The organism is Pseudomonas sp. R19M (assembly GCF_050312585.1).
In the GTDB taxonomy this organism is placed as follows: Bacteria; Pseudomonadota; Gammaproteobacteria; order Pseudomonadales; family Pseudomonadaceae; genus Aquipseudomonas; species Aquipseudomonas palleroniana.
On record NZ_JBNPJV010000105.1, the window covers coordinates 1 to 55,669 of the forward strand.

Consider the following 55,669-nt stretch of genomic DNA (forward strand, 5'->3'; position numbering starts at 1 on the left):
GTAGGTCATCGTCAAGATTAAATTCCGAAACCCCATTTGCGAAAGCAGATGGGGTTTTGTTTTGGGCGATCGAAAATGCGTAGGGGCCGATGAAGGCTAGAGTTCGGCCATTTCTATGCAATGGCTTTGCGCATGGCTATCATGCGTGCCTCATCGTGAGGCGATATGTGCATGTTGACGTTGTTAGAACTTCTAAAAGATGGCCGATTTCATTCTGGTGAGGCTCTGGGGGCCGCTCTGGGCGTAAGCCGCAGCGCTGTTTGGAAACAGCTTCAACATCTTGAGGCTGAGTTGAATCTGCCCATCCATAAAGTCCGGGGCAGGGGCTATCAACTCGCGTCTCCGCTGGCGTTCCTGAATGCCGAGGAAATTGCGGCGAATTCGGGCTCCACTGTATGGCCTGTCTACATTTCCGACTCTGTTGATTCCACTAATGCTGAAGCTTTGCGTCTTGTTGACGCCGGCAGCGCTGCGCCGTTCCTGGTGCTGGCCGAGCAGCAAACCGCAGGGCGCGGTAGGCGTGGTCGTAAATGGGTCAGTCCATACGCGCAGAATCTGTATTACAGCCTCGTGTTGCGCATTGAGGGCGGGCTGCGGCAGTTGGAGGGCCTCAGTCTGGTTGTGGGGTTGGCGGTCATGCAGGCCCTGCGTGAGGCGGGTGTGCAGCGTGCGGCCTTGAAATGGCCAAACGATGTTTTGGTTGAAGACAAAAAGATTGCCGGTATTTTGCTTGAGTTGGTGGGGGATCCTGCTGACATTTGTCACGTTGTGCTCGGTATCGGTATTAATGTGAATATGCAGAAGGCGGCTGATGTTGATCAGCAATGGACGTCGGTTCAGTTGGAGACTGGGTCTTCGGTCGATCGCAACCATTTGGTTGCAAGGTTGGGTTTGCAGTTGCAGGGCTATCTGGACCGACATAAAAGCCTTGGCTTCTCTGCTCTCCAGGAGGAATGGGAGCAAAATCATTTGTGGCAGGGTAGGGCTGTGTCTCTCATAGCGGGCGTCAACCAAATTGATGGGGTGGTGCTAGGTATCGATCGCCAGGGTGCATTGCGCCTGAGTGTTGATGGTGTCGAGAAAACATACAGCGGTGGTGAGTTAAGCCTGAGGTTGCGTGATGATTCTTGAGCTCGACTGTGGGAATAGCTTCATCAAGTGGCGTGTACTTGGGCCGGATAAAGCGGGAGTCTTGGCTGAGGGGGTGGTTGGCTCGGACGCTTCATTGGTTGAAAGTCTGCTCTCACTTCCAGATCTGTCGCTAACGCGGTGCCGACTAGTGAGCGTTCGAGCTGTCGAGGAGACCGATAAGCTGGTGGAGGTGTTGGAGCGGGTGTTTGGCGTCAGCGTGTCGTGTGCGGCTTCTGCGCGGGAAATGGCGGGGGTGCGTAACGGCTATGAAGAGTTTGAACGACTGGGGCTTGATCGTTGGTTGGCAATGCTTGGGGCATTCAAGTTGGGCTCAAGTGCTTGCCTGGTACTTGATTTCGGCACCGCAGCGACTGCGGACTTTATTGCGGCCGATGGTGAGCACCTGGGGGGCTTCATCTGCCCGGGCATGCCCCTTATGCGCAGTCAATTGCGCACGCATACGCGAAAGATTCGATACGACGATACCGCTGCTGAGCAGGCGCTGGAGCAGCTCTCTCCCGGTCGTACTACCGTGGAAGCGGTTGAGCGAGGTTGTACGCTGATGTTAAGGGGGTTTGTGCTGACTCAGCTTGAGCTTGCCCGAAGTTATTGGGGGGATGAGTTCTCGGTGTTCCTCACGGGGGGGGATGCAGGCTTGGTTGCGGAAGTCGTTCCGCAGGGGCGGCTCGTTCCTGATCTGGTTTTCGTCGGCCTGGCTATGGCGTGCCCTTTGTCCTGAGGTGTTTATGCGTTGGCTGTTTTTGCTTTTGCTTGTGCTCAATGTCTTCTACTACGTCTGGCATCAGCAAGAAGCTCCGTTGCGTGCGAAAGATGTCACTCCATTGAGTCTTTATAAGGGGTCTCAGCAAGATATTCGTCTGCTGAGTGAGTCTTCCGATGGCGTTGCCCGTCGTGATCGAGCCAAGGCTCAGGAGGCTCAAAATACCTGCTTATACGTGGGCGGGTTCTCAGATATGCGGCAGGCGCAGTTGCTTGAGCAGCGCCTCATGAGCTTGGATATAAAGGCCAAGATCCAAACCTTGAACGTTCCTGATGCTTTCGGTTACTGGCTTCGCGTGTCTCCGGAAAGCAGGCGTCTGGCTGATGATCTGCCTTTTGAAAACCTTGCTAAGGAATTCAATGAGTTAAAACATAAAATAATGTTGTGCGAAGGCGTTGCAAGTCTCGAATAGTTTGCATAGAATGGCGCCCGCTTCGCAGTGAAGACCTTTACGGTCTACAGTGTGAAGCGAAGGTCAACGCAGCTAACCTCATATTTTTAAATGAGAAAATGCTTGACAGAAGGTCGGCGTAATGTAAAATGCCGGCTCGCTTAGGAGGGGTTCCCGAGCGGCCAAAGGGATCAGACTGTAAATCTGACGTCTACGACTTCGAAGGTTCGAATCCTTCCCCCTCCACCATTTTTAGCGTGAGCTGCAAGCTCCGCGGGTATAGTTTAGTGGTAGAACCTCAGCCTTCCAAGCTGATGATGCGGGTTCGATTCCCGCTACCCGCTCCAAGTTTGCAGGTTGTGCAAGGTGTTTCGCTCTTGTAGCTCAGTTGGTAGAGCACACCCTTGGTAAGGGTGAGGTCAGCGGTTCAAATCCGCTCAAGAGCTCCATATAACAAGGCAGATATGAAAATATCTGCCTTTGTTTTAACAGCTTATCTCGGCTTGATTGCGTTGTTTCTGGCTTGGTTGTCAGGGTGTTTTCAAGTCTCTTGGGGTTGGTTGTTGTAAAGTCTTTTTCAGGTCTGCATAATGGTCGGCCTGATTTTGTTTTAGGTCAGTAGCTCAATTGGCAGAGCGACGGTCTCCAAAACCGTAGGTTGGGGGTTCGATTCCCTCCTGACCTGCCAGATTCACGTGGTGTGTCTGGCTTTCTTTTCACAGGATCTTCATAGATGACTCCTAAGGCTGAAGCTCAAAGCTCTCGTTTCGATCTGGTCAAGTGGCTCGCTGTAGTCGCTTTGGTGGTCGTAGGCGTTGTTGGCAATCAGTACTATTCTGCTTCGCCGATCCTGTACCGCGTACTTGCTTTGCTTGCTCTTGCTGCTGTAGCTGCCTTTGTAGGCCTGCAGACTGCCAAAGGCAAGTCTTTCGCAGTCCTGGTAAAGGAAGCGCGCACCGAAATTCGTAAAGTCGTTTGGCCGACTCGCCAAGAAACCACGCAGACCACGTTGATCGTTGTGGCTGTTGTTCTGGTTATGGCGTTGCTGTTGTGGGGGCTTGATTCCCTGCTCGGCTGGCTTGTTTCCTTGATTGTTGGCTAAGGGTGTCCCGTGGCTAAGCGTTGGTACGTTGTGCATGCTTACTCGGGTTACGAGAAGCATGTTATGCGCTCTTTGCTGGAGCGCGTAAAGCTTGCAGGCATGGAAGATGGCTTCGGCGAAATTCTGGTTCCCACTGAAGAAGTGGTTGAAATGCGGAATGGCCAGAAGCGTAAGAGCGAGCGCAAGTTCTTCCCTGGCTATGTGCTGGTTCAGATGGACATGAATGAAGGTACTTGGCACTTGGTCAAGGATACTCCTCGTGTCATGGGCTTCATTGGCGGTACTGCTGATAAGCCTGCTCCTATCACTGACAAAGAGGCGGAAGCGATTCTGCGTCGTGTTGCTGATGGTAGTGACAAGCCTAAGCCGAAGACTCTCTTCGAGCCGGGTGAGGTTGTTCGTGTCACAGACGGTCCGTTTGCTGATTTCAACGGTACGGTCGAAGAAGTTAACTACGAGAAGAGCCGGATCCAAGTGGCAGTGCTCATTTTCGGTCGCTCTACTCCGGTAGAGCTGGAGTTCAGCCAGGTCGAGAAGGTCTAGCTGAGCAAGCATCCCAACCCCGCAGCCTTAGGCTGTGGGGTTTTGTCGTCACTGGGATAAACGCGCAAGTAACCGGGGAGCCTTTCGAGGCGTTTGAACCCGTAATTGGAGTGCCTCATGGCCAAGAAGATTACCGCTTACATCAAGCTGCAAGTGAAGGCCGCTCAGGCCAACCCTAGCCCACCCGTCGGTCCAGCTCTGGGTCAACACGGCGTGAACATCATGGAATTCTGCAAGGCCTTCAACGCCCGTACTCAGGGTCTTGAGCCAGGTCTGCCGACTCCAGTGATCATCACTGTATACAGCGACCGTAGCTTCACTTTCGAAACCAAGTCGACCCCGGCTTCGGTTCTGTTGAAGAAAGCTGCTGGTCTGACTAGCGGTTCCGCTCGTCCTAACACCGTTAAAGTCGGCACTGTTACTCGTGCTCAGCTGGAAGAAATCGCGAAAACCAAAAACGCGGATCTGACTGCAGCTGATATGGATGCAGCCGTGCGTACCATCGCCGGTTCTGCTCGTAGCATGGGCCTTAACGTGGAGGGTGTGTAATGGCTAAGCTGACCAAGCGCCAAAAGGCTATCGCCGGCAAAATCGAAGCAGGCAAGGCCTACAGCTTTGTAGACGCCGCTGCCCTGCTGACCGAGCTGTCGACTGTCAAGTTCAGCGAGTCTGTTGACGTTGCTGTAAACTTGGGTGTTGACCCGCGTAAATCCGACCAGGTCGTTCGTAGCGCAACTGTGCTGCCACACGGTACTGGCAAGACTGTACGTGTTGCTGTGTTCACCCAGGGTCCGGCAGCTGAAGCTGCTCTGGCCGCTGGCGCTGATCGCGTTGGCATGGACGACCTGGCTGCCGAAATGAAAGGCGGCGACCTGAACTATGACGTAGTTATTGCTTCCCCGGATGCAATGCGCGTTGTAGGTCAGTTGGGTCAGATCCTCGGTCCACGCGGCCTGATGCCTAACCCTAAGGTTGGTACCGTAACTCCAGACGTAGCCACCGCGGTTAAAAACGCCAAGGCTGGTCAGGTTCGTTATCGCACCGACAAAAACGGCATCATTCACACCTCCGTTGGCAAAGTCGGCTTTGATGCCGTCAAGCTGAAGGAAAACGTTGAAGCCCTGATCGCTGATCTGAAGCGTATCAAGCCGGCTTCCTCGAAAGGTATCTACGTTAAGCGCGTAACCCTGAGCACCACTATGGGCCCAGGTCTGGTCATCGACCAAGGCTCGCTGGACGTATAAGACACAGATTGGCGCAGGAGACTGCGTCAATTGAAAAAATTGGGGTCCCTGCCTGGCGGGGGCTATCCAAGACCGTAGGCGGCGCAAGTCTTAAACCACAAGCCTACGCAGATGGTGCTCCCGGTTCCTTACCGAATCAGACACCAAAACGACATCCGGCTTCGGCCAGATGAAACGGTAACAAGCAGGAGTTAAACCCGTGGCAATTAATCTCGAAGACAAGAAGGCCATCGTCGCTGAAGTCAACGAGGCTGCCAAAGCTGCTCTGTCCGCTGTCGTGGCTGATGCCCGTGGTGTGACAGTAGGCGCTATGACCGGACTCCGTAAAGAGGCTCGTGAAGCTGGCGTATACGTACGTGTTGTACGTAACACCCTGCTCAAGCGCGCTGTTGCTGACACTGAATACAGTGTTCTCAACGACGTGTTCACCGGCCCGACTCTGATCGCTTTCTCCAAAGAGCATCCAGGCGCTGCTGCCCGTTTGTTCAAAGAGTTTGCCAAGAGTCAGGATAAGTTCGAGATCAAGGCAGCTGCGTTCGAGGGCAAGTTCCTCGCAGCTAACCAAATCGACGTACTGGCAACACTGCCGACCCGCGACGAAGCCATTTCGCAGCTGATGAGCGTGATTCAAGGCGCTACCAGCAAGCTGGCTCGTACTCTGGCTGCAGTTCGCGAGCAAAAAGAAGCTGCCGCAGCCTAAGGCTGAGCGACTTCTCTCGCGTATTTTTGTTTATTTCGATGGCCGCGTAGGCCGTCCCCCAATTCAGGAAATACAGTAATGTCTATCTCCCAAGAAGATATCCTCAACGCCGTAGCTGAAATGTCGGTTCTGCAGGTTGTTGAGCTGATCAAAGCTTTCGAAGAAAAATTCGGCGTTTCCGCTGCTGCTGCTTCCGCCGGCCCAGCCGCTGTTGCTGCTGTTGCTGAAGAGCAAACCGAATTCAACGTCATGCTGACCGAAGCTGGCGAGAAGAAAGTAAACGTGATCAAGGCAGTACGTGAACTGACCGGTCTGGGCCTGAAAGAAGCCAAGGCTGTAGTTGACGGCGCTCCTGCCATGGTTCTGGAAGCTGTTGCCAAAGACGCAGCTGACAAAGCCAAAGCAGTACTGGAAGAAGCAGGCGCTAAAGTCGAGCTGAAGTAAGCATCGACCTTGCGTCTCCAGCCCAAGCGTTAAGCTGAAGGCTGATGGCTGGTGGCTCTTGCCACCGGCCTTTTTCCGTTCTTGGCTGTCGACTCGGTCGCCGCCATTAACGCGCTGTAGCCACCCGATGCGGTGGTGCAAACCATGGGGTTTGCAAGATTTTCTGGCTGCTCCCGTCGGAGGGGCCAAACAAGCAGGTGACCAAGCTGGGGAACGCTGATGGCTTACTCATATACTGAGAAAAAACGTATCCGCAAGGACTTTAGCAAGTTGCCGGACGTCATGGATGTCCCGTACCTTCTGGCTATCCAGCTGGATTCGTATCGTGAATTCTTGCAGGCGGGAGCGACCAAAGATCAGTTCCGCGACGTGGGCCTGCATGCGGCCTTCAAATCCGTTTTCCCGATCATCAGCTACTCCGGCAATGCTGCGCTGGAGTACGTCGGTTATCGCCTGGGCGAACCGGCATTTGATGTCAAAGAATGCGTGTTGCGCGGTGTTACGTACGCCGTACCGTTGCGGGTAAAAGTCCGCCTGATCATTTTCGATAAAGAATCGTCGAACAAAGCGATCAAGGACATCAAAGAGCAAGAAGTCTACATGGGCGAAATCCCATTGATGACTGAAAACGGTACCTTCGTAATCAACGGTACCGAGCGTGTAATCGTTTCCCAGCTGCACCGTTCCCCGGGCGTGTTCTTTGACCACGACCGCGGCAAGACGCACAGCTCCGGTAAGCTCCTGTACTCCGCGCGGATCATTCCGTACCGCGGTTCGTGGTTGGACTTCGAGTTCGACCCGAAAGACTGCGTGTTCGTGCGTATCGACCGTCGTCGCAAGCTGCCGGCCTCGGTACTGCTGCGCGCACTCGGTTATACCACTGAGCAAGTGCTGGATGCCTTCTACACCACCAACGTATTCAGCCTGAAGGGTGAAACCCTCAGCCTGGAATTGGTGCCTTCGCGCCTGCGTGGTGAAATTGCCGTTCTGGATATCCAGGACGAGAAGGGCAAGGTTATTGTTGAGGCTGGTCGCCGTATCACTGCGCGCCACATCAACCAGATCGAAAAAGCCGGTATCAAAGAGCTGGAAGTGCCTCTGGACTACGTTCTGGGTCGCACCACCGCCAAGGTCATCGTTCACCCGGCTACAGGCGAAATCCTGGCTGAGTGCAACACCGAGCTGAACACCGAGATCCTGGCCAAGATCGCCAAGGCTCAGGTTGTTCGCATCGAGACTCTGTACACCAACGATATCGACTGCGGTCCGTTCATCTCCGATACTCTGAAGATCGACTCCACCAGCAACCAATTGGAAGCGCTGGTCGAGATCTATCGCATGATGCGTCCTGGTGAGCCACCGACCAAAGACGCTGCCGAAACCCTGTTCAACAACCTGTTCTTCAGCCCTGAGCGCTATGACCTGTCTGCGGTCGGCCGGATGAAGTTCAACCGTCGTATCGGTCGCACCGAGATCGAAGGTTCGGGCGTACTGTGCAAGGAAGACATTGTTGCGGTCCTGAAGACCCTGGTCGACATCCGTAACGGCAAAGGCATCGTCGACGACATCGACCACTTGGGTAACCGTCGCGTTCGCTGCGTAGGCGAAATGGCCGAGAACCAGTTCCGCGTTGGCCTGGTGCGTGTTGAGCGTGCGGTCAAAGAGCGTCTGTCGATGGCTGAAAGCGAAGGCCTGATGCCGCAAGACCTGATCAACGCCAAGCCAGTGGCTGCGGCGGTGAAAGAGTTCTTCGGTTCCAGCCAGCTCTCGCAGTTCATGGACCAGAACAACCCGCTCTCCGAGATCACCCACAAGCGCCGTGTATCCGCACTGGGCCCGGGTGGTCTGACCCGTGAGCGTGCAGGCTTTGAGGTTCGTGACGTACACCCGACGCACTACGGTCGTGTTTGCCCGATCGAAACGCCGGAAGGTCCGAACATCGGTCTGATCAACTCCTTGGCTGCGTACGCGCGCACCAACCAGTACGGCTTCCTCGAGAGCCCGTACCGTGTGGTTAAGGACGCTCTGGTCACCGACGAAATCGTTTTCCTGTCCGCCATTGAAGAAGCTGATCACGTGATCGCTCAGGCCTCGGCCACGATGAGTGACAAGAAAGTCCTGATCGATGAGCTGGTAGCTGTTCGTCACTTGAATGAGTTCACCGTCAAGGCGCCGGAAGACGTCACCTTGATGGACGTTTCGCCGAAGCAGGTAGTTTCGGTTGCAGCGTCGTTGATCCCGTTCCTGGAGCACGACGACGCCAACCGTGCGTTGATGGGTTCCAACATGCAGCGTCAAGCTGTACCCACCCTGCGTGCTGACAAGCCGCTGGTAGGTACCGGCATGGAGCGTAACGTAGCGCGTGACTCCGGCGTTTGCGTCGTGGCGCGTCGTGGTGGCGTGATCGACTCCGTTGATGCCAGCCGTATCGTGGTTCGTGTTGCTGATGACGAAGTTGAAACCGGCGAAGCTGGTGTCGACATCTACAACCTGACCAAGTACACCCGCTCGAACCAGAACACCTGCATCAACCAGCGTCCGCTGGTGAGCAAGGGTGATCGCGTTCAGCGTAGCGACATCATGGCTGACGGCCCGTCCACCGACATGGGTGAGCTGGCTCTGGGTCAGAACATGCGTATCGCGTTCATGGCGTGGAACGGCTTCAACTTCGAAGACTCCATCTGCCTGTCCGAGCGTGTTGTTCAAGAAGACCGCTTCACCACGATCCACATTCAGGAACTGACCTGTGTGGCTCGTGACACCAAGCTTGGGCCAGAAGAGATCACTGCGGACATCCCGAACGTGGGTGAAGCTGCACTGAACAAGCTGGACGAAGCCGGTATCGTTTACGTAGGTGCTGAAGTTGGCGCAGGCGACATCCTGGTTGGTAAGGTCACTCCGAAAGGCGAGACTCAGCTGACTCCGGAAGAGAAGCTGCTGCGTGCCATCTTCGGTGAAAAAGCCAGCGACGTTAAAGACACCTCCCTGCGTGTGCCTACCGGCACCAAAGGTACTGTCATCGACGTACAAGTCTTCACCCGTGACGGTGTTGAGCGTGATGCTCGTGCACTGTCCATCGAGAAGACTCAACTCGACGAGATCCGTAAGGACCTGAACGAAGAGTTCCGCATCGTTGAAGGCGCGACCTTCGAACGTCTGCGTTCCGCTCTGGTAGGCCACAAGGCCGAAGGTGGCGCAGGTCTGAAGAAAGGTCAGGACATCACCGATGAAGTTCTCGACGGTCTTGAGCACGGCCAGTGGTTCAAACTGCGCATGGCTGAAGATGCTCTGAACGAGCAGCTCGAGAAGGCTCAGGCCTACATCGTTGATCGTCGCCGTCTGTTGGACGACAAGTTCGAAGACAAGAAGCGCAAACTGCAGCAGGGCGATGACCTGGCTCCAGGCGTGCTGAAAATCGTCAAGGTTTACCTGGCAATCCGTCGCCGCATCCAGCCGGGCGACAAGATGGCCGGTCGTCACGGTAACAAGGGTGTGGTCTCTGTGATCATGCCGGTTGAAGACATGCCGCACGATGCCAATGGCACCCCGGTCGACGTCGTCCTCAACCCGTTGGGCGTACCTTCGCGTATGAACGTTGGTCAGATCCTCGAAACTCACCTGGGCCTCGCGGCCAAAGGTCTGGGCGAGAAGATCAATCGTATGATCGAAGAGCAACGCAAGGTCGCTGACCTGCGTAAGTTCCTGCACGAGATCTACAACGAGATCGGCGGTCGCAACGAAGAGCTGGACACCTTCTCCGACCAGGAAATCCTGGATCTGGCGAAGAACCTGCGCGGCGGCGTTCCAATGGCTACCCCGGTGTTCGACGGTGCCAAGGAAAGCGAAATCAAGGCCATGCTGAAACTGGCAGACCTGCCAGAAAGCGGCCAGATGCAGCTGTTCGACGGTCGTACCGGCAACAAGTTCGAGCGCCCGGTTACTGTTGGCTACATGTACATGCTGAAGCTGAACCACTTGGTAGACGACAAGATGCACGCTCGTTCTACCGGTTCGTACAGCCTGGTTACCCAGCAGCCGCTGGGTGGTAAGGCTCAGTTCGGTGGTCAGCGTTTCGGGGAGATGGAGGTCTGGGCACTGGAAGCATACGGTGCTGCTTACACTCTGCAAGAAATGCTCACAGTGAAGTCGGACGATGTGAACGGTCGGACCAAGATGTACAAAAACATCGTGGACGGCGATCACCGTATGGAGCCGGGCATGCCCGAGTCCTTCAACGTGTTGATCAAAGAAATTCGTTCCCTCGGCATCGATATCGATCTGGAAACCGAATAACACGTGACGCGAATCGAGAGCGGGGCCGTTTAGCCCGCTCTCTGCTCCGCCAGGAGGAAAGGCCTTGAAAGACCTACTGAATTTGCTGAAAAACCAGGGTCAAGTCGAAGAGTTCGACGCCATCCGTATTGGGTTGGCATCGCCTGAGATGATCCGTTCGTGGTCGTTCGGTGAAGTTAAAAAACCGGAAACCATCAACTACCGTACGTTCAAACCCGAGCGTGACGGCCTGTTCTGCGCCAAGATCTTTGGCCCGGTAAAGGATTACGAGTGCCTGTGCGGTAAGTACAAGCGCTTGAAGCACCGTGGTGTGATCTGCGAGAAGTGCGGCGTTGAAGTTGCGCTGGCCAAAGTTCGTCGTGAGCGCATGGCGCACATCGAACTGGCTTCGCCGGTTGCCCACATCTGGTTCCTGAAATCGCTGCCGTCCCGTATCGGCTTGCTGATGGACATGACCCTGCGTGATATCGAGCGCGTTCTCTACTTCGAGAGCTATGTCGTTATCGATCCAGGCATGACCACCCTTGAAAAAGGTCAGCTGCTGAACGACGAGCAGTACTTCGAAGCGCTGGAAGAGTTCGGCGACGATTTCGATGCCCGCATGGGTGCCGAAGCTGTCCGCGAACTGCTGCACGCTATCGACCTGGAGCACGAGATTGGTCGTCTGCGTGAAGAAATTCCGCAAACCAACTCTGAAACCAAGATCAAGAAGCTGTCCAAGCGTCTGAAGTTGATGGAAGCCTTCCAAGGCTCCGGTAACTTGCCAGAGTGGATGGTGCTGACCGTTCTGCCGGTTCTGCCGCCAGACCTGCGTCCGCTGGTACCGTTGGATGGTGGCCGTTTCGCAACGTCCGACCTCAACGACCTGTACCGCCGCGTGATCAACCGTAACAACCGCTTGAAGCGCCTGCTTGATCTGTCCGCTCCGGACATCATCGTGCGCAACGAAAAGCGTATGTTGCAGGAAGCTGTCGATGCCCTGCTCGACAACGGTCGTCGTGGCCGCGCTATCACCGGTTCCAACAAGCGTCCTCTGAAATCCTTGGCTGACATGATCAAGGGTAAGCAAGGTCGTTTCCGTCAGAACTTGCTCGGTAAGCGTGTTGACTACTCCGGTCGTTCGGTAATTACCGTAGGCCCGACCCTGCGCCTGCACCAGTGCGGTCTGCCTAAGAAGATGGCTCTCGAGCTGTTCAAGCCGTTCATCTTCGGCAAGCTGGAAATGCGCGGTCTCGCGACCACCATCAAAGCGGCCAAGAAAATGGTCGAGCGCGAACTGCCAGAGGTTTGGGACGTTCTCGCTGAAGTGATTCGCGAACACCCGGTTCTCCTCAACCGTGCACCGACCCTTCACCGTCTGGGTATCCAGGCGTTTGAACCGGTACTGATCGAAGGCAAGGCTATCCAGCTGCACCCTCTGGTCTGTGCTGCGTACAACGCCGACTTCGACGGCGACCAAATGGCCGTGCACGTACCGCTGACACTGGAAGCCCAGTTGGAAGCGCGTGCGTTGATGATGTCGACCAACAACATTCTGTCGCCAGCCAACGGTGAGCCAATCATCGTTCCGTCGCAGGACGTTGTATTGGGTCTGTACTACATGACTCGTGAAGCGATCAACGCCAAGGGCGAAGGTCGTGTGTTCGCTGACCTGCAAGAAGTTGACCGTGTGTTCCGTGCCGGCGAAGCCGCGCTGCATGCCAAGGTCAAAGTGCGGATCAACGAAACCGTCAACGACCGTGACGGCGGCAGCGTGACCAACACCCGTATCGTCGACACCACTGTCGGCCGTGCGCTGTTGTATCAAGTTGTGCCAAAAGGTCTGTCGTACGACGTCGTCAACCTGCCGATGAAGAAAAAGGCGATCTCCAAGCTGATCAACCAGTGCTACCGCGTGGTTGGTTTGAAAGAGACCGTTATCTTCGCCGACCAGTTGATGTACACCGGTTTTGCTTATTCGACCATTTCCGGCGTTTCCATCGGTGTTAACGACTTCGTTATCCCGGATGAAAAAGCCCGCATCATCGGTGCCGCCACCGACGAAGTGAAAGAAATCGAGAGCCAGTATGCGTCCGGCCTGGTAACCCAGGGCGAGAAGTACAACAAGGTGATCGACCTTTGGTCCAAGGCGAACGACGAAGTTTCCAAGGCGATGATGGCCAACCTCTCGAAAGAGAAAGTCATCGACCGTCACGGCGACGAAGTTGAGCAAGAGTCCTTCAACTCGATGTACATGATGGCCGACTCGGGCGCACGGGGTTCTGCTGCGCAGATCCGTCAGCTCGCCGGTATGCGTGGCCTGATGGCCAAGCCGGACGGTTCCATCATTGAAACGCCGATTACTGCGAACTTCCGTGAAGGTTTGAGCGTACTTCAGTACTTCATCTCCACTCACGGTGCTCGTAAAGGTCTGGCGGATACCGCGTTGAAAACGGCTAACTCCGGTTACCTGACTCGTCGTCTGGTAGACGTTGCACAAGATCTGGTTGTAACCGAGATCGATTGCGGCACCGAGCATGGCCTGCTGATGACTCCGCACATTGAAGGCGGTGACGTTGTAGAGCCGCTGGGTGAGCGCGTATTGGGTCGTGTTATTGCCCGTGACGTATTCAAGCCGGGTACCGAGGAAGTTATCGTTCCTGCCGGCACTCTGGTTGATGAGAAGTGGGTCGAGTTCATCGAACTCAACAGCATCGACGAAGTGATCGTTCGTTCGCCGATCAGCTGTGAAACCCGCTATGGCATTTGCGCCAAGTGCTACGGCCGCGACCTGGCTCGTGGTCACCAGGTGAACATCGGTGAGTCGGTTGGCGTAATCGCTGCCCAGTCCATCGGTGAGCCGGGTACCCAGTTGACGATGCGTACGTTCCACATCGGTGGTGCGGCAAGCCGGACCTCCGCAGCTGACAGCGTTCAGGTGAAAAATGGCGGTACCGTCCGTCTGCACAACCTGAAACACGTTGAGCGAGTGGATGGCCACCTGGTTGCCGTTTCCCGTTCCGGTGAGCTGGCAATCGCTGATGACTTCGGTCGTGAGCGTGAGCGCTACAAGCTGCCGTACGGTGCTGTGATTTCGGTTAAAGAAGGTGACAAGGTCGACGCTGGCGCAATCGTGGCCAAGTGGGACCCGCACACTCACCCGATCGTTACCGAAATGAAAGGTACCGTGACCTACGTGGGCATGGAAGAAGGCATCACGATCAAGCGTCAGACTGACGAATTGACCGGTATGACCAACATTGAAGTTCTCGATCCGAAAGATCGTCCAGCTGCCGGTAAAGACATCCGTCCTGCCGTGAAGATGGTTGATGACAACGGCAAGGATCTGTTGCTGCCAGGCACTGACGTAATCGCTCAGTACTTCCTGCCAGCCAACGCCCTGGTCGGTGTAGCGGATGGTGCGAAGATCGCGATCGGTGATGTTATCGCGCGTATCCCGCAAGAAACTTCGAAGACCCGTGACATCACCGGTGGTCTGCCGCGTGTTGCCGACTTGTTCGAAGCTCGTCGTCCGAAGGAAGCGTCGATTCTGGCTGAAGTCAGCGGCACCATCGCGTTCGGTAAAGAGACCAAGGGCAAGCGCCGTCTGGTCATTACCCCGAACGACGGTAGCGATCCGTATGAAGAGCTGATTCCGAAGTGGCGTCACCTGAACGTGTTCGAAGGCGAGCAGGTAAACCGCGGCGAAGTTATCTCCGACGGTCCGAGCGATCCACACGACATCCTGCGTCTGCTGGGTGTGAGTGCGCTCGCCAAGTACATCGTCAACGAGATCCAGGACGTTTACCGCCTGCAAGGCGTGAAGATCAACGATAAGCACATCGAGACCATCCTGCGTCAGATGCTGCGTAAAGTTGAGATCTCCGAGTCCGGCGATTCCAGCTTCATCAAGGGCGACCAGATGGAACTGACTCACGTACTGGTAGAGAACGAGAAGCTGGCAGCCGAAGACAAGTTCGTCGCCAAGTTCACTCGCGTGTTGCTGGGTATCACCAAGGCGTCGTTGTCGACTGAGTCGTTCATCTCGGCGGCCTCCTTCCAGGAGACCACTCGCGTACTGACCGAAGCAGCGGTAACCGGCAAGCGCGATTACCTGCGCGGCCTGAAAGAAAACGTGGTCGTGGGTCGTCTGATCCCGGCGGGTACCGGTTTGGCATACCACAGCGAGCGTAAGCGTCGCCGTGATGCTGACAAGCCGCTGCGCGTTAGCGCCAGTGAAGTGGAAGCTGCACTGACCGAAGCGCTGAACTCTAGCGGTAACTGAGTTCTGCGATAAATAAGTCTGGGCCCTGGCAGCCCCCATTCGTCGGATCGAGGCATTTTTGCCCCGGTTCGATGGAAGGGGAGGTCGGGGCCTTGCCTTGACTGGGGGCAAGATCCTCTTTAGACTCTTGTACCCCTAAATTTGGCGGGAATGCGTTCCTGCCATTTTGCTTTTCTTGCAAGACAATAGCGTCGCAAGACAACAGTGGAGCTAGTAGATGGCAACTATCAACCAGCTGGTACGTCAGCCGCGTAAGCGTATCGTCGAGAAATCCGACGTACCTGCGCTGCAGAACTGCCCGCAACGTCGTGGCGTATGCACCCGTGTGTATACCACCACGCCGAAAAAACCTAACTCGGCACTGCGTAAAGTATGCCGTGTGCGTCTGACCAACGGTTTCGAGGTTTCCTCGTACATCGGTGGTGAAGGCCACAACCTGCAAGAGCACAGCGTGGTACTGATCCGCGGCGGTCGTGTAAAAGACTTGCCAGGTGTTCGTTACCACACCGTACGCGGTTCCTTGGATACTTCCGGCGTTAAAGGTCGTAACCAGGGTCGTTCGAAGTACGGTACCAAGAAGCCTAAGTAGTAGCGGCTTTTTGTAAAACTGAATCATCTTATTTTCTGAGTCGATAAGAGTAAGGTCGGAGGCGTCCCGAAAGGGCACCGATTCCGAGCGAACCTGAAGACCGTTTGAGGGCTTATCCATGCCAAGAAGACGCGTAGCAGCCAAGCGCGAAGTGCTTGACGATCCAAAATACGGAAGCCAAATTCTGGCCAAGTTCATGAACCACGTGATGGAAAGCGGCAAGAAAGCCGTTGCCGAGCGTATCGTTTATGGCGCGCTGGAAAAGGTTAAAGAACGCAAGAACAGCGACCCCCTGGAAATCTTCGAGAAAGCTCTCGACGCCATCGCTCCGCTGGTCGAAGTGAAGTCGCGCCGTGTAGGCGGTGCTACTTACCAGGTTCCGGTTGAAGTTCGTCCGTCCCGTCGTAACGCTCTGGCAATGCGCTGGTTGGTAGACTTCGCCCGTAAGCGCGGCGAGAAGTCTATGGCTCTGCGTTTGGCTGGCGAACTGTTGGACGCTGCCGAAGGTAAAGGTGCTGCTGTTAAGAAGCGTGAAGACGTGCACCGTATGGCTGAAGCTAACAAAGCTTTCTCGCACTACCGCTTCTAATTTTAGCTTCACTAATTTTGCGAGGGCTTTATGGCTCGTACTACTCCGATTAGCCGCTACCGTAACATCGGTATCGTCGCTCACGTGGATGCTGGTAAAACCACCACCACCGAGCGCGTACTGTTTTACACCGGCAAAAGTCACAAAATGGGCGAGGTGCATGATGGCGCCGCGACCACAGACTGGATGGTTCAGGAGCAGGAGCGTGGTATTACCATTACTTCTGCTGCCATTACCGCCTTCTGGAAAGGTTCCGAGAAGCAGTACAAAGACGAGCACCGCTTCAACGTAATCGATACCCCAGGCCACGTAGACTTCACTATTGAAGTTGAACGTTCCCTGCGCGTACTCGACGGCGCTGTCGTTGTGTTCTGTGGTACCTCGGGTGTTGAGCCTCAGTCGGAGACCGTATGGCGTCAGGCCAACAAATACGGCGTTCCACGTCTTGTTTACGTAAACAAGATGGACCGTGCTGGCGCCAACTTCCTGCGCGTGATCGGTCAGATCAAGCAGCGTCTGGGTCACACTCCGGTGCCAATCCAATTGGCTATCGGTTCCGAAGACAACTTCCAGGGTCAGATCGATCTGATCAACATGGAAGCTGTTTACTGGAATGACGCTGACAAAGGCATGGTTCCTGTTCGCAAGCCTATCCCTGCCGAGCTTCAAGAGCTGGCTGACGAGTGGCGCAACAACATGGTTGAGGCTGCTGCCGAAGCCAGCGAAGAGCTGATGAACAAGTACCTCGAAGGTGAAGAACTCACCAACGCGGAAATCAAGGCCGCTCTGCGTCAGCGTACTATCGCTGGCGAAATCGTCCTGGCTGTTTGCGGTTCTTCCTTCAAGAACAAGGGTGTTCCCCTGGTTCTCGACGCCGTTATCGACTTCCTGCCTGCTCCAACCGACATTCCTGCTATCAAGGGTTCCAACCCTGATAACGAGGAAGAAGAGATGGAGCGTCATGCTGACGACAGCGAGCCGTTCTCGGCCCTGGCGTTCAAGATCGCTACCGACCCATTCGTGGGTACCTTGACCTTCGTCCGCGTTTACTCGGGCGTGTTGGCATCCGGCGACGGCGTGATCAACTCGGTTAAAGGCAAGAAAGAGCGCGTGGGTCGTATGGTGCAGATGCACGCAAACGCCCGTGAAGAGATCAAGGAAGTTCGCGCTGGTGACATCGCGGCCCTGATCGGCATGAAGGACGTCACCACTGGTGAGACTTTGTGCGACGCTGCCAAGCCAATCATCCTGGTTCGCATGGACTTCCCGGAGCCGGTTATTTCGGTTGCCGTAGAGCCTAAGACCAAGGATGACCAGGAAAAAATGGGTATCGCTCTGGGCAAGCTTGCTCAGGAAGATCCATCTTTCCGCGTCAAGACTGATGAAGAGACTGGTCAAACGATCATCTCCGGCATGGGCGAGCTGCACCTGGACATCCTGGTTGACCGGATGCGCCGTGAGTTCAACGTCGAAGCCAACATCGGTAAGCCTCAGGTTTCCTATCGTGAGCGCATCACGAAGAACTGTGAAATCGAAGGCAAGTTCGTTCGTCAGTCCGGCGGTCGTGGTCAGTTCGGTCACTGCTGGATCCGTTTTGCTCCTGCTGACGAAGGTCAGGAAGGTCTGCAATTCTTGAACGAAGTAGTGGGTGGTGTTGTTCCTAAGGAATACATCCCTGCTATCCAGAAGGGTATCGAAGAGCAGATGAAGAACGGTGTTGTTGCCGGCTATCCGCTGATCGGCCTGAAAGCAACCGTTTTTGACGGTTCTTACCACGACGTCGACTCCAACGAGATGGCGTTTAAGGTGGCTGCTTCCATGGCAACCAAGCAACTGGCCCAGAAGGGCGGTGGTGAGTTGCTTGAGCCAATCATGGCGGTAGAAGTTGTTACACCTGAAGACTATATGGGTGATGTCATGGGCGACCTTAACCGTCGTCGCGGCATGATCTTGGGTATGGAAGACACGGTTTCCGGCAAAGTGATTCGCGCCGAGGTTCCGCTGGGTGAGATGTTCGGTTATGCGACCGACGTTCGCTCCATGTCCCAGGGTCGCGCAAGCTACTCTATGGAATTCAAAAAATACAACACAGCTCCGGCGCACATCGCTGAAACTGTATCCAAAAAACAAGGCTGATTCAGTCCTTTAGGCAAGGAGTTAATTGTCGTGGCTAAAGAAAAATTTGATCGTTCCCTACCGCACGTAAACGTTGGCACCATCGGCCACGTTGACCACGGTAAAACCACTCTGACCGCTGCTCTGACTCGCGTCTGCTCCGAAGTTTTCGGTTCGGCCGTAGTTGAATTCGACAAGATCGACAGCGCACCAGAAGAAAAAGCTCGTGGTATCACCATCAACACCGCGCACGTTGAATACAACTCGCTGATCCGTCACTACGCTCACGTTGACTGCCCAGGTCACGCTGACTATGTGAAGAACATGATCACCGGTGCTGCCCAGATGGACGGCGCGATCCTGGTTTGCTCGGCCGCTGATGGTCCGATGCCACAAACCCGTGAGCACATCCTGCTGTCCCGTCAGGTAGGCGTTCCGTACATCGTGGTTTTCCTGAACAAGGCTGACCTGGTAGACGACGCTGAGCTGCTGGAACTGGTTGAGATGGAAGTGCGCGATCTGCTGAGCACTTACGACTTCCCAGGCGACGACACTCCGATCATCATCGGTTCTGCTCGTATGGCTCTGGAAGGCAAAGACGACAACGAAATGGGTACTACCGCTGTTAAGAAGCTGGTAGAAACTCTGGACAGCTACATCCCAGAGCCAGTTCGTCTGACCGACAAGCCGTTCCTGATGCCAATCGAAGACGTGTTCTCGATCTCTGGTCGCGGTACTGTTGTGACTGGTCGTATCGAGCGCGGTATCGTTCGCGTTCAAGATCCGCTGGAAATCGTTGGTCTGCGTGACACCACCACCACCACCTGCACCGGTGTTGAGATGTTCCGCAAGCTGCTCGACGAAGGTCGTGCTGGCGAGAACTGCGGCGTTCTGCTGCGTGGCACCAAGCGTGACGACGTTGAGCGTGGTCAGGTTCTGGTTAAGCCAGGTTCGGTTAAGCCGCACACCAAGTTCACCGCAGAAGTTTACGTTCTGAGCAAGGAAGAAGGCGGTCGTCACACTCCGTTCTTCAAAGGCTACCGTCCACAGTTCTACTTCCGTACTACTGACGTGACTGGTAACTGCCAGCTGCCAGAAGGCGTTGAAATGGTAATGCCAGGCGATAACATCCAGATGGAAGTTACCCTGATCAAGACCATCGCAATGGAAGACGGTCTGCGCTTCGCTATTCGTGAAGGCGGCCGTACCGTTGGTGCTGGTGTTGTAGCTAAAATCATCGAGTAAGCATCTCTTCTGAGATAGCTTCGATGCTTTGAAAAGCCCCCGCTCAGCGGGGGCTTTTTTATTGGGTTGACACCTATCTGGGGCGTCTATAGAATTGCGCCTCCTTTTAACGGGTGCATTGCGCCCGGTGGGAATAGCAGCCGGAGTCTGAAATCCAATGCAAAATCAGCAAATCCGTATCAGGTTGAAGGCTTTTGACCATCGCCTGATCGACCAATCCACCCAGGAAATCGTGGAAACCGCGAAACGTACTGGTGCTCAAGTGCGTGGTCCAATTCCACTGCCTACCCGTAAAGAGCGGTTCACCGTTCTGGTCTCCCCGCACGTCAACAAAGACGCGCGTGACCAGTACGAGATCCGTACTCATAAGCGCGTACTGGACATCGTCCAGCCAACGGATAAAACCGTTGATGCACTTATGAAGCTCGATCTGGCGGCCGGTGTGGAAGTACAGATCAGCCTCGGCTAAGACTTGGGTCTTAGTCGTGTAACGCTCTGAAATGGGCGGCCATAGCGGGTGAAAGCCCCGTACACTCATGAGGTTTACAACATGACTATTGGTGTAGTCGGTCGTAAATGCGGTATGACCCGTATTTTCACCGAAGAAGGTGTCTCCATTCCGGTCACGGTCATTGAGATCGAGCCGAATCGCGTCACCCAGTTCAAAACTGAAGAAACCGATGGCTATCGTGCAGTGCAAGTCACTGTCGGCGAGCGTCGTGCTTCGCGCGTGACTGCTGCTCAAGCAGGTCACTTCGCTAAAGCAAACGTTGCAGCTGGTCGTACTGTCATGGAGTTCCGTCTCGAAGACGGCGACTACCAGGCTGGCGATCTGATCAACGCTGAAATCTTCGCCGCTGGTCAACTGGTTGATGTAACCGGTCAGTCCAAGGGTAAAGGCTTCCAGGGTACGATCAAGCGTTGGAATTTCCGTGGCCAAGACAACACTCACGGTAACTCCGTTTCCCACCGCGTCCCGGGCTCTATTGGCCAGTGCCAGACTCCTGGTCGTGTATTCAAGGGCAAGAAAATGTCCGGTCATATGGGCGCTGAGCGCGTGACCGTGCAGTCCCTCGAAGTAGTGCGCGTCGACGCTGAACGCAATCTGTTGTTGGTCAAGGGTGCTGTTCCTGGCGCTACTGGCGGCAACCTGGTTGTACGTCCAGCGGCCAAGGCTCGCGGTTAAGGGGAAGCTGACATGCAATTAAATGTAAATGACGCTCAAGCGATCGAAGTTTCCGAACTGACATTTGGCGGCGAATTCAACGAGACGCTGGTTCACCAAGCAGTCGTGGCCTACATGGCCGGCGGCCGTCAAGGTAGCAAGCAGCAAAAGACCCGTTCCGACGTTCGTGGTGGCGGTAAGCGCCCTTGGCGTCAGAAAGGTACTGGCCGTGCTCGTGCCGGTACTATCCGTAGCCCAATCTGGCGTGGCGGCGGTACCACTTTCGCAGCTCGTCCGCAGGATCACTCGCAGAAGCTCAACAAGAAGATGTACCGCGCAGCTCTGCGCTCCATCCTTGCTGAACTCGTGCGTACCGACCGTCTGGTCGTGGTTCAGGACTTCGCTGTTGAAAGCCCGAAAACCAAAGATCTGCTGGGCAAACTGAACAACATGAGCCTGACCGACGTTTTGATCGTGTCGGAAGCTGTTGATCAGAACCTGTACCTGGCTGCTCGTAACCTGCCACACGTTGATGTACGTGACGTGCAAGGTTCCGATCCAGTTAGTCTGATCGCATACGACAAGGTGTTGATCACCGTGTCGGCCGTGAAGAAATTCGAGGAGCTGCTGGGATGAACCAGGAACGCGTATTTAAAGTTCTGCTTGGCCCGCACGTTTCCGAAAAGGCTACGGTTCTGGCTGACAAGAAAGGCCAGTTCGTTTTCAAGGTTGCAACTGACGCAACCAAGCTGGAAATCAAGAAGGCCGTCGAAAGCCTGTTCAGCGTGAAAGTAGAGCGTGTTACTACCCTGAACGTTCTGGGTAAGAGCAAGCGCACTGCTCGCGGTCTGGGCAAGCGTAATGACTGGAAGAAGGCAGTTATCTCCCTTCAGCCAGGCCAAGATCTCGATTTCAGCAGCAGTGCTGAGTAAGGAAGGGGTGCATCATGGCAATCGTTAAATGCAAACCGACTTCCCCTGGCCGCCGTTTTGTGGTCAAGGTGGTCAACCAGGAGCTGCATAAAGGCGCTCCTCACGCACCGCTGCTCGAGAAGAAATCGAAGTCTGGTGGTCGTAACAACAATGGTCGTATTACCACTCGTCACATCGGTGGTGGCCATAAGCAGCATTATCGTCTGGTCGACTTCCGTCGCAACGACAAAGATGGCATCGCTGCCACTGTCGAGCGTATCGAATACGATCCAAACCGTACTGCTCACATCGCTCTGCTGCTGTACGCAGATGGCGAGCGTCGCTACATCATCGCCCCTAAAGGCGTGAGCGCTGGCGACCAGCTGATCGCAGGTGCTCTGGCACCGATCAAGCCGGGCAACGCTCTGCAACTGCGCAACATTCCAGTTGGTAGCACCGTACACGGCATCGAATTGAAGCCAGGTAAAGGCGCGCAAATCGCTCGTTCCGCTGGTGCTTCGGCTCAGCTGATCGCTCGTGAAGGTGTCTACGTGACCCTGCGTCTGCGTTCTGGTGAGATGCGTAAAGTGCTGGCTGAATGCCGTGCGACCCTGGGCGAAGTCTCGAACTCCGAGCACAGCCTGCGTTCGTTGGGTAAAGCTGGTGCCAAACGCTGGCGTGGCGTTCGCCCAACCGTTCGTGGTGTTGCCATGAACCCGGTTGACCACCCACACGGTGGTGGTGAAGGTCGTACCTCTGGTGGTCGTCATCCGGTATCGCCATGGGGCTTCCCGACTAAGGGCGCGAAGACTCGTGGTAATAAGCGTACCGACAAAATGATCGTCCGTCGTCGCAAGTAAATAGAGGGATACGACAGTGCCACGTTCTCTGAAAAAAGGTCCTTTTATTGATCTTCACCTACTGAAGAAGATCGAAGTGGCGGCGGAAAAGAACGATCGCAAACCAGTTAAGACCTGGTCGCGTCGTTCGATGATCCTGCCACAAATGGTCGGTCTGACCATCGCAGTACACAACGGTCGTCAACACGTCCCAGTTCTCGTTAACGAAGACATGGTCGGCCACAAACTGGGCGAGTTCGCCGGTACCCGCACTTATCGTGGGCACGTGGCAGACAAGAAAGCCAAGCGTTAAGGGGTTAGGAAATGGAAGTAGCCGCTAAGTTGTCGGGCGCTCGAATCTCCGCCCAGAAAGCCCGCTTGGTCGCCGACCAGATCCGCGGGAAGAAGGTGGGCGAAGCGCTCAACCTGTTGGCTTTCAGCAGTAAGAAAGCCGCCGAGATCATGAAGAAAGTGCTGGAGTCGGCCGTAGCCAACGCCGAGCATAACGAAGGCGCAGACGTTGATGACCTGAAAGTCAGCACCGTTTTCGTTAACGAAGGGCGTTCGCTGAAGCGCATCATGCCACGTGCCAAAGGCCGTGCTGATCGCATCGTCAAGCGGTCTTGCCATATCACTGTCAAGGTTGCTGACAAGTAACGGAGTCGAAGAGATGGGTCAGAAAGTACATCCCATTGGCATTCGCCTGGGAATCGTCAAGGAGCACACCTCCGTCTGGTACGCAGACGGTCGGACTTATGCGGACTACTTGTTCGCTGATCTGAAGGTGCGTGAGTATCTCCAAGACAAACTAAAAAGCGCGTCCGTAAGCCGTATCGATATCCATCGTCCGGCCCAAACTGCACGTATCACCATCCACACCGCTCGTCCAGGTATCGTTATCGGGAAGAAAGGTGAAGATGTTGAGAAACTGCGTCAGGACCTGACCAAGCAAATGGGTGTGCCTGTGCACATCAATATCGAAGAGATCCGCAAGCCGGAGCTCGACGGTATGCTGGTTGCGCAGAGCGTAGCTCAGCAGCTGGAGCGTCGCGTAATGTTCCGTCGCGCTATGAAGCGTGCCGTACAGAACGCAATGCGCATTGGTGCCAAAGGCATCAAAATCCAAGTGAGCGGTCGTCTCGGCGGTGCTGAAATCGCACGTACTGAATGGTATCGCGAAGGTCGTGTGCCACTGCACACCCTGCGTGCCGACATCGACTATGCCAACTACGAAGCTCACACCACTTACGGTGTGATCGGTGTAAAGGTTTGGATCTTCAAAGGCGAAGTAATTGGTGGTCGCCAAGAAGAACTGAAACCACAAGCACCAGCGCCTCGTAAAAAAGCTGCTAAGTAAGGGGTACGCCAAATGTTGCAACCTAAGCGTACGAAGTTCCGCAAGCAGATGACAGGCCACAACCGTGGTCTGGCTCAGCGCGGTAGCAAAGTCAGCTTCGGCGAGTTCGCGCTGAAGTCTGTAGCTCGTGGTCGTCTCACCGCTCGTCAGATCGAGTCAGCGCGTCGTGCTCTGACCCGTCACGTAAAACGTGGTGGCAAGATCTGGATCCGTGTATTCCCGGACAAGCCGATTTCCAAAAAACCTCTCGAGGTTCGTATGGGTAAAGGTAAGGGTAACGTGGAATACTGGGTTGCCCAGATTCAGCCAGGCAAAGTCCTGTATGAAATCGAGGGTGTTTCTGAAGAGCTGGCGCGTGAGGCTTTCGCCCTGGCTGCTGCAAAGCTGCCGCTCGCCACCTCCTTTGTTAAACGGACGGTGATGTGATGAAAGCGAATGAACTTCGTGAAAAATCCGCACAGCAGCTGAACGAGCAACTGCTCGGCCTGCTGCGCGACCAGTTCAATCTGCGTATGCAGAAAGCAACTGGCCAGTTGGGGCAGTCTCATCTGCTCTCGCAAGTTAAGCGTGACATCGCTCGCGTGAAGACTGTGCTCAACCAGCAGGCAGGTAAGTGATCATGGCTGAAGCCGAAAAGACTGTCCGTACGCTGACTGGCCGTGTTGTCAGCGACAAGATGGACAAAACCATCACCGTTCTGATCGAGCGTCGCGTTAAGCACCCGATCTACGGTAAATATGTTAAGCGTTCGACTAAGCTGCACGCGCACGACGAAACCAATCAGTGCCACATCGGCGACAAAGTCACTATTCGTGAAACTCGTCCGCTGGCCAAGACCAAGTCTTGGGCGCTGGTTGATGTTCTCGAACGCGCTGTGGAAGTCTAAGGACTAGGGGTCGGAGAAATTATATGATTCAGACTCAATCCATGCTCGATGTGGCCGATAACAGCGGCGCTCGCCGCGTTATGTGCATCAAGGTGCTGGGTGGCTCCCATCGTCGTTACGCTGGTATCGGTGACATCATCAAAGTTACCGTGAAGGAAGCAATTCCTCGCGGTAAGGTGAAAAAAGGCCAAGTGATGACTGCTGTTGTAGTCCGCACTCGTCACGGCGTACGCCGTGCAGATGGCTCCATTATCCGCTTTGATGGCAACGCTGCTGTTCTTCTGAACAACAAGCAAGAGCCGATCGGCACCCGTATCTTTGGGCCAGTGACCCGTGAACTTCGTACTGAGAAGTTCATGAAGATCGTCTCGCTCGCCCCAGAAGTGCTGTAAGGAGATCCGACATGCAAAAGATTCGTCGTGACGACGAGATCATCGTGATCGCCGGCAAAGACAAAGGTAAGCGCGGTAAGGTGCTGAAGGTTCTCGCTGACGACCGTCTGGTCGTTGGTGGTCTGAACCTGGTCAAGCGTCATACCAAGCCTAACCCGATGTCGGGCGTACAGGGCGGTATCGTCGAGAAAGAAGCGCCACTGCACGCTTCTAACGTCGCCATCTTCAACGGCGAAACCAACAAGGCTGATCGCGTTGGTTTCAAAGTAGAAGACGGTAAGAAAATTCGTGTCTTCAAGTCGACCCAAAAAGCGGTTGATGCTTGAACACTGCTAGGTAGATAAGACCATGGCACGACTACAAGAGATTTACCGGAAGGAAATCGCCCCTAAGCTTAAGGAAGAACTTAAGCTTGGGAACGTGATGGAAGTTCCGCGCGTTACCAAAATCACCCTGAACATGGGTCTGGGCGAAGCGATCGGCGACAAAAAAGTCATCGAGCACGCTGTTGCTGACCTGGAAAAGATCACCGGCCAAAAAGTCGTTGTGACCTACGCTCGGAAATCCATCGCTGGCTTTAAAGTCCGTGAAGGTTGGCCGATCGGCGTCAAGGTAACTCTGCGCCGTGAGCGTATGTACGAATTCCTGGATCGTCTGCTGTCGATCTCCCTGCCTCGGGTTCGCGACTTCCGCGGCCTGAATGCCAAGTCCTTCGATGGTCGTGGTAACTACAGCATGGGCGTGAAAGAGCAGATCATCTTCCCGGAAATCGACTACGACAAGATCGATGCTCTCCGCGGTCTGGACATCACCCTGACCACCACTGCCAAGAACGATGATGAAGGTCGCGCCCTGCTGCGTGCTTTCAAATTCCCGTTCCGCAACTGATTGGAGTAGGACCATGGCCAAGATGAGCATGAAAAACCGCGAGCTGAAGCGTCAGCTCACGGTTGCCAAGTACGCCAAGAAGCGTGCAGCACTGAAAGCAATCATCGTTGATCTGAACGCAAGTCCAGAAGCGCGTTGGGAAGCTACAGTTGCCCTGCAGAAGCAGCCACGTGACGCAAGCGCTTCGCGCATGCGTAACCGCTGCCGCCTGACCGGTCGTCCACACGGCGTTTACCGCAAGTTCGGCCTCGGCCGTAACAAACTGCGTGAAGCGGCAATGCGTGGTGACGTACCAGGTCTGGTTAAAGCCAGCTGGTAAGTACTTTCAAAGTCCAGGTGGTTGGCGTCGCAAGATAACGACCACCGGTGACCTTGAATCTGGAACAAGCCCCTTTTGGGGCTTGTTTCATTTCCGGAGTGTGTCTAGAATACCCGGCTCGCCTGAGCCCGTGTTTTCTATGCCCGGAGATTCTCGGCGACATATGTAGCCGCAAGGCTAATTTTTTTGTATTAGGAGCGTCTAGCCCATGAGTATGCAGGACCCGTTAGCGGACATGCTAACTCGTATCCGTAATGCCCAGATGGCTGAAAAGTCCGTCGTAAGCATGCCATCTTCCAAGTTGAAGGTAGCTGTTGCCAAAGTCCTGAAAGACGAAGGCTACATTGCGGGTTATCAGATCAGCAGCGATGTAAAAGCACTGCTGTCCATCGAGCTGAAGTACTTCGAAGGCCGTTCGGTCATCGAGGAAGTGAAGCGCGTTAGCCGTCCAGGCCTGCGTCAGTACAAGTCCGCTGAAGATCTGCCGAAAGTTCGTGGCGGTCTGGGCGTGTCTATCGTCTCCACCAACAAAGGTGTGATGACTGATCGTGCTGCGCGCGCTGCCGGTGTCGGCGGCGAAGTTCTTTGCACTGTGTTCTAAGGGGGGATAAGCATGTCTCGCGTCGCTAAGAACCCCGTTAAGCTGCCAGCCGGTGTCGAAGTCAAATTCGCAGGCCAACAGCTTTCGGTGAAGGGTGCCAAGGGTACTCTTGAACTGAACATCCATTCGTCCGTTGAGATCGTTGAAGAAGCCGGTGAGCTGCGTTTTGCCGCTCGCAATGGCGATCAACAAACTCGCGCAATGGCCGGTACCACGCGTGCGTTGGTAAACAACATGGTCCAAGGCGTAAGCCAAGGCTTCGAGCGTAAGCTCCAGCTGGTCGGTGTTGGTTACAAAGCGCAAGCAAAAGGCACGGTTTTGAACCTGGCCCTTGGCTTCTCGCACCCAGTGGATTACGAACTGCCGGAAGGCATCACCGCTGAGACCCCTAGCCAGACCGATATCCTGATCAAGGGCATCGATAAGCAGCTGGTAGGTCAAGTGGCCGCTGAGATCCGCGACTTCCGTCCACCAGAGCCGTACAAAGGCAAAGGTGTGCGCTACGCGGACGAAGTCGTCCGTCGTAAAGAAGCCAAGAAGAAGTAGGGCATAGCAAATGACCGACAAAAAAGTTACTCGACTGCGTCGCGCTCGCAAAGCACGCCTGAAAATGCACGAACTCGAAGTCGTGCGTCTCTGCGTGTTCCGCTCGTCGCAGCACATCTACGCCCAGGTCATCTCGGCCGACGGCAACAAAGTCCTGGCAAGCGCCTCGACTTTGGATAAAGAACTGCGTGATGGTGCCACCGGCAACATCGACGCGGCCACAAAGGTTGGCCAGCTGGTCGCTACGCGTGCTAAGGCCGCTGGCGTCTCGCAAGTGGCTTTCGACCGCTCTGGCTTCAAGTACCACGGCCGCGTTAAAGCGCTGGCTGATGCTGCTCGTGAAGCTGGGCTGGAGTTCTAAGTTATGTCAAATAACGACCAAAAGCGCGACGAAGGCTACATTGAGAAGCTGGTTCAAGTTAACCGCGTAGCCAAAACCGTTAAAGGCGGCCGTATCTTCACTTTCACCGCGTTGACCGTGGTAGGTGATGGTAAAGGGCGTGTTGGCTTCGGCCGTGGCAAGTCGCGTGAAGTGCCTGCTGCGATCCAGAAGGCAATGGAAGCTGCTCGTCGCAACATGATCCAAGTTGATCTGAACGGCACCACTCTGCAGTACGCAATGAAGTCCGCCCATGGCGCTTCGAAGGTGTACATGCAGCCTGCTTCTGAAGGTACCGGTATCATCGCTGGCGGCGCTATGCGTGCTGTCCTCGAAGTTGCTGGCGTTCAGAACGTTCTGGCCAAGTGCTATGGCTCGACTAACCCAGTAAACGTGGTTCACGCCACTTTCAAGGGTTTGAAAGCTATGCAATCTCCTGAGTCCATCGCTGCCAAGCGTGGCCTGACTGTCAAGGAGATCTTCTGATCATGGCTACCGTTAAAGTAACGCTGATCAAAAGCATGACCGGCCGCATCCCTAACCACAAACTGTGCGTTAAAGGTTTGGGTCTGCGTCGCATCGGTCACACTGTAGAAGTCCAGGATACTCCCGAGAATCGCGGGATGATCAACAAGGCTTACTACATGCTGCGTGTAGAGGGTTAATCGATGAAGCTCAATGATCTGAGTCCAGCGCCGGGTTCCCGTCGCGAAAAGCATCGTCCGGGCCGTGGTATCGGTAGCGGTTTGGGTAAGACTGGTGGCCGTGGTCACAAAGGTCAGACCTCCCGTTCCGGTGGCACCATTGCTCCAGGCTTTGAAGGCGGTCAACAGCCGCTGCATCGTCGCCTGCCTAAGTTCGGTTTCGTATCCCTGAAAGCTATGGACCGCGCAGAAGTGCGTCTGTCCGAGCTGGCTAAAGTGGACGGCGACATCGTTACTCTGCAGACCCTGAAAGATGCCAACGTGATCAACGTCAACGTACAGCGTGTGAAAATCATGCTGTCCGGTGAAGTGGCTCGCGCTGTCACTATCGGCAAGGGAATCGGCGCCACCAAAGGTGCGCGTTCGGCTATCGAAGCAGCTGGCGGCAAGTTCGAGGAATAAATGGCTAAGCAAGGTGCTCTCTCTGCGCTCGGCAAAGGCGGTATGTCTGAACTTTGGGCACGTCTGCGTTTTCTGTTCCTGGCGATTATCGTCTACCGAATAGGCGCACACATCCCGGTTCCAGGTATCAACCCGGACCGACTCGCAGACCTGTTTCGACAGAATGAGGGGACCATTCTTAGCTTGTTCAACATGTTTTCCGGCGGCGCGCTGGAACGGATGAGCATCTTTGCATTGGGGATCATGCCGTACATTTCGGCATCGATCATCATGCAACTGATGACCGCCGTCAGCCCGCAGCTGGAGCAGTTGAAGAAGGAAGGTGAAGCTGGCCGTCGCAAGATTAGCCAGTACACCCGCTACGGCACTGTCGTCCTTGCCCTGGTTCAAGCTATCGGCATGTCCGTTGGCCTGGCAGGGCAGGGCGTTGCGTTCACTGGTGACTTTGGCTTCTATTTCGTCGCGGTATCCACTTTTGTGGCTGGTGCGATGTTCATGATGTGGCTGGGTGAGCAGATTACTGAGCGTGGTGTTGGTAACGGTATCTCGATGTTGATTTTCGCAGGTATCGTCGCCGGTCTTCCGAGGGCAATTGGGCAGTCTTTCGAGTCTGCGCGTCAGGGTGATATCAATATCTTCGCCTTGGTTGCCATCGGTTTGCTGGCAGTAGCGATTATCGGTTTTGTGGTGTTCATTGAGCGTGGCCAGCGTCGTATCGCTGTTCACTACGCCAAGCGTCAGCAGGGCCGTAAGGTTTTTGCTGCGCAGACCAGCCACTTGCCGCTGAAAGTGAATATGGCCGGTGTTATCCCGGCAATTTTCGCGAGCAGCATTTTGCTGTTTCCGGCTTCGTTGGGTACCTGGTTTGGTCAGTCTGAAAATATGGGCTGGCTGCAGGACCTTTCTCAGTCGATCGCTCCTGGTCAGCCGTTGAATATTCTGCTGTTTAGTGCAGGGATTATTTTCTTCTGCTTCTTCTATACGGCGTTGATGTTCAATCCGAAAGACGTAGCGGAAAACCTGAAGAAGTCCGGTGCCTTTATTCCGGGCATCCGTCCAGGTGAGCAGTCGGCACGCTACATTGATGGCGTTCTGACTCGTTTGACCCTGTTCGGTGCTCTATATATGACGGCCGTGTGCCTGTTGCCCCAGTTCCTTGTGGTCGCAGCAAACGTTCCGTTCTACCTTGGCGGGACCTCGTTGCTGATCGTGGTCGTGGTTGTGATGGACTTCATGTCCCAAGTACAATCGCACCTCGTTTCGCACCAGTACGAATCCCTGATGAAGAAAGCCAACCTGAAGGGTTACGGCAGCGGCATGTTGCGCTGAGTACCCATAAGGTTCGAGGAGTTGGTGATGAAAGTTCGTGCATCGGTGAAAAAGCTGTGCCGTAACTGCAAGATTATTCGCCGCGAAGGTGTTGTTCGAGTAATTTGCAGCGCGGAACCGCGTCACAAACAGCGCCAAGGCTGAGTGTGATCCGCTTGAAGCCCGGCAGCTAGTGCGCTGCCGGGTTGATTATTTGTTATTACAGCGATATTATCTCGCGCCCTATTTCTTGGCTTCCGGGGCGTAGGTAGCTGTCAATTGGAGTCCCACTGAATGGCCCGTATTGCAGGCGTTAACATTCCAGATAACAAGCACACTGTTATCTCGCTGACCTACATCTATGGTGTTGGTCGCACTACTGCGCAGAAGATTTGCGCAGTTGCTGGGGTAAACCCAGCCGCTAAGATCAAGGATCTGAGCGACGAGCAGATTGAACAGCTGCGTGGCGAAGTGGCGAAGTTCACCACTGAAGGTGACCTGCGTCGCGAAATCAACATGAAAATCAAGCGTTTGATGGACCTCGGTTGCTATCGCGGTCTGCGTCATCGTCGTGGTCTTCCAGTACGCGGTCAGCGTACCAAGACTAACGCGCGTACCCGTAAAGGTCCGCGTAAGCCGATCCGCAAGTAATCGCCCCAGCGAATCGACAGGAAAATTATCATGGCAAAACCTGCTGCTCGTCCTCGTAAAAAAGTTAAAAAGACAGTGGTTGATGGCATCGCCCACATCCATGCTTCTTTTAACAACACCATCGTGACCATCACCGACCGTCAAGGTAATGCGCTTTCTTGGGCTACCTCTGGTGGTTCGGGTTTCCGCGGTTCCCGCAAGTCCACTCCGTTCGCTGCTCAAGTAGCTGCTGAACGTGCTGGTCAAGCTGCGCTGGAATATGGCCTGAAAAACCTCGACGTTAACGTCAAGGGTCCAGGTCCAGGTCGTGAGTCCGCTGTCCGTGCTTTGAACGGCTGTGGCTATAAGATCGCCAGCATCACCGACGTGACGCCAATCCCGCACAACGGGTGCCGTCCGCCGAAGAAGCGCCGCGTGTAATCCAGGAGATTGTAAAGAATGGCTCGTTACATTGGTCCAAAATGCAAACTCGCTCGTCGCGAGGGCACCGATCTCTTCCTGAAGAGCGGCGTGCGCGCGATCGAATCGAAGTGCAACATTGAAGCAGCACCTGGTATCCACGGCCAACGCCGCGGTCGCCAGTCCGACTACGGCACCCAACTGCGTGAAAAGCAGAAGGTCCGTCGTATCTACGGCGTTCTCGAGCGTCAGTTCAGCGGCTACTACAAAGAAGCTGCTGGCAAGAAAGGTGCAACCGGTGAAAACCTGCTGCAACTGCTCGAATGCCGTCTGGACAACGTTGTATACCGTATGGGCTTTGGTTCGACTCGTGCCGAATCCCGTCAGCTGGTATCGCACAAGTCGATCAGCGTTAACGGTCAGACCGTAAACGTTCCGTCCTACCAGGTTCGTGCTGGTGACGTGGTCGCAGTTCGCGAGAAAGCAAAAAACCAGCTTCGCATTGTCCAAGCTCTCGATCTGTGTGCCCAACGTGGCCGCGTAGAATGGGTAGAAGTAGACACTGAGAAGAAGTCGGGCGTTTTCAAGAACGTTCCTGCTCGCAGTGATCTGTCCGCCGACATCAACGAAAGCCTGATTGTCGAGCTCTACTCCAAGTAAGGGCTAGAAAATAGGTGCATCCATGCAGATTTCGGTAAATGAGTTCCTGACACCCCGCCACATTGATGTGCAGGTTGTCAGTCCAACCCGCGCCAAGATCACTCTCGAGCCTCTCGAGCGTGGTTTTGGCCACACCCTGGGCAACGCGCTGCGCCGCATCCTGTTGTCCTCAATGCCCGGCTGTGCAGTAGTCGAGGCCGAGATTGACGGTGTGCTCCACGAGTACAGCGCCATCGAAGGTGTACAGGAAGACGTAATTGAAATCCTGTTGAACCTTAAAGGTCTGGCTATCAAGCTGCACGGCCGTGACGAAGTTACGCTGACCTTGTCGAAGAAGGGTTCGGGGGTGGTTACCGCTGCCGATATTCAGCTGGATCATGATGTCGAGATCGTTAACCCCGATCACGTAATCGCTAACCTGGCGTCTAACGGCGCCCTGAACATGAAGCTCACCGTAGCTCGTGGTCGTGGTTATGAACCGGCCGACTCGCGTCAGAGCGATGAAGATGAAAGCCGCAGCATTGGTCGCTTGCAGCTTGACTCTTCGTTCAGCCCGGTTCGCCGTATCGCATACGTGGTGGAAAACGCCCGTGTCGAACAGCGTACCAACCTGGACAAGCTGGTTATTGATCTGGAAACCAACGGTACTCTGGACCCGGAAGAGGCTATCCGCCGCGCTGCAACCATTCTGCAACAGCAGTTGGCTGCGTTCGTCGACCTCAAAGGTGACAGCGAACCAGTGGTAATCGAGCAGGAAGACGAGATCGATCCGATCCTGCTTCGCCCGGTTGACGATCTGGAACTGACTGTACGTTCGGCTAACTGCCTTAAGGCGGAAAACATTTACTACATCGGCGACCTGATTCAGCGTACCGAAGTAGAACTGTTGAAGACTCCGAACCTGGGCAAGAAATCCTTGACTGAAATCAAGGACGTTCTGGCCTCCCGCGGTCTGTCCCTCGGCATGCGCCTCGACAACTGGCCGCCTGCAAGTCTTAAGAAGGACGACAAGGCGACTGCCTGATCGTCGTAATCACCGAACGTGAGTTTGGTAAGGAATGAACCATGCGTCATCGTAAAAGTGGTCGTCACCTGAGCCGTACCAGCTCGCACCGCAAGGCCATGTTCCAAAACATGGCGGTGTCGCTGTTCGAGCACGAGCTGATCAAAACTACACTGCCGAAAGCTAAAGAACTGCGTCGCGTTGCTGAGCCGCTGATCACTTTGGCCAAGACAGACAGCCTGGCTAACCGCCGTCTGGCTTTCGACCGTACTCGTTCGAAAGCTATCGTTGGTAAGCTCTTCAACGACCTGGGCAAGCGTTACGCTACCCGTGAGGGTGGCTACCTGCGCATCCTCAAGTGCGGTTTCCGCGCTGGCGACAACGCGCCTATGGCGTACGTCGAGTTGGTTGATCGTGCTACTGCTGGCGAAGCTGTAAGCGCCGAGTAAGACGACAAGCTGTAATAAAAAACCGGGCCTAGTGCCCGGTTTTTTTGTGCGTGTAAAAAGCGCGTTGGATACAAGTTTCCACAGGTGGCTCTTGGCACTATAGGGCTGGGGAGGTTGTTAGTAATTTTCTATTGATGCTTACGATTTAATGAATTTGTAGACGTCATATTGATGGTCAATACTTCCACCAAGCCGATTAGCCAGCAGTTCCAAGTCCGACCTGAGGAAATTGAATATGAGCCAGAACAAAATCCTTACTACCGCCAGCGGCGCCCCCGTCGCGGATAACCAGAATTCCCGTTCCGCAGGCCCGCGTGGCCCGTTGCTGCTTGATGATTTTCATCTGATCGAGAAGCTCGCTCACTTCAACCGCGAAAACATTCCTGAGCGTCGTGTGCACGCCAAGGGCTCGGGCGCTTATGGCACCTTCACCGTTACCAAAGACATCACCCAATACACCAGTGCCAAACTGTTCGAGTCCGTGGGCAAGCAGACCCCCACCTTCTTGCGGTTTTCCACCGTAGGGGGTGAGCGTGGTTCGGCTGATACCGAGCGCGATCCACGGGGCTTCGCCCTGAAGTTCTACACCGAAGAAGGCAACTGGGACATTGTGGGTAACAACACTCCGGTGTTCTTCATCCGTGACCCGCTGAAGTTCCCGGACTTCATCCATACCCAAAAGCGTTTGCCGCAAAGCAACCTGAAAAGCGCACAAATGATGTGGGACTTCTGGTCGCACTCTCCTGAGGCGCTGCACCAGGTCACCATCCTGTTTTCGGATCGTGGTATTCCTGACGGCTACCGTCACATGCACGGTTTTGGTAGCCACACCTACAGTCTGATCAATGCCAAGGGCGAACGTCACTGGGTCAAATGGCATTACAAGACCCGGCAGGGCATCAAGAACCTGGCGCCGGCCGAGGCGGCTCGCTTGGCAGGTACCGACCCTGATTACGCCCAGCGTGATCTGTTCGGTGCGATCGAGCGTGGAGACTTCCCAAAATGGCGTGTCTGCATCCAGATCATGACCGAGGCCCAGGCCAACGCTCACTATGAGAACCCGTTCGATGTGACTAAAACCTGGTCGCAGAAGGAATTCCCGCTGATCGAAGTCGGCGAACTGGAACTGAATCGCAACCCGCAAAACTACTTCGCTGAAGTGGAACAAGCCGCATTCGGCCCAAGCAATATGGTGCCAGGCGTTGGTTTGTCGCCAGACCGTATGCTGCAAGGTCGCGTGTTTGCCTACGCTGATGCCCACCGCTACCGCGTTGGAACCAACCACCAGCAATTGCCGGTGAATGCTCCACGCAGCCCGGTTAATAGCTACCAGCGCGATGGCTCAATGGCTTTTGGCAGCAACGGCGGCGCAACGCCCAACTACGAGCCAAACAGCTACGCCGATGCGCCGAAACAAGCCCCTCAGTACGCGGAGCCGGCTTTGGCATTGAGTGGTGCGGCTGACCGTTACGATCACCGTGAAGACACGGATTACTACAGCCACGCCGGTGCGCTGTTCCGCCTGATGAACGATGAGCAGAAAGCATTGCTCACCAACAATATCGCCGGTGCGATGGGTGGCGTTTCCAGCGATGTGGTCCAGCGTCAACTGCAGCACTTCTACAAGGCAGATCCTGCTTATGGAGAAGCAATCGCAAAGGCACTGGGTGTATCGCTTAACTGACTCTAAACGATAAGCAGAACCGCCCTCATTTGGGCGGTTTTTGCGTTATTTCAGCTACTTTTCTCGGAATATCTTCACTTTTCTGCCGTTAGTCCCGTGACCTTCGAGTCATCATGGTTCAAACTACAAACTTTCAAGCAGGGAGATGTAGGGCGATGCAAGGTCACCCCGACGTAATCGATTACCTCAACACGTTGCTGACGGGCGAACTGGCAGCTCGTGACCAATATTTCATCCATTCGCGCATGTACGAAGACTGGGGCTTTACCGAGCTCTATGAGCGTATCAACCACGAAATGGAAGAAGAGGCACAGCACGCCGACGCACTGATGCGCCGTATCCTGATGCTCGAAGGCACGCCGCGCATGCGTCCCGACGATCTGGATGTGGGTACCACGGTGCCGGATATGCTCGCCGCCGACCTTCGTCTCGAATACAAGGTACGTGCTGCGCTATGCAAGGGCATCGAGCTCTGTGAGCAGCACAACGACTATGTCACCCGCGAGATCCTGCGGGTGCAGTTGAATGACACCGAAGAAGACCACACCTACTGGCTGGAAAAGCAGTTGGGCCTGATCAAGTTGGTAGGCCTGGAGAATTACCTGCAATCGCAGTTCTGATTCACCGGCCATGAAAAAGCCCCTGTCACGTTGCCGTGGCAGGGGCTTTTTCATTGTGCCGATAAATCAGGCCTTGTCGCGCGCCAACAACGGCTTCAAGTAGTAGCCCGTATGTGACTGCGGCATTTCGGAAACCTGCTCCGGTGTGCCCACTGCAATGATCTGGCCACCCTTGGAGCCGCCTTCCGGCCCCAGGTCTACCAGCCAGTCGGCTGTCTTGATCACGTCGAGGTTGTGTTCGATTACCACAACGGTATTGCCGTGGTCGCGTAGACGGTGCAACACATCGAGCAGTTGTTGGATATCCGCGAAGTGCAGACCCGTGGTCGGCTCATCGAGGATATACAGGGTTTTGCCCGTATCGCGCTTGGACAGCTCGCGAGACAACTTCACCCGCTGCGCTTCACCGCCGGACAAGGTAGTCGCCGATTGCCCCAGCTTGATGTACGACAGGCCCACATCCATCAGCGTCTGAAGCTTGCGCGCCAATGCCGGAACCGCGTCAAAGAACTCCCGCGCCTCCTCGATCGTCATCTCCAGGGTTTCATGAATGCTCTTGCCCTTGTACTTGATCTCCAGGGTTTCGCGGTTATAGCGCTTGCTCTTGCACACGTCGCACGGCACATAGATGTCCGGCAGGAAGTGCATTTCGACCTTGATCAAGCCATCGCCCTGGCACGCTTCACAGCGCCCGCCCTTGACGTTGAACGAGAATCGGCCAGGCCCGTAGCCGCGTGAGCGGGATTCCGGGACGCCCGCAAACAGCTCGCGAATGGGCGTGAACAACCCGGTGTAGGTCGCTGGGTTGGAGCGCGGCGTGCGGCCAATCGGGCTTTGGTCGATATCGACCACCTTGTCCAGGTGCTCAAGGCCCTTGATGCTGTCGTGCGCGGCCGCTTCCAGGGTGGTCGCGCCGTTCAGGGCGGTGGCACTCAAGGGGAACAGCGTATTGTTGATCAGGGTCGATTTACCCGAGCCGGAAACACCAGTCACGCAGGTCAGCAGGCCCAGCGGAATCTCCAGGTCGACGTTGCGCAGGTTATTACCCCGTGCGCCTTTGAGGTGCAGCGCCAGCTTCTTGTTGCGCGGTGTACGCTTGGCCGGAACCTCGATCTTCACGCGGCCGGACAGGTACTTGCCGGTCAACGAGTCCGGGTGGTCCATGACTTCGGCAGGCGTGCCCTCGGCGACAATATGCCCACCGTGCACACCTGCGCCCGGGCCAATGTCGACGACGTAGTCCGCCAGGCGGATTGCATCTTCATCGTGCTCGACCACAATCACCGTGTTGCCGATATCGCGCAGGTGTTTCAACGTGCCCAGCAGGCGATCGTTGTCGCGCTGGTGCAAGCCGATCGACGGCTCATCGAGGATGTACAGCACGCCCACCAGGCCGGCACCAATCTGGCTGGCCAGGCGAATCCGCTGGGCTTCACCGCCAGACAAGGTATCGGCACTACGGTCCAGCGAGAGGTAGTCCAGGCCAACGTTGACCAGGAACTGCAAGCGTTCGCGAATTTCCTTGAGGATCTTGTCGGCAATTTCCCCACGACGCCCCGTCAGCTTAAGCACACCAAAGTACTCACAGGCGTCACCGATCGGCAGGCTGGTCACCGCCGGCAAGGTCTTCTCACCGACCCACACATGCCGCGCCTCACGACGCAGGCGAGTACCCCGGCAATCCGGGCAGGGTTGAGTGCTGAGGAATTTCGCCAGTTCTTCGCGCACGCTGGCCGACTCGGTCTCGCGATAACGACGCTCCAGGTTCGGCACGATGCCTTCGAACGGGTGAGAGCGTTTGACGATATCGCCGCGGTCATTCAGGTATTTGAAGTCGACGTTCTGTGAGCCACTGCCATGGAGGATGACTTTCTGCTGCTCCGCCGATAGCTGGTTGAACGGCACTTCCAGGCTGAATTTATAATGCGACGCCAGCGACCCCAGCATCTGGAAGTAATAGACGTTACGCCTGTCCCAGCCGCGTATCGCCCCTTCCGCCAAGGTCAGTTCGCCGTTGACCAGGCGCTTGATATCGAAGAATTGCTTCACCCCCAGGCCATCACAGGTCGGGCAGGCGCCAGCGGGGTTGTTGAAGGAGAACAGCTTGGGTTCCAGTTCGCTGATGGCATGGCCACAGATCGGGCAGGCGAAGCGCGCAGAAAAGATGATCTCTTCGCCCGGCTCGTCGTCCATTGGCGCCACCAGGGCAATGCCATCCGCCAACTTCAATGCGGTCTCGAACGATTCCGCCAGGCGCTGTTGCAGATCCGCGCGCACCTTGAAGCGGTCGACCACTACATCAATGGAGTGCTTCTTCTGCTTATCGAGCTTCGGCGCCTCGTCCAGTTCATAAAGCTTGCCGTTGATGCGCGCACGCACGAAACCCTGGGCACGCAGTTCCTCGAAGACGGAAAGGTGTTCACCCTTGCGCTCACGAATCACCGGCGCCAGCAGCATCAGCTTTGCGCCTTCCGGCTGGGCCAATACCAGGTCGACCATCTGGCTGACAGTCTGGGCTTCCAGGGGAATATCGTGGTCCGGGCAACGCGGGATGCCCACCCGTGCGTAAAGCAAACGCAGGTAGTCGTAGATTTCGGTGATGGTGCCCACGGTGGAGCGCGGGTTGTGGGAGGTCGACTTCTGCTCGATGGAAATCGCCGGCGACAGGCCTTCAATGGTGTCGACGTCGGGTTTTTCCATCATGGACAGGAACTGCCGGGCATACGCCGAAAGCGATTCCACATAACGCCGCTGGCCTTCGGCATACAGCGTGTCGAACGCCAGGGACGATTTGCCGGACCCGGACAAGCCGGTGATGACGATCAGTTTGTCCCGCGGCAGGGTCAGGTCGATGTTCTTCAGGTTGTGGGTTCTAGCCCCACGAATCAGGATCTTGTCCAAGATGGCCTCGCACGGCGGGCGTAAATTATGCAGGAGTATACGGCTAAAGACTGGATGAATATACACTGTCAAAGTGCCGGGTGCAGTCTTACATGAAAGCTGCGCGGCAAAGCGCCGCATATACCCTCTCAATCGATGGGACTGGTAGAATCGCCGCCGGTTCACACGAGGTTTTTCCATGCACGATCCCCACAGCGAACGCATGAGTAGCGGCGAGACCCGAGCGGCAAGCGGTCTGGCCCTAGTGTTCGCCTTCCGTATGCTTGGCATGTTTATGGTGTTGCCGGTGCTGGCGACCTATGGAATGGATCTCGCAGGAGCGACCCCGGCCTTGATCGGCCTGGCAATTGGCGCCTATGGCTTGACCCAGGCGATTTTCCAGATTCCATTCGGGATCATTTCCGACCGCATTGGCCGCCGCCCGGTGATCTACCTCGGGCTGATCGTATTCGCCCTCGGCAGTGTGCTCGCGGCCCAGTCCGATTCCATCTGGGGCGTGATCGCCGGACGCATCCTGCAAGGCGCCGGAGCCATTTCCGCTGCCGTCATGGCCTTGCTCTCGGACCTGACCCGCGAACAACATCGCACCAAGGCCATGGCCATGATTGGCATGACCATCGGCCTGTCGTTTGCGGTGGCCATGGTGGTCGGCCCGCTGCTGACCCGCGCGTTCGGCCTGCACGGGTTGTTCCTCGCCACCGGCGGCATGGCGTTGTTCGGGATCGTGATCGTGGCGTTCATGGTGCCGCGGTCCACCGGCACGTTGCAGCACCGTGAATCGGGTGTCGCACGCAAGGCGCTGTTGCCGACGCTCAAGCATCCGGACCTGCTGCGCCTCGATTTAGGTATCTTCGTATTACACGCCATGCTGATGTGCAGCTTCGTCGCGCTGCCCCTGGCCCTGGTCGAAAAAGCCGGCCTGCCCAAGGAGCAGCACTGGTGGGTCTACCTCACCGCGCTGTTGATTTCGTTCTTCGCCATGATCCCGTTCATCATCTACGGCGAGAAGAAACGCAAAATGAAACGAGTTTTACTCGGCGCCGTCACGACCCTGATGCTCACTGAGCTATTCTTCTGGGAGTTCGGCGACAGCCTGCGGGCGCTGGTGATCGGTACGGTGGTGTTCTTCACCGCGTTCAACCTGCTGGAAGCCTCGTTGCCTTCGCTGATCAGTAAAGTTTCACCGGCCGGCGGCAAGGGCACGGCGATGGGGGTGTATTCCACCAGCCAATTCCTTGGCTCTGCGCTGGGCGGCATCATGGGTGGCTGGATGTTCCAGCATGGCGGTTTGTCGGTTGTGTTCCTGGGATGCGCAGGTCTGGCTGCCCTCTGGCTGGCCTTTGCTGTTACCATGCGCGAACCTCCCTATGTGACGAGCCTGCGTTTGCCGTTATCGCCAGAAGCGATCCGCGAAGCCGGTCTGGTTGAGCGCCTCAAGGCCGTCACTGGGGTTACCGATGCCGTGGTTGTTGCTGAAGAAGCCGCCATCTACATCAAATTGGACACCGAATTATTGGATCGCGCGACGCTCGAGCAACTGGTCAACCCAGTGCCGACAGCGCGCCCAGCCTAGGAGAACGTTATGGCCCGTGGGGTTAACAAAGTCATATTGGTCGGTACATGCGGCCAGGATCCCGAAGTTCGCTACTTGCCTAACGGTAATGCCGTGACCAACCTGAGTCTGGCGACCAGCGAACAGTGGACCGACAAGCAGACCGGCCAGAAGGTCGAGAAAACCGAATGGCACCGTGTGTCGATGTTCGGCAAGGTGGCAGAGATCGCCGGTGAGTACCTGCGCAAAGGTTCGCAGGTCTACATCGAAGGCAAACTGCAAACCCGCGAGTGGGAAAAAGACGGCATCAAGCGTTACACCACCGAAATCGTGGTCGACATGCAAGGCACCATGCAACTGCTGGGCGGCCGTCCACAGGGCGACCAACAGGGCCAAGGCGGCATGTCCAACTCGGCGCCGCGCCCACAGCAGTCGCGTCCGCAGCCAAGCCAGCAGCCACAGCGTGAGTCGCGCCCGGCGCCACAACAGGCCGCACCGCAGCCGGCTCCGGATTTCGACAGCTTTGATGACGATATCCCGTTCTAAGGTCTGAAGACCCCAAGCACACAAAACCCCCGATGGCTAAACCCCCCCGGGGGTTTTTTATTGCCGCTGATCACGCCTCCGTCGACGCCGCTGTCACCACCATCTCCTTGAACCGGCGCAAGACCGCCGAACCGTCACCGATCCGCGTTGCCAAGTGCAACGGCGCCACCAGGCTCTGGCACTCCGTCAACTCCCGATAGACGATGCCGTCGCCCCGCAGTCGCTGCATCGACGCCGGTACAATCGACACTCCGAGTCCCGCCGCCACCAGGCTCAAGGTCGCGGTCATGCGCGGTGCTTCCTGGACCACCTGCGGGCTGAACCCCGCTTCACGGCAGGCCACCAGGATCGCGTCATACAACCCCAACCCCACGCGACGGCGATACAGCACGAAGGACTCGGTCGCCAATGCCGCCAACGGCAGGGGCGAGGCTGGATCGATTGCCAAGGGGTGGTCCGTCGGCAGCGCCAGCAGCATAGGCTCTACCAGAATCGGCTCGTCCTGCAGCGACTGCGTCCCGCTGAGCGGCGAGCGGATAAACGCCGCGTCGAGTTTCTCGTGCACCAACGCATCCAGTAGTTCGCCGGTGCCCGCTTCCTCCAGCACCACCGAGACGCCGACAAAGGTTTCGCGAAACAGCCGCAATACACTGGGTACAAACGGGTGCAGGGCGGCCGAACTGGTAAATCCGATCGCCAGGCGGCCACGTTCACCTCGCGCGGCACGGCGCACGACGTCGGCCAGCCCCTCTGCCTGGGCCAGTATTTCCCGCGCCTCATCCAACAAGGCCAGGCCGGCAGTGGTGGGGCGCACGCCACGCGGCAAGCGCTCCATCAAGCTCACCCCCAGCTGGGCTTCAAGGCTTTGCAGCATCCGCGTCAAGGGTGGCTGTTGCATGCCCAGGCGTTCGGCGGCGCGGGTGATATAGCCTTCTTCAGCGATAGCGACGAAGGCTTTGAGCTGGCGCAGTTCCAACATTGGGATACTTTCCAGGTATGGGAGGGCTTCAATCCTGGCATTTGTTCTCATGGCTCACAAGATTTAGGCTGTGGCCAACCTCAAAAAGAAGGAAAGCCGCGATGACCTGGTCAGCCAAGCAATACACGATGTTCGAACAACAGCGCACACGTCCGGTGCGCGATCTCGTCGCGGCTATTCCCAATACCCAAGTGCACAATGCCGTCGACCTGGGTTGTGGCCCTGGCAACTCCACTGAAGTGTTGACCGAGCGCTACCCGCAGGCTCGCATTACCGGTATGGACAACTCCGAAGACATGCTGGCGGACGCCCGTCAACGGCTGCCCGCGCTGAACTTCGAACGGGCGGATATCGGTGATTGGAAACCTGCGCAAACCTTCGATGTGATTTTGGCTAACGCGTCCCTGCAATGGCTGCCCGACCACGCCACGCTTTACCCGCATCTGGTCCGGCAACTGACGCCCGGTGGCACGCTGGCGGTGCAAACACCGGACAACCTCGATGAACCCGCCCACCGGCTTGCCCGCGAAGTGGCGGCAGATGGCCCGTGGTCCGCCAAGATCGGCGCGGTCAAACACAATGAACGCCACACCGCGAGCTACTACTACGAATTGCTGAGCAAACATTGCAGCACAGTGGATGTATGGCGCACCACCTACCAGCACCCATTGGCGGATCACGCCGCAGTGGTGGAATGGTTCAAGGGCTCTGCCCTCAGGCCGTTCCTCGCGCCTTTGAGCGAGGATGAAAGGGCTGACTTCCTCCAGCAATACACGGCGCGGATTACCCAGGCTTACCCAGCCCTGGGCGATGGCACCGTGCTGCTGCCGTTTCCGCGCCTGTTCATTATCGCAACCCGCTGACGCAACCACGCCAAGTGGTGGTCACACCGCCGCCGCTTGCGCCTCCAGGTACTCATCCGCCGACATCACGGCGGCATAACCAAATGCCAGCGACGCCATGTAGGCCCCATGCACCTGCGCCGCTGGAATCAGTTGGCCGTTGAACTCCAGGTCCCGTGTCGCACAGGCGTCATGAATCACTGTGACCTTGTACCCCAGGTCTGCGGCAGCCCGTACCACGCCGTCGATGCACATATGGCTCATGCTGCCGACCACCACCAGTTCGGTGATGCTGCGCTGTTCCAGCAGGGTGCGCAGGTCAGTCTGGCGAAAGGCGTTCACAAAGTGTTTGAGTACCACCGGCTCGTTGCCCTCATTCAGCACTTTGCTGTGCAGGTGGGCACCCTCGGAGCCCGGCGTGAAGAACGGAGCGTCGTCGGAGGTGAACTCATGACGTACATGGATCACCGCATCGCCTTTCTGGCGAAACGCCTGCAGTACCTGTGCGGCCTTGTCCGCCGCAGTCTCCACGCCGTCAAGCGGCCACTTACCCTGGGGGAAATAGTCATTCTGGATATCGATCAGGATGAGTGCTTGCTTGACCATGTGTGTTGCCTCGCGATGGATGATGGGCTGCGCAGAATCGTGCAGAACGCCACCACCTTAAAGCGGCGTCGTGCAGAATAAAACAGGCTAACTGCCATCGCTTTCTTTGCAACTGCTTGATTTCACAAACGTCCTTTTTCAGCGCGCCTTGGCGTGATCCCTGCAACCTTATCCCCACATACATGGCGGGATGGCCAAGGGGGACGCATGACCCCGATTCAACGCAAGAGGCTGGTAGTCGCTCACTCCACACGCGGGGGTGCGCCGTTGCACGAGGTGGAAACCAACCGTGCCCTGGCACGCTGGCTGGCGCAGATTCTGGGGCTCAGATTCGGTGGCAGCTACGACCCCGAGTTGCATGCCGGACGAGCCTTGTACCTTTTACCCACACAAACCCTGGTGGGCCAGGCCCAGGCACGCGCACTCAATGTCCATGGCCCGGAAGACCTGTGGGGCGGCTACGTCGATCACGATTTCATCTGCACCAAAGCCATCAGTCATGGTGTGCTCAGCCCGCAAGCCAAGACCCCCGAAGGTTGGTCAACGCTGTTCTGCGAGCGTGTGCGAACCGTCGTATTGGACGGCTTGAGCGTTTTTGCCCAGGAAGACGCACGACCTGCGGCCACTCGTCTGCTCTACAGCGGGCCCATTCGCATGAAACCCGTGCATGCCTGCGCGGGGCGTGGCCAGGAAGTTATCCACAGCGTGGATGAACTTGACGCGGTGCTGGCACGGCCCGACGCCGCGCAACGTTTCAGTGAAGGCATGGTGCTGGAGCAGGACCTGCACGATGTGGTCACCCACAGCGTGGGGCAGAGTTTTATCGCCGGTCACGTGTTGAGCTACTGCGGCGAGCAATACCTGACCACAGACGGGCAGGGCGAAGACGTCTACGGCGGCTCCAACCTGCTGGTGGTACCGGGAGGCTACGACGACCTGTTGCAGCTCGAACTGTCCGATGACGTGCGCGAAGCCATCATACAAGCCAGGGTTTTCGACACGGCGGCCGATGAAGCGTACCCCGGTTTTTATGCTTCACGGCGCAACTACGACATCGCCCAGGGCCTGGACAACGACGGCCAGCGTCGCAGTGGCGTGCTTGAACAATCCTGGCGCATGGGCGGGGCCAGCAGTGCGGAAGTCGCCGCCCTGCAAACGTTTATCAACGATCCCGGCCTGCGTGCGATCCGTGTGTCCTCAGTGGAAACCTACGAGGACCAACCGCTGCCCGCCGACGCCATCGAGGTGTATCGCGGCCCGGCGCAAAACAGCGAATTTCTTCTCAAGTACGTGACGGTTAAAACTTATGACGGCTAGAAGCGAAAGCATTGCGATCGACATTGACGACGAACAGATGAGCGCTACGTTCCTGAGCCCCAAGTCCAAAGTACCCGGGGTATTGTTTGTGCACGGCTGGGGCGGTAGCCAGGAGCGCGACCTTGAACGCGCCAAAGGCATTGCCGGCCTGGGGTGCGTGTGCCTGACCTTCGACCTGCGCGGCCACGCCGGTAGTGGCATTCCATTGGCGCGAGTGACTCGTGAAGACAACCTGCGCGACCTGCTGGCGGCCTACGATCGGTTACTGGCGCACCCGGCAATCGATACCTCGGCCGTGGCCGTGGTGGGCACCAGCTACGGCGGCTACCTCGCGGCGATACTCACCTCGTTGCGCCCCGTGCGCTGGCTGGCGTTGCGCGTGCCTGCGCTGTACCGCGACCAGGAATGGCTCAAGCCCAAACGCGATCTGGATAAGGCCGACCTGATGGATTACCGCAGTACGCTGGTTCACGCCGAGACCAATCGCGCCTTGCACGCGTGTTCCGTGTTTACCGGGGATGTACTGATTGTCGAATCGGAAACCGATGACCATGTGCCCCACGCGACGATCATGAGCTACCGGGCGGCGTGCCAGCACACGCATTCCCTGACGCATCGCATCATCGATGGGGCCGACCATTCCCTCAGCGATCCGGTGTCCCAGCAGGCCTACACCTCAATCCTGGTGGACTGGGTCACCGAGATGGTGGTGGGCGAACGGTTGAGTATCATCCAGGCCCGGTAGAGCGTTCATGCGGGTGTCTTCTTGACCCTGAGCGCCTTGGCCTTGGCTTCCACGCCGAGGTACATCATCAGCGCGATCAACAGCGGCACAATAAAGTAGATGGCCCGATAGGCGATCAACCCCGCCAGCAAGCTGCCCCGTGACGCCTCATGCTGCATCAGCGCAATGAACACCGCTTCCAGTACGCCCAGCCCGGCCGGTATATGGGTGAGCACCCCGGCAATCGCGCTGATCAGCAGCACGCCCAGCACCAGTGGGTAGTCCAGTTTGGCCGGTAGCAGGGTGAAGATCACTGCGGCCATCAGCGACCAGTTCAGCGCCCCCAACATCAACTGCAAGCACGCCATGCGCAGGGACGGCAGGTTGATTTCCATGCCGCGAATCGTCCAGGCGCGTTTTTTCGAATACCGGCAGGCCAGCAGATACCCAAGGCTGACCAGCACCAACACAGCACCAATGCCTTGCAGCGCAGCGCTGCTGACTTTCCAGCCGGGCGGCATGCTGACCAGCCCGCTGCTGAAAATCACCCCGGCTATCGCCATGTAGCCGAACCAGTTGGTCGCCAGGCTGAGGCCGAGAATCTTGGCGATATTGGCGGTGCTGACCCCCAGCCGCGAATACAGCCGGTAACGCATGGCGATACCGCCAACCCAGGCGCTCAGGTTGAGGTTGAACGCGTAGCTGATGATGCCCACCGGCAAAATCTGCTTCCACACCAGGGGCTGGCGAATATAGGTGCGGCCGATCAGGTCGAAGCTGGCGTACACCAAAAAACTGCACAGCGTCAGCGCGCTGGCGATCACCAGTGTGCGCACCTTGAAATCGCCAAGGGTCTGGATCACTTCGCTCCAATCGATACGCCGTGCGAGCAAGGTGAACAGCACGATCAGCAACAGGAAGAAGGCGATGGTCAGCGGTTTTTTCCAGCGCTTGAACCGCGAACCTTGGGCATCAGATGTCATGGTGCTGGACCTCAAAAGGTTCGAGTCGAGGCTTGTGCTTCGGCAACCGGCCTGCCAGCGCCGGGAAATGCCGCATCACATGAAACACCAGGAACCCGACGGTCAAACGCCATAGCCACAGGCGCTGCTTGCGGTTTTCCGGCAGGGTGCGGCAATGGTTGTTGGCCAGGTTTTCCAGGCGCTCATACAGATGCTGATTGAATGCACGATCGCGGATCAGCACATTGGCTTCCAGGTTCAACGCCAGGCTCAACGGGTCCAGATTGCTTGAACCCACGGTGCTCCAGTCGTCATCCACCAGCGCCACCTTGCCGTGCAGCGGGCGCTCGCAGTACTCGTGAATCACCACGCCGTCCTTGAGCAGATAACCATAGAGCGTGCGCGCCGCCAGTTTGGCCAACAACACGTCAGGCTGGCCCTGCATGATCAGTTGCACGTGCACGCCCCGGCGCGCGGCATTGCGGATTTCGCGCAACAGGCGATAGCCGGGGAAAAAGTAGGCGTTGGCGATCACCACGCGTTGTTGTGCCTGGCTCAAGGCGTGGATGTAGGCTTCTTCGATGTCATCGCGGTGCTGCACGTTATCGCGGTAAATCAGGCGCACCTGGCCATCGCCGTTTTCGGTGTTCCATAGCGACGGCCTCTGCTGGCGCCGCCGCCAGCCGCGGCGCGTGCGTACCTGGCGGCCACTTTGCGCAAGCGCGAAATGATGCAGGTCCGCCACCGCCGGCCCGATAATGCGCAGCGCATAATCCTGCTTGGCCTCGGGGCCATAATCACCCAAGTGATCGGCAGAGAAATTGATGCCGCCGATGAACGCGACTTCGGCATCCACCACCACAATCTTGCGGTGCAGGCGACGAAACCAATTGGTGCGAATGCCCAGCGTCTTGGCCGCCGGGTCGAACATCTGCACCACCACTCCGGCTTCGGCCAGTTCCCCCAGAAACGCCGGGCTCAGCTCGCCGCAACCAAACCCATCCAGGCTGGCCACGACCTTCACTCCGCGTTTCGCGGCCTCGATCAGCACGGCCTTGAGCTCATGGCCGACCTTGTCTTCGAAGAGGATGAAGGTCTCCAGCAGGATCTCCCGTCGGGCGTTACGCAAGGCATCGAAGACCCGTGGAAAGTACGCCTCGCCGTTCTCCAGCAACTCGACCTGGTTACCGCTCTGCCAGCCGTAATCCAGGTCGCGGGCCTTGGCTTCGTCTGGCGGCTGGTCAGTGGAAATATGCTCTACGGCAACGGTCATAGTTCGATCTCCACCGACAGCGGTACATGGTCCGACAGATGGGACCACGGCCGTGTCGTCAGTACCCTGGGGTTATGCACCTTCAAATTGCGCACGTAAATTCGGTCCAATGCCAGCAAAGGCAGGCGTGCAGGAAATGTGCGCGCCGGCTTGCCCAGGGCTTGCACGAAGACTTCCTGAAGGCCGCTCTGGCTCAGGTCGGCCTTCTGGCGCCAGTCGTTGAAATCGCCGGCCACCACCAACGGCGCCGTGGCGGGAATCTCGCTGATGCGCTGCTCCAGCAAGCGCAATTGCTGCTGGCGATGCACCTCACGCAAACCTAAATGAATGCAGATCGCGTGCACTTCCTGCCCGGTGCCCGGCAAGCGCAGCACGCAATGCAGCAGGCCACGGTTTTCATGCCCGCTTTGCGAGATATCGAGGTTGTCGTAGCGCACGATCTGGAATTTCGACAACAGCGCGTTGCCGTGATCGCCATGGGGGTAGACCGCATTGCGCCCGTAAGCGAACTGCGGCCAGATGCTGTCGGCGAGGAACTCGTACTGCGGCATATTCGGCCAGTCGCTGTAGCGCTGGGGGTGGCGTTCGTGCGTGCCGTGGATCTCCTGCAGGAACACCATATCGGCGCCGACGCTGCGCACCGCTTCACGCAGCTCGGGCAGGATGAAGCGTCGATTCAGCGCGGTGAAGCCCTTGTGGATATTCACCGTCAGCACCGTGAAATGCGTGATAGCCGTGGTGGGTGGGGTAGGGACCAGCTCCACTTGGGTCATGGCAACACCCCCGGCTCCGGCAATGTGCCGGGCGTTGTCGCCAGGTGTTTGTCCAGCCCGAAACGCTGCAGCAATTGGCGTGCATCAAAGGGCGCACGCACCTTGATGTCATTGTCGAAATAGCAGAAGACCTCGCGCTGTTTAAGGGCGCGGGGCTTGCGTTGCGGGGCGACCAGATGCGCATCCGCCGGTTGCTTGCCCTGCGCCCAGCACTCGATACGATCGCCCCAACGCTTGAGGGCTTCGTCGCTGTAGCCGCTGGCGTACAGCTTTTTGTCGCCGTGCAAGCGCAGGTAAAGGAAATTGGCGGTGACGTCTTCGAGATAGGGCCACTTGCCGGCGGTGTCTGCGACCACCAGTGCCACGCCGTGTGTTGCCAGCATCTGCACGAATTCCGGTACCGCAAAGCTTTTATGGCGAATCTCCACGGCATGGCGCAACGCTCGCTTGCCATGGGGTTGCATGCTTGCCTTGCCATTCAGGCGCGGCTCATGCTGGCGGGCGAGGGCGGCGGCTTGTTGGGTATTGGTGGGTAATTCGGCCAGGAAGGCTTCGAACAGTGGCGGGTCGAACTGGAAGCTGGGCGGGAACTGCCAGAGGATCGGCCCAAGCTTTTCTTTCAGCTCCAGTACACCTGAGGCGAAGAAATTGGCCATCGCCTTGTGCACCTCGCGCAGGCGCAGGATATGCGTGATATAGCGCGGCGCCTTGACGCTGAACTGGAAGTCTTCAGGCGTCTGCGCATACCACTCGGCGTAGCGCTTGGGAGTTTGCAGCGCGTAGAACGAGCCGTTGATTTCGATGCTGTTGACGGCGCGTGACGCAAACTGCAACTCACGTTTCTGGGTCAGCCCCTCGGGGTAGAAATCCCCGCGCCAAGGCTTGTAGCGCCAGCCGGAAATGCCGATGTGTATCGCCGCCATGGTTGCTCCCGTGAATGATGGGTCGGTTGACCGCTGTTCAGGGATGACTGAGAGACTCGGCGGAAAGTTTCCCCGTTCCTACAGACGGCACATACCCAGGAGGGAGCGAGCAAGCCCGCTCCCCCCTGGCGTTTGCGCTGCGACGGCTTCAGTGCCCGGCGACGACAGGGTTCGACGACTCGGCATACACCGGCCCCAACCGGTCCAGCCGGCCACTCCATGCCGTCAGTGCCAATGCCACCAGCACCACCAGGCCACCGATCCAGGCCGTGTGGATCAGCCCCATATGCGCCACGATCAAACCACCGCCCCAGGCGCCACCGGCGATACCCAGGTTAAACGCGGCGATATTCAGCCCCGATGCCACATCCACCGCTTGCGGGGTGTGATGCTCAGCCTGGCGCACCACATACACCTGCAGGCCCGGCACGTTACCGAAGGCGACCGCGCCCCACACCAGTACGGTGGCCAGGGCCAGCCACGGGCTCGCTGCGGTGAACGTCAGCATGAACAACACCGCCGCGAGCAGGGCGAAGATGATTTTCAAGGCACTGATAGGGCCGCGTTTATCGGCAAGCTTGCCGCCCCAGATATTCCCGGCGGCCACCGAAACGCCGTACACCAGCAGCACCAGGCTCACCGTGCTGGCGCTGAAGCCCGAGATATCCTGAAGGATCGGCGCAAGGAAGGTGAACGCGATAAACGAGCCGCCGTAGCCGATGGCGGTCATGGCATACACCAGCAGCAGGCGCGGTTGCTGGAGCACTTGCAGTTGTTGCAGCAGTGACGCGGGTTTGCTGTGGCTGATGTTTTTCGGCACATAGATCAGGCTGCCGATAAACGCGATGACGCCCAGGGCCGAGACGGCCAGGAAGGTTTCACGCCAGCCGAAATGCTGGCCGATGAAGGTGCCCAGCGGTACGCCGGTGACCAGGGCGACGGTCAAGCCGGTAAACATGATGGCGATTGCGCTGGCGGCTTTTTCCTTGGGCACAAGGCTGGTGGCGATGGTCGAGCCGATCGAGAAAAACACGCCATGGGCCAGGCCGGTGACGATCCGCGCCAGCACCAGGGACTCATAACTCGGCGCCTGCCAGGCCAGCAGGTTGCCGAGGGTGAACAGCACCATCAACGACAGCAGCAGCAATTTGCGCGGCACTTTGCCGGTGAGGGCGGTGAGCACCGGCGCGCCGATGGCGACGCCCAGGGCGTAGAGGCTGACCAGCAGGCCGGCGGACGGCAGGTCGACACCCAGGTCGGTGCCGATGGTGGGTAACAGGCCAACGATAACGAACTCGGTCGTCCCGATGGCGAAAGCGCTGAGGGTCAGCGCGAGCAAGGCAATGGGCATGGCTGCAACTCCGGTGGGTTTGATTCAGGAGCGCAGTGTCTGAGTTTGGCTTGTGCGGAAAAAGCCAAGGATTGGCATTTGATATTTGCCTCGTGCGCAAAAGTAAGGCGAGGGGAACGATCAGGGCGCAAACCCGTCAGTTCCTTACAGACCCTGCTGAAGGAGCCGCTGTTTTGCCCACTCTCAAGACCGCATTACTGCTCGGTGCGCTGCTGTTGTTTGGCAACGGCGTGCTGCAAGCTGCCACGACTGCGCCGGCTCCGGCGGCGGCGCCTGCCGAACCGGCCAAGCCGGAACTGTTGGTGGAAGGAGGCTTGCTCGGCGCCATCAGCTCGAGCATCGACGACGTGCAAGACAAACTCGACCTCAATCAAAACCTCATCGATGCCTGGCGGCTTCGCGCCGACCGTGCGGCGGATGAGGTCGGGCGCCTGGTCGACCAGACCGCCCAGCGCTCGCCGTGGAGCGTGGCCGGGGATTTCCTGCTGCTGTCCGGGGTATGGGGCGGCGCCTTTGCGCTGTTGATGCTGCTGGGACGTTTGATCGTACGGCGCTTGAGTCGCCGGCGCTTCATTGAGCGGCGTGGGCGCCTGCAAGCGCTGCTGGGTTACGTGCTGCCCTACACCCTGCCGGCACTGGTGTGCCTGCCACTGACGCTTTACGTCAGCCACTTTCTACCCTCGTCCGTGGGGCGTGCGCTGGCGCTGTGTTTCGCCTATGCCACCAGCAGCGGCATTTTTTCCACCTCGATGTTGTTGTGCGTCATCGTCATGTTCAACGTCGGGCATAAGCGTGCGGCCGTGCGGATTATTCGCGGTTACTCGCCCAGGCCATTGTTCCTGATCGGCTTTCTGGCCGCGCTCAGCGATGCCTTGACCAGCCCGCAGATCGCCCGGCAACTGGGCGGCAATATCACCAGTAGCATTGCGGTGTTCACGGGGCTGTTTGCCACGGTGATCTTTGGCGTACTGGTGATACGCCTACGGCGACCCGTGGCCCATTTGATTCGCAATCGGCCATTGGCCCAACGCCTGAAACACCCGGCGCTGCAACAATCGCTGCGGGTGTTTTCCGGCTTGTGGTACTGGCCGATCCTGTTGATGGTGCTGGTCTCGGCGATCAACCTGATCGGCGCCGGCGACGATAGTCAGAAGGCCCTGCGTTGCGCCTTGTTCACCACGATCTTGCTGATTGGCACGGTGTTCCTCAGTACGGTGCTGCAACACCTGTTCAAGTCTCGCAGCCAAGTGGCGATCCAGCGCAGCAGCGCCTACAAGGAGCGCTTCCTCAGCCTGTTGCACGCGATCCTGCGCATTGTCATGGCCATCGCGTTTATCGAAATTCTCGGGCGTATCTGGGGCGTGTCGTTGTTTGAATTTGCCCAGCGCAACTCGGTCGGCCGGGCGATCAGTGACTCCTTGAGCAGTATCGGCCTGATCCTGCTGGTGACCTGGCTGTTCTGGGTGGTCCTCGATACGGCGATCCAGGAGGCGTTGAAGCCACCGGTGAACAAGCGCTCCGGCCGCCAGCCGAGCACGCGGGTCAAAACCATCCTGCCGCTGCTGCGCAATGCGGTGAAAATCATCCTGGTGGTGATCTGCGCGATCACCACCATGGCCAATCTGGGGATCAACGTCGCGCCGCTGTTGGCGGGTGCCGGTGTGGTCGGCCTGGCCATCGGTTTTGGCTCCCAACAATTGGTGCAGGACGTGATCACCGGCCTGTTCATCATCATCGAAGACACCCTGTCGATTGGCGATTGGGTGGTGCTGGACTCCGGCCACGCCGGTACGGTCGAGGGGCTGACCATCCGAACCCTGCGCCTGCGCGACGGCAAAGGCTTTGTGCACTCGGTGCCGTTCGGGCAGATCAAGGCGGTCACGAACCAGTCGCGGCAATTTGCCTATGCGTTCTTCTCGGTGCAGTTCACCTACGACACCGACGTGGATAAAGCCGTGGAGCTGATCCGCGAGGCCGGGCAGTCGATCCGTGATGACGTGTTCCTCAAGTACAACCTGCAAGGGCCGCTGGAGGTCTTCGGCGTCGACAAGATGGACCTCAATGGCGTGGTGCTCACCGCGCAGTTCCGCACGGTGTCGGGCGGCCAATATGCCGTCAGCCGTGCGTTCAACCAGCGCCTGAAAAAGCTTGTGGATAACTGTGCGCAGGTGCACTTCGCGCAAACTTATCCACAGCAGGTTCTGTTGCCCAAGCGCAACGCCCAGGTGGATGAGCCGGATGAAGAGGTACCGGCGTCAGGGGAGCTGACCGAACAACCGCGCCCTCAATGACCGGGTCGTTTTTTCCGGCATTCCCCTTGTGGGAGGGGGCTTGCTCCCGATGAGGCCCCCCATTTCAATGCCTGATCAACTTCTCCTGCACCGCCTGCTGATCCGTATCCACCAGCAGTTGCTGCTTGCCGCTCACCAGCACCGCTGCGGGCAACCCGTCGCGGTACACAATCCGGTTCCCGCTTAGTGCCGGCACCTTGCTGCCCGGCAACAGGGTACCGACCAGGTTCAACGGGTCCGCGCCACATACGGCAACCAGGCTGCCGTCGTGTGGCCTGCGGCGTACTTCGCGCAATAACGGGATCGCCTCCGGCAACGCAAACTGTTCCCCCGCCAAGCCACTGACAAAGCGTCCGCCACGGATTTCCCCACGCGCCTCCAGCCGGTGAAAGGTGCGCAGCAACTCCCGCCAGCTCGGCAGCCACTCCGCCTCGCGCTCCAGCAAACGCCAGAACACCACGCCATAACGGCGCAGCAGCGTCATCGCCACATGCTCCAGCGTTTCGGCCGAATGCGCGCCGGCGGCGCTGGTTGAGCGGCGCACCAAGGCCCAACGGCCGGCATCGTCCATTCCACCGACAAAGGCGCCACGCCCACGCCGGCTGCTGCGCGCCTGGCGTTTGCTGGCGGGCGTGGTCAGCGCACGCAGCCCGGCAAAGCTGTCGGCATTCACCAACCCGGCACCCACCAGTTCCTGCAATGCGGTTTCCAGTTCACTGCGCAGCAGGTGAGCTTCATGCACCAGTTCATCAAAAAACAGCGCGCCCTGTTCACGCAGGGCTTGGTGGACTTTCTGCGCCTTGGGCGACAACGTCGCGCTGTCGGTCAGCTCGGTCAGCCCACTCCACAATGGCGCCTGGCTGCGGGGCAACAGCACGACCGGGGTACTGCGCAATGCGCTGGCGCTGGCCTTGTTACTCAAACGCATCCACACCAGCTTGCCGCTGCGGCACAGCTCATCGAGCCAGGTGCAGGTGTAGTCCTTGAGTCGCGCATTGAGCAAGTCGGTGTCCCAGGCGGATGCGGCTGCGGCATAGCCTTCGAACTGGGCCATGACTTGCGCCAACATGGCGCTGCCCTGGCCGCGTGTGGCGGTGGACAGGTGCTGCCAATCAAACAGAAAACGCATGAAGTCCTGCAACGCCACCGGTTCGATTTCGCGGCGCAGGCGCTTGACCGTGTAGCGATGAATGCGCGCGAGCAAATGCCGTTCGCACCATTGTTCTGCGTTGGCGCCGGGGCTGAAGCGACCGCGCAGCACATAGCCTTCCTGCTCCAGACGCGCCAGTGCCTGGGTGACATCGCTCACCGGCAGTTCCAGGGGCGCGGCGATTTCGCTCAGGCTCAATGGGCCGAACCCGCCCAGGCGTGCGCGCAGCACTTCTACCACCGCTTCATCATAGCTCCAGGGTTCATCGAAGCCCGGCAGCAGCGGCCAGTTGCCGGGATAAATCGCCTGCAAGCAACTCAAGCGTTCCACGGCCACCCACAGGCCGTTGGGCAACGGATAGGCGCGCCCAGCCTGGGCCAAGGCCTGCAGCCACGCGGCCCATTGCGGCGTGACTTCACGGGCGGCGATACACGCCAGGCTCATCAGTGCCTCATGCATTTCATCCGGGCCGTTGGGCGCCGGCCAGGCTTCTTCACGCACGCCGGCGATAGCGTCGGCGTCCAGCGCACCGAGGTCGTCGGTACTCTGCGGGTCGCTCCAGCGCCGGTTGAGCACGGCCTGGGTGCGGCGTTCTTCCAGCGGGGCGTCGTCGAGAAAGGTGTAGGGGCGGGCACTGAGGATTTCGGCGGCCATGGGCGAGGGCGCCGGCAGGTCGCGGCTGATCAGGCGCACTTCGCCGCGCTCCATGCGTCGCAGCAGGGCCAGCCAGGCATCGCTGTCCATGGCTTCGTGCAGGCAGTCGTCGAGGGTTTGTTCGACCAGTGGGTGGTCGGGGACTTCACGCTCCCCGGCCAGGTTTTCCAGGCAGGCGATCTGGTCGGGGAACACGCTGGCGATCAGGTCTTCGCTTTTCATGCGCTGGATCTGCGGCGCCACCTTGCGCCCACCGGTAAACCTCGGCAACGCCAGGGCCACGCCGGCGTTCCAGCGCCAGCGCACGCCGAACAACGGCGCATCCAGCACGGCCTGGATCAGGATGTGCTCGGCGCTGTGGCTGTTGAGATACCGCCACACCTCATCCAGCGCAAAGCTGTGGCTGGTGGACAGCGACAGCACGATGGCATTTTCACTGGCGGCGGCCTGCAACTCGAAATTGAACGTGCGACAAAACCGCTTGCGCAGGGCCAGGCCCCAGGCGCGGTTGAGGCGGCTGCCGAACGGTGTGTGGATGATCAGTTGAGTGCCGCCGGACTCGTCGAAAAAGCGCTCCATGATCAGCGTGTCCTGTGACGGCAAGGCGCTCAGTGCCAGGCGCGCGCGGGCCAGGTAATCGAGAATCTGCTCGGCGCTGGCGCGGTTCAGGCCGAGGGTGTCGGTGAGCCAGCCCAGCGCGGCTTGCAAGTCGCCCGGGCTGGCGCCGAGCAGGGCGTCCAGTTGCCCCTGCAAGCGCGCCACCGCCGCCGACAGCTCGTTGCTGCGCCCAGGCGCTTCGCCGAGCCAGAAAGGAATGGTCGGTGGCTGGCCGTGGGCATCCTCGACGCGCACCTTGCCGGCGTCCACGCGCACAATTCGGTAGGACGTATTGCCGAGCTGAAAGATATCCCCGGCGATGCTTTCCACCGCGAAGTCCTCATTGACGCTGCCGATATTCAAGCCCTGGGGTTCGAGCAGCACGCTGTAGTCGGCGTTGTCGGGGATGGTGCCGCCGCTGGTGACGGCCGTCAGCCGGGCACCCCGGCGGCCGCGCAGGGTATGGGTAACCGCGTCGCGGTGCAGGTAGGCGCTGCGGATGCCTTGGCGCCCGTTATAGCCGTCGCTGAGCATATGCAGCAGCGCCTGATAATGGCGCTCATCCAGCGCGGCGTAGGGTGAGGCACGCCGAACCAGCTCGAGCAGCGCCTGTTCCGGCCATTCCTGGGCGCTG

Annotated in this window: 60 protein-coding genes and 4 tRNA genes (1 of these 64 cut by a window edge); 55 read left to right on the forward strand and 9 right to left on the reverse strand. The window is 57.5% G+C overall.

Going from position 1 to position 55,669, the window contains the following annotated elements; translation table 11 throughout:
- Positions 1-171 precede the first annotated feature (171 nt).
- The 49 genes from birA to bfr all read left to right on the forward strand — a co-directional run bounded on the left by birA (position 172) and on the right by bfr (position 35,594).
- Entirely contained in the window at positions 172-1,131 is a 960-nt protein-coding gene (gene birA / locus ACQRBT_RS26570; RefSeq protein WP_161548484.1) for a bifunctional biotin--[acetyl-CoA-carboxylase] ligase/biotin operon repressor BirA, read from the forward strand.
- A complete protein-coding gene (locus ACQRBT_RS26575; RefSeq protein WP_412047446.1) occupies positions 1,121-1,870 on the forward strand; it encodes a pantothenate kinase in 750 nt (249 codons plus the stop codon). The genes birA and ACQRBT_RS26575 overlap by 11 nt, the downstream gene beginning before the upstream one ends.
- A 7-nt stretch (positions 1,871-1,877) precedes the next feature.
- Positions 1,878-2,324, forward strand: a complete 447-nt coding sequence (locus tag ACQRBT_RS26580; RefSeq protein WP_090365554.1) for a hypothetical protein — start codon at positions 1,878-1,880, stop codon at positions 2,322-2,324.
- Positions 2,325-2,467: 143 nt separating this feature from the next.
- Positions 2,468-2,552 (forward strand) — tRNA-Tyr (locus tag ACQRBT_RS26585).
- Between the two features lie 24 nt (positions 2,553-2,576).
- Positions 2,577-2,650: transfer RNA gene (locus tag ACQRBT_RS26590), tRNA-Gly, on the forward strand.
- Positions 2,651-2,676: 26 nt separating this feature from the next.
- Positions 2,677-2,752, forward strand: a tRNA-Thr gene (locus ACQRBT_RS26595).
- Positions 2,753-2,915: 163 nt separating this feature from the next.
- Positions 2,916-2,991, forward strand: a tRNA-Trp gene (locus ACQRBT_RS26600).
- 45 nt (positions 2,992-3,036) lie between these two features.
- A complete protein-coding gene (gene secE / locus ACQRBT_RS26605) occupies positions 3,037-3,405 on the forward strand; it encodes a preprotein translocase subunit SecE (protein ID WP_003194658.1) in 369 nt (122 codons plus the stop codon).
- A 9-nt stretch (positions 3,406-3,414) separates the two neighbouring features.
- Positions 3,415-3,948 carry a transcription termination/antitermination protein NusG gene (gene nusG, locus ACQRBT_RS26610; protein ID WP_003176436.1) on the forward strand — a complete coding sequence of 178 codons (534 nt, stop codon included), beginning with the start codon at positions 3,415-3,417 and terminating at the stop codon, positions 3,946-3,948.
- Between the two features lie 117 nt (positions 3,949-4,065).
- Positions 4,066-4,497, forward strand: a complete 432-nt coding sequence (rplK, locus tag ACQRBT_RS26615; RefSeq protein ID WP_003176435.1) for a 50S ribosomal protein L11 — start codon at positions 4,066-4,068, stop codon at positions 4,495-4,497.
- Entirely contained in the window at positions 4,497-5,192 is a 696-nt protein-coding gene (gene rplA, locus ACQRBT_RS26620) for a 50S ribosomal protein L1 (RefSeq protein WP_032884532.1), read from the forward strand. The genes rplK and rplA overlap by 1 nt, the downstream gene beginning before the upstream one ends.
- Before the next feature lie 199 nt (positions 5,193-5,391).
- Positions 5,392-5,892, forward strand: a complete 501-nt coding sequence (rplJ, locus tag ACQRBT_RS26625; protein ID WP_016969477.1) for a 50S ribosomal protein L10 — start codon at positions 5,392-5,394, stop codon at positions 5,890-5,892.
- Positions 5,893-5,970: 78 nt separating this feature from the next.
- Complete coding sequence (gene rplL, locus ACQRBT_RS26630) at positions 5,971-6,336, forward strand: 50S ribosomal protein L7/L12 (RefSeq protein ID WP_060755290.1); 366 nt, start codon at positions 5,971-5,973, stop codon at positions 6,334-6,336.
- A 219-nt stretch (positions 6,337-6,555) separates the two neighbouring features.
- Positions 6,556-10,629 carry a DNA-directed RNA polymerase subunit beta gene (gene rpoB, locus ACQRBT_RS26635; RefSeq protein WP_060755289.1) on the forward strand — a complete coding sequence of 1,358 codons (4,074 nt, stop codon included), beginning with the start codon at positions 6,556-6,558 and terminating at the stop codon, positions 10,627-10,629.
- A 64-nt stretch (positions 10,630-10,693) separates the two neighbouring features.
- Positions 10,694-14,893, forward strand: a complete 4,200-nt coding sequence (gene rpoC, locus ACQRBT_RS26640) for a DNA-directed RNA polymerase subunit beta' (protein WP_090365559.1) — start codon at positions 10,694-10,696, stop codon at positions 14,891-14,893.
- Between the two features lie 217 nt (positions 14,894-15,110).
- Positions 15,111-15,482 carry a 30S ribosomal protein S12 gene (gene rpsL / locus ACQRBT_RS26645; protein WP_002555494.1) on the forward strand — a complete coding sequence of 124 codons (372 nt, stop codon included), beginning with the start codon at positions 15,111-15,113 and terminating at the stop codon, positions 15,480-15,482.
- Positions 15,483-15,600: 118 nt separating this feature from the next.
- Complete coding sequence (gene rpsG / locus ACQRBT_RS26650; RefSeq protein WP_002555493.1) at positions 15,601-16,071, forward strand: 30S ribosomal protein S7; 471 nt, start codon at positions 15,601-15,603, stop codon at positions 16,069-16,071.
- A gap of 30 nt (positions 16,072-16,101) precedes the next feature.
- On the forward strand, positions 16,102-18,207 hold the full coding sequence (fusA, locus tag ACQRBT_RS26655; RefSeq protein WP_060755287.1) for an elongation factor G: 2,106 nt from the start codon (positions 16,102-16,104) through the stop codon (positions 18,205-18,207).
- A gap of 30 nt (positions 18,208-18,237) precedes the next feature.
- The gene (gene tuf / locus ACQRBT_RS26660; RefSeq protein ID WP_060755286.1) at positions 18,238-19,431 is read left to right on the forward strand and encodes an elongation factor Tu; all 1,194 of its coding nucleotides are present in this window, start codon (positions 18,238-18,240) and stop codon (positions 19,429-19,431) included.
- 157 nt (positions 19,432-19,588) lie between these two features.
- Complete coding sequence (gene rpsJ / locus ACQRBT_RS26665; RefSeq protein WP_003186070.1) at positions 19,589-19,900, forward strand: 30S ribosomal protein S10; 312 nt, start codon at positions 19,589-19,591, stop codon at positions 19,898-19,900.
- Positions 19,901-19,981: 81 nt separating this feature from the next.
- Positions 19,982-20,617, forward strand: a complete 636-nt coding sequence (gene rplC, locus ACQRBT_RS26670) for a 50S ribosomal protein L3 (protein WP_003194649.1) — start codon at positions 19,982-19,984, stop codon at positions 20,615-20,617.
- 12 nt (positions 20,618-20,629) lie between these two features.
- Positions 20,630-21,232 (forward strand): 50S ribosomal protein L4, encoded by a 603-nt coding sequence (gene rplD, locus ACQRBT_RS26675; RefSeq protein WP_003176424.1) that lies wholly within the window; start codon positions 20,630-20,632, stop codon positions 21,230-21,232.
- Positions 21,229-21,528, forward strand: a complete 300-nt coding sequence (gene rplW / locus ACQRBT_RS26680; protein WP_002555488.1) for a 50S ribosomal protein L23 — start codon at positions 21,229-21,231, stop codon at positions 21,526-21,528. The genes rplD and rplW overlap by 4 nt, the downstream gene beginning before the upstream one ends.
- A gap of 14 nt (positions 21,529-21,542) precedes the next feature.
- Positions 21,543-22,367, forward strand: a complete 825-nt coding sequence (rplB, locus tag ACQRBT_RS26685; protein ID WP_003186055.1) for a 50S ribosomal protein L2 — start codon at positions 21,543-21,545, stop codon at positions 22,365-22,367.
- 16 nt (positions 22,368-22,383) lie between these two features.
- Positions 22,384-22,659: a 30S ribosomal protein S19 gene (rpsS, locus tag ACQRBT_RS26690; RefSeq protein ID WP_002555486.1), complete on the forward strand. Its 276-nt coding sequence runs from the start codon at positions 22,384-22,386 to the stop codon at positions 22,657-22,659.
- Between the two features lie 11 nt (positions 22,660-22,670).
- Positions 22,671-23,003, forward strand: a complete 333-nt coding sequence (gene rplV / locus ACQRBT_RS26695) for a 50S ribosomal protein L22 (RefSeq protein ID WP_003103908.1) — start codon at positions 22,671-22,673, stop codon at positions 23,001-23,003.
- Between the two features lie 13 nt (positions 23,004-23,016).
- A complete protein-coding gene (rpsC, locus tag ACQRBT_RS26700; protein ID WP_003176422.1) occupies positions 23,017-23,703 on the forward strand; it encodes a 30S ribosomal protein S3 in 687 nt (228 codons plus the stop codon).
- A gap of 12 nt (positions 23,704-23,715) precedes the next feature.
- Positions 23,716-24,129 (forward strand): 50S ribosomal protein L16, encoded by a 414-nt coding sequence (gene rplP, locus ACQRBT_RS26705; protein ID WP_003176421.1) that lies wholly within the window; start codon positions 23,716-23,718, stop codon positions 24,127-24,129.
- Positions 24,129-24,320: a 50S ribosomal protein L29 gene (rpmC, locus tag ACQRBT_RS26710; protein ID WP_002555481.1), complete on the forward strand. Its 192-nt coding sequence runs from the start codon at positions 24,129-24,131 to the stop codon at positions 24,318-24,320. The genes rplP and rpmC overlap by 1 nt, the downstream gene beginning before the upstream one ends.
- Before the next feature lie 2 nt (positions 24,321-24,322).
- A complete protein-coding gene (gene rpsQ, locus ACQRBT_RS26715; RefSeq protein ID WP_003176419.1) occupies positions 24,323-24,589 on the forward strand; it encodes a 30S ribosomal protein S17 in 267 nt (88 codons plus the stop codon).
- 23 nt (positions 24,590-24,612) lie between these two features.
- Entirely contained in the window at positions 24,613-24,981 is a 369-nt protein-coding gene (gene rplN, locus ACQRBT_RS26720) for a 50S ribosomal protein L14 (protein WP_002555479.1), read from the forward strand.
- A gap of 11 nt (positions 24,982-24,992) precedes the next feature.
- Positions 24,993-25,307 carry a 50S ribosomal protein L24 gene (rplX, locus tag ACQRBT_RS26725; RefSeq protein ID WP_007896770.1) on the forward strand — a complete coding sequence of 105 codons (315 nt, stop codon included), beginning with the start codon at positions 24,993-24,995 and terminating at the stop codon, positions 25,305-25,307.
- 22 nt (positions 25,308-25,329) lie between these two features.
- Positions 25,330-25,869 carry a 50S ribosomal protein L5 gene (gene rplE, locus ACQRBT_RS26730; protein ID WP_003194642.1) on the forward strand — a complete coding sequence of 180 codons (540 nt, stop codon included), beginning with the start codon at positions 25,330-25,332 and terminating at the stop codon, positions 25,867-25,869.
- 13 nt (positions 25,870-25,882) lie between these two features.
- A complete protein-coding gene (gene rpsN / locus ACQRBT_RS26735) occupies positions 25,883-26,188 on the forward strand; it encodes a 30S ribosomal protein S14 (protein WP_003176414.1) in 306 nt (101 codons plus the stop codon).
- Between the two features lie 208 nt (positions 26,189-26,396).
- Positions 26,397-26,789: a 30S ribosomal protein S8 gene (rpsH, locus tag ACQRBT_RS26740; protein ID WP_010206883.1), complete on the forward strand. Its 393-nt coding sequence runs from the start codon at positions 26,397-26,399 to the stop codon at positions 26,787-26,789.
- A 12-nt stretch (positions 26,790-26,801) separates the two neighbouring features.
- Positions 26,802-27,335, forward strand: a complete 534-nt coding sequence (gene rplF, locus ACQRBT_RS26745; protein WP_003176412.1) for a 50S ribosomal protein L6 — start codon at positions 26,802-26,804, stop codon at positions 27,333-27,335.
- Positions 27,336-27,345: 10 nt separating this feature from the next.
- Positions 27,346-27,696 carry a 50S ribosomal protein L18 gene (rplR, locus tag ACQRBT_RS26750; RefSeq protein WP_003186037.1) on the forward strand — a complete coding sequence of 117 codons (351 nt, stop codon included), beginning with the start codon at positions 27,346-27,348 and terminating at the stop codon, positions 27,694-27,696.
- A 3-nt stretch (positions 27,697-27,699) separates the two neighbouring features.
- Positions 27,700-28,200 (forward strand): 30S ribosomal protein S5, encoded by a 501-nt coding sequence (rpsE, locus tag ACQRBT_RS26755; RefSeq protein ID WP_003176409.1) that lies wholly within the window; start codon positions 27,700-27,702, stop codon positions 28,198-28,200.
- A 2-nt stretch (positions 28,201-28,202) separates the two neighbouring features.
- Positions 28,203-28,379: a 50S ribosomal protein L30 gene (gene rpmD, locus ACQRBT_RS26760; RefSeq protein WP_003176408.1), complete on the forward strand. Its 177-nt coding sequence runs from the start codon at positions 28,203-28,205 to the stop codon at positions 28,377-28,379.
- Between the two features lie 3 nt (positions 28,380-28,382).
- Positions 28,383-28,820 carry a 50S ribosomal protein L15 gene (gene rplO, locus ACQRBT_RS26765; RefSeq protein WP_060755285.1) on the forward strand — a complete coding sequence of 146 codons (438 nt, stop codon included), beginning with the start codon at positions 28,383-28,385 and terminating at the stop codon, positions 28,818-28,820.
- On the forward strand, positions 28,821-30,149 hold the full coding sequence (gene secY / locus ACQRBT_RS26770; RefSeq protein ID WP_016969470.1) for a preprotein translocase subunit SecY: 1,329 nt from the start codon (positions 28,821-28,823) through the stop codon (positions 30,147-30,149).
- Between the two features lie 27 nt (positions 30,150-30,176).
- On the forward strand, positions 30,177-30,293 hold the full coding sequence (gene rpmJ, locus ACQRBT_RS26775; RefSeq protein ID WP_002555468.1) for a 50S ribosomal protein L36: 117 nt from the start codon (positions 30,177-30,179) through the stop codon (positions 30,291-30,293).
- A 129-nt stretch (positions 30,294-30,422) separates the two neighbouring features.
- A complete protein-coding gene (gene rpsM, locus ACQRBT_RS26780) occupies positions 30,423-30,779 on the forward strand; it encodes a 30S ribosomal protein S13 (RefSeq protein ID WP_003194635.1) in 357 nt (118 codons plus the stop codon).
- A 30-nt stretch (positions 30,780-30,809) separates the two neighbouring features.
- Complete coding sequence (gene rpsK / locus ACQRBT_RS26785; protein ID WP_002555466.1) at positions 30,810-31,199, forward strand: 30S ribosomal protein S11; 390 nt, start codon at positions 30,810-30,812, stop codon at positions 31,197-31,199.
- Positions 31,200-31,217: 18 nt separating this feature from the next.
- Entirely contained in the window at positions 31,218-31,838 is a 621-nt protein-coding gene (rpsD, locus tag ACQRBT_RS26790) for a 30S ribosomal protein S4 (RefSeq protein WP_003176404.1), read from the forward strand.
- Positions 31,839-31,860: 22 nt separating this feature from the next.
- Positions 31,861-32,862: a DNA-directed RNA polymerase subunit alpha gene (locus ACQRBT_RS26795; protein WP_003176403.1), complete on the forward strand. Its 1,002-nt coding sequence runs from the start codon at positions 31,861-31,863 to the stop codon at positions 32,860-32,862.
- Between the two features lie 41 nt (positions 32,863-32,903).
- A complete protein-coding gene (gene rplQ, locus ACQRBT_RS26800; RefSeq protein WP_003176402.1) occupies positions 32,904-33,290 on the forward strand; it encodes a 50S ribosomal protein L17 in 387 nt (128 codons plus the stop codon).
- A gap of 235 nt (positions 33,291-33,525) precedes the next feature.
- Complete coding sequence (locus tag ACQRBT_RS26805; RefSeq protein WP_060755284.1) at positions 33,526-34,974, forward strand: catalase; 1,449 nt, start codon at positions 33,526-33,528, stop codon at positions 34,972-34,974.
- A gap of 155 nt (positions 34,975-35,129) precedes the next feature.
- Positions 35,130-35,594 (forward strand): bacterioferritin, encoded by a 465-nt coding sequence (gene bfr / locus ACQRBT_RS26810; protein ID WP_015886133.1) that lies wholly within the window; start codon positions 35,130-35,132, stop codon positions 35,592-35,594.
- A 66-nt stretch (positions 35,595-35,660) separates the two neighbouring features.
- Here the strand turns inward: bfr and uvrA are convergent, their stop codons facing one another.
- Positions 35,661-38,495: an excinuclease ABC subunit UvrA gene (gene uvrA / locus ACQRBT_RS26815; RefSeq protein ID WP_244385000.1), complete on the reverse strand. Its 2,835-nt coding sequence runs from the start codon at positions 38,493-38,495 to the stop codon at positions 35,661-35,663.
- A gap of 178 nt (positions 38,496-38,673) precedes the next feature.
- Between uvrA and ACQRBT_RS26820 the strand changes: the two genes are divergently transcribed.
- Complete coding sequence (locus tag ACQRBT_RS26820; protein WP_060755282.1) at positions 38,674-40,068, forward strand: MFS transporter; 1,395 nt, start codon at positions 38,674-38,676, stop codon at positions 40,066-40,068.
- 9 nt (positions 40,069-40,077) lie between these two features.
- Complete coding sequence (locus ACQRBT_RS26825; protein ID WP_003232445.1) at positions 40,078-40,593, forward strand: single-stranded DNA-binding protein; 516 nt, start codon at positions 40,078-40,080, stop codon at positions 40,591-40,593.
- 70 nt (positions 40,594-40,663) lie between these two features.
- On the opposite strand, the gene ACQRBT_RS26830 is transcribed toward ACQRBT_RS26825, so the two are convergent.
- Complete coding sequence (locus tag ACQRBT_RS26830; RefSeq protein WP_174554018.1) at positions 40,664-41,572, reverse strand: LysR family transcriptional regulator; 909 nt, start codon at positions 41,570-41,572, stop codon at positions 40,664-40,666.
- A 101-nt stretch (positions 41,573-41,673) separates the two neighbouring features.
- On the opposite strand from ACQRBT_RS26830, the gene tam reads away from it, so the two are divergent.
- On the forward strand, positions 41,674-42,435 hold the full coding sequence (gene tam, locus ACQRBT_RS26835) for a trans-aconitate 2-methyltransferase (RefSeq protein WP_412047445.1): 762 nt from the start codon (positions 41,674-41,676) through the stop codon (positions 42,433-42,435).
- 21 nt (positions 42,436-42,456) lie between these two features.
- Here the strand turns inward: tam and ACQRBT_RS26840 are convergent, their stop codons facing one another.
- A complete protein-coding gene (locus tag ACQRBT_RS26840; protein ID WP_412047444.1) occupies positions 42,457-43,020 on the reverse strand; it encodes a cysteine hydrolase family protein in 564 nt (187 codons plus the stop codon).
- A 207-nt stretch (positions 43,021-43,227) separates the two neighbouring features.
- On the opposite strand from ACQRBT_RS26840, the gene ACQRBT_RS26845 reads away from it, so the two are divergent.
- A complete protein-coding gene (locus ACQRBT_RS26845; protein WP_412047443.1) occupies positions 43,228-44,337 on the forward strand; it encodes a DUF3182 family protein in 1,110 nt (369 codons plus the stop codon).
- Positions 44,327-45,082: an alpha/beta hydrolase family protein gene (locus ACQRBT_RS26850; RefSeq protein WP_060755277.1), complete on the forward strand. Its 756-nt coding sequence runs from the start codon at positions 44,327-44,329 to the stop codon at positions 45,080-45,082. The genes ACQRBT_RS26845 and ACQRBT_RS26850 overlap by 11 nt, the downstream gene beginning before the upstream one ends.
- Positions 45,083-45,087: 5 nt before the next feature.
- Here ACQRBT_RS26850 and ACQRBT_RS26855 read toward each other — a convergent pair whose 3' ends face one another.
- From ACQRBT_RS26855 to ACQRBT_RS26875, 5 genes are all read right to left on the reverse strand, one after another.
- Positions 45,088-46,044, reverse strand: coding sequence for a lysylphosphatidylglycerol synthase domain-containing protein (locus tag ACQRBT_RS26855; protein ID WP_060755276.1), 957 nt, complete (start codon positions 46,042-46,044; stop codon positions 45,088-45,090).
- Complete coding sequence (gene clsB / locus ACQRBT_RS26860; RefSeq protein ID WP_412047442.1) at positions 46,034-47,296, reverse strand: cardiolipin synthase ClsB; 1,263 nt, start codon at positions 47,294-47,296, stop codon at positions 46,034-46,036. Before clsB ends, ACQRBT_RS26855 begins: the two co-directional genes overlap by 11 nt.
- The gene (locus ACQRBT_RS26865; protein WP_412047441.1) at positions 47,293-48,069 is read right to left on the reverse strand and encodes an endonuclease/exonuclease/phosphatase family protein; all 777 of its coding nucleotides are present in this window, start codon (positions 48,067-48,069) and stop codon (positions 47,293-47,295) included. The genes clsB and ACQRBT_RS26865 overlap by 4 nt, the downstream gene beginning before the upstream one ends.
- Entirely contained in the window at positions 48,066-48,992 is a 927-nt protein-coding gene (locus ACQRBT_RS26870) for a DUF72 domain-containing protein (protein WP_412047440.1), read from the reverse strand. The genes ACQRBT_RS26865 and ACQRBT_RS26870 overlap by 4 nt, the downstream gene beginning before the upstream one ends.
- Before the next feature lie 148 nt (positions 48,993-49,140).
- A complete protein-coding gene (locus ACQRBT_RS26875) occupies positions 49,141-50,343 on the reverse strand; it encodes an MFS transporter (RefSeq protein ID WP_090365582.1) in 1,203 nt (400 codons plus the stop codon).
- 173 nt (positions 50,344-50,516) lie between these two features.
- Here ACQRBT_RS26875 and ACQRBT_RS26880 point away from each other — a divergent pair, with 173 nt between their 5' ends.
- Complete coding sequence (locus ACQRBT_RS26880) at positions 50,517-52,634, forward strand: mechanosensitive ion channel family protein (RefSeq protein WP_412047439.1); 2,118 nt, start codon at positions 50,517-50,519, stop codon at positions 52,632-52,634.
- 64 nt (positions 52,635-52,698) lie between these two features.
- Here the strand turns inward: ACQRBT_RS26880 and ACQRBT_RS26885 are convergent, their stop codons facing one another.
- A protein-coding gene (locus tag ACQRBT_RS26885; RefSeq protein ID WP_412047438.1) for a DEAD/DEAH box helicase crosses the window boundary here: on the reverse strand, positions 52,699-55,669 show its 3' portion. The gene runs 1,277 nt beyond the window's last position; only the last 2,971 of its 4,248 coding nucleotides appear in the window; the start codon falls outside the window, past its right edge; the stop codon is at positions 52,699-52,701.

Bases quoted from the DNA above. Each gene is read 5' to 3' on its own strand.
- rplB (WP_003186055.1), top strand. From the start codon at position 21,543: ATGGCAATCGTTAAATGCAAACCGACTTCCCCTGGCCGCCGTTTTGTG.
- rplR (WP_003186037.1), top strand. From the start codon at position 27,346: ATGACCGACAAAAAAGTTACTCGACTGCGTCGCGCTCGCAAAGCACGC.
- rpsE (WP_003176409.1), top strand. From the start codon at position 27,700: ATGTCAAATAACGACCAAAAGCGCGACGAAGGCTACATTGAGAAGCTG.
- rpsH (WP_010206883.1), top strand. From the start codon at position 26,397: ATGAGTATGCAGGACCCGTTAGCGGACATGCTAACTCGTATCCGTAAT.
- rplP (WP_003176421.1), top strand. From the start codon at position 23,716: ATGTTGCAACCTAAGCGTACGAAGTTCCGCAAGCAGATGACAGGCCAC.
- tam (WP_412047445.1), top strand. From the start codon at position 41,674: ATGACCTGGTCAGCCAAGCAATACACGATGTTCGAACAACAGCGCACA.
- rpmD (WP_003176408.1), top strand. From the start codon at position 28,203: ATGGCTACCGTTAAAGTAACGCTGATCAAAAGCATGACCGGCCGCATC.
- ACQRBT_RS26840 (WP_412047444.1), bottom strand. From the start codon at position 43,020: ATGGTCAAGCAAGCACTCATCCTGATCGATATCCAGAATGACTATTTC.
- ACQRBT_RS26855 (WP_060755276.1), bottom strand. From the start codon at position 46,044: ATGACATCTGATGCCCAAGGTTCGCGGTTCAAGCGCTGGAAAAAACCG.
- rpsM (WP_003194635.1), top strand. From the start codon at position 30,423: ATGGCCCGTATTGCAGGCGTTAACATTCCAGATAACAAGCACACTGTT.
- rplC (WP_003194649.1), top strand. From the start codon at position 19,982: ATGACTATTGGTGTAGTCGGTCGTAAATGCGGTATGACCCGTATTTTC.
- rpsD (WP_003176404.1), top strand. From the start codon at position 31,218: ATGGCTCGTTACATTGGTCCAAAATGCAAACTCGCTCGTCGCGAGGGC.
- rplE (WP_003194642.1), top strand. From the start codon at position 25,330: ATGGCACGACTACAAGAGATTTACCGGAAGGAAATCGCCCCTAAGCTT.
- rplA (WP_032884532.1), top strand. From the start codon at position 4,497: ATGGCTAAGCTGACCAAGCGCCAAAAGGCTATCGCCGGCAAAATCGAA.
- rplV (WP_003103908.1), top strand. From the start codon at position 22,671: ATGGAAGTAGCCGCTAAGTTGTCGGGCGCTCGAATCTCCGCCCAGAAA.
- rpsQ (WP_003176419.1), top strand. From the start codon at position 24,323: ATGGCTGAAGCCGAAAAGACTGTCCGTACGCTGACTGGCCGTGTTGTC.
- ACQRBT_RS26850 (WP_060755277.1), top strand. From the start codon at position 44,327: ATGACGGCTAGAAGCGAAAGCATTGCGATCGACATTGACGACGAACAG.
- fusA (WP_060755287.1), top strand. From the start codon at position 16,102: ATGGCTCGTACTACTCCGATTAGCCGCTACCGTAACATCGGTATCGTC.
- ACQRBT_RS26795 (WP_003176403.1), top strand. From the start codon at position 31,861: ATGCAGATTTCGGTAAATGAGTTCCTGACACCCCGCCACATTGATGTG.
- rpoB (WP_060755289.1), top strand. From the start codon at position 6,556: ATGGCTTACTCATATACTGAGAAAAAACGTATCCGCAAGGACTTTAGC.
- ACQRBT_RS26820 (WP_060755282.1), top strand. From the start codon at position 38,674: ATGCACGATCCCCACAGCGAACGCATGAGTAGCGGCGAGACCCGAGCG.
- clsB (WP_412047442.1), bottom strand. From the start codon at position 47,296: ATGACCGTTGCCGTAGAGCATATTTCCACTGACCAGCCGCCAGACGAA.
- ACQRBT_RS26870 (WP_412047440.1), bottom strand. From the start codon at position 48,992: ATGGCGGCGATACACATCGGCATTTCCGGCTGGCGCTACAAGCCTTGG.
- rplQ (WP_003176402.1), top strand. From the start codon at position 32,904: ATGCGTCATCGTAAAAGTGGTCGTCACCTGAGCCGTACCAGCTCGCAC.
- rplN (WP_002555479.1), top strand. From the start codon at position 24,613: ATGATTCAGACTCAATCCATGCTCGATGTGGCCGATAACAGCGGCGCT.
- rplF (WP_003176412.1), top strand. From the start codon at position 26,802: ATGTCTCGCGTCGCTAAGAACCCCGTTAAGCTGCCAGCCGGTGTCGAA.
- ACQRBT_RS26875 (WP_090365582.1), bottom strand. From the start codon at position 50,343: ATGCCCATTGCCTTGCTCGCGCTGACCCTCAGCGCTTTCGCCATCGGG.
- ACQRBT_RS26845 (WP_412047443.1), top strand. From the start codon at position 43,228: ATGACCCCGATTCAACGCAAGAGGCTGGTAGTCGCTCACTCCACACGC.
- birA (WP_161548484.1), top strand. From the start codon at position 172: ATGTTGACGTTGTTAGAACTTCTAAAAGATGGCCGATTTCATTCTGGT.
- rpsJ (WP_003186070.1), top strand. From the start codon at position 19,589: ATGCAAAATCAGCAAATCCGTATCAGGTTGAAGGCTTTTGACCATCGC.
- rplW (WP_002555488.1), top strand. From the start codon at position 21,229: ATGAACCAGGAACGCGTATTTAAAGTTCTGCTTGGCCCGCACGTTTCC.
- ACQRBT_RS26575 (WP_412047446.1), top strand. From the start codon at position 1,121: ATGATTCTTGAGCTCGACTGTGGGAATAGCTTCATCAAGTGGCGTGTA.
- rplL (WP_060755290.1), top strand. From the start codon at position 5,971: ATGTCTATCTCCCAAGAAGATATCCTCAACGCCGTAGCTGAAATGTCG.
- rpmC (WP_002555481.1), top strand. From the start codon at position 24,129: ATGAAAGCGAATGAACTTCGTGAAAAATCCGCACAGCAGCTGAACGAG.
- rplD (WP_003176424.1), top strand. From the start codon at position 20,630: ATGCAATTAAATGTAAATGACGCTCAAGCGATCGAAGTTTCCGAACTG.
- ACQRBT_RS26580 (WP_090365554.1), top strand. From the start codon at position 1,878: ATGCGTTGGCTGTTTTTGCTTTTGCTTGTGCTCAATGTCTTCTACTAC.
- rpsK (WP_002555466.1), top strand. From the start codon at position 30,810: ATGGCAAAACCTGCTGCTCGTCCTCGTAAAAAAGTTAAAAAGACAGTG.
- ACQRBT_RS26865 (WP_412047441.1), bottom strand. From the start codon at position 48,069: ATGACCCAAGTGGAGCTGGTCCCTACCCCACCCACCACGGCTATCACG.
- rpsG (WP_002555493.1), top strand. From the start codon at position 15,601: ATGCCAAGAAGACGCGTAGCAGCCAAGCGCGAAGTGCTTGACGATCCA.
- rpmJ (WP_002555468.1), top strand. From the start codon at position 30,177: ATGAAAGTTCGTGCATCGGTGAAAAAGCTGTGCCGTAACTGCAAGATT.
- rpsL (WP_002555494.1), top strand. From the start codon at position 15,111: ATGGCAACTATCAACCAGCTGGTACGTCAGCCGCGTAAGCGTATCGTC.
- secY (WP_016969470.1), top strand. From the start codon at position 28,821: ATGGCTAAGCAAGGTGCTCTCTCTGCGCTCGGCAAAGGCGGTATGTCT.
- ACQRBT_RS26825 (WP_003232445.1), top strand. From the start codon at position 40,078: ATGGCCCGTGGGGTTAACAAAGTCATATTGGTCGGTACATGCGGCCAG.
- rplO (WP_060755285.1), top strand. From the start codon at position 28,383: ATGAAGCTCAATGATCTGAGTCCAGCGCCGGGTTCCCGTCGCGAAAAG.
- rplX (WP_007896770.1), top strand. From the start codon at position 24,993: ATGCAAAAGATTCGTCGTGACGACGAGATCATCGTGATCGCCGGCAAA.
- ACQRBT_RS26805 (WP_060755284.1), top strand. From the start codon at position 33,526: ATGAGCCAGAACAAAATCCTTACTACCGCCAGCGGCGCCCCCGTCGCG.
- bfr (WP_015886133.1), top strand. From the start codon at position 35,130: ATGCAAGGTCACCCCGACGTAATCGATTACCTCAACACGTTGCTGACG.
- rpsN (WP_003176414.1), top strand. From the start codon at position 25,883: ATGGCCAAGATGAGCATGAAAAACCGCGAGCTGAAGCGTCAGCTCACG.
- ACQRBT_RS26830 (WP_174554018.1), bottom strand. From the start codon at position 41,572: ATGTTGGAACTGCGCCAGCTCAAAGCCTTCGTCGCTATCGCTGAAGAA.
- rpsC (WP_003176422.1), top strand. From the start codon at position 23,017: ATGGGTCAGAAAGTACATCCCATTGGCATTCGCCTGGGAATCGTCAAG.
- secE (WP_003194658.1), top strand. From the start codon at position 3,037: ATGACTCCTAAGGCTGAAGCTCAAAGCTCTCGTTTCGATCTGGTCAAG.
- rplK (WP_003176435.1), top strand. From the start codon at position 4,066: ATGGCCAAGAAGATTACCGCTTACATCAAGCTGCAAGTGAAGGCCGCT.